The sequence below is a fragment of the Clostridium sp. genome (assembly GCF_017888565.1).
Classification (GTDB): Bacteria; Bacillota; Clostridia; order Clostridiales; family Clostridiaceae; genus Clostridium.
Map to the genome: position 1 here is coordinate 1 of NZ_JAGHFX010000048.1, position 56,928 is coordinate 56,928.

Annotated in this window: 50 protein-coding genes, 3 pseudogenes and 1 riboswitch; of the genes and pseudogenes, 42 read left to right on the forward strand and 11 right to left on the reverse strand. The window is 26.5% G+C overall.

Annotation, left to right across the window (positions count from 1 at the left end; genetic code table 11):
* Together J7M87_RS08875 and J7M87_RS08880 are read right to left on the reverse strand one after the other, a co-directional pair.
* A partial coding sequence (locus J7M87_RS08875; protein ID WP_291650710.1) for a hypothetical protein occupies positions 1-190 on the reverse strand: 190 nt, incomplete at its 3' end.
* A 104-nt stretch (positions 191-294) separates the two neighbouring features.
* Entirely contained in the window at positions 295-1,635 is a 1,341-nt protein-coding gene (locus tag J7M87_RS08880; RefSeq protein WP_291650711.1) for an extracellular solute-binding protein, read from the reverse strand.
* A gap of 322 nt (positions 1,636-1,957) precedes the next feature.
* On the opposite strand from J7M87_RS08880, the gene J7M87_RS08885 reads away from it, so the two are divergent.
* The 4 genes from J7M87_RS08885 (at position 1,958) to J7M87_RS08900 (ending at position 7,594) form a co-directional block, all read left to right on the forward strand.
* The gene (locus J7M87_RS08885) at positions 1,958-2,905 is read left to right on the forward strand and encodes a sugar ABC transporter permease (RefSeq protein WP_291650712.1); all 948 of its coding nucleotides are present in this window, start codon (positions 1,958-1,960) and stop codon (positions 2,903-2,905) included.
* Positions 2,906-2,919: 14 nt separating this feature from the next.
* Positions 2,920-4,260: a carbohydrate ABC transporter permease gene (locus J7M87_RS08890; protein ID WP_291650713.1), complete on the forward strand. Its 1,341-nt coding sequence runs from the start codon at positions 2,920-2,922 to the stop codon at positions 4,258-4,260.
* A 27-nt stretch (positions 4,261-4,287) separates the two neighbouring features.
* Entirely contained in the window at positions 4,288-6,198 is a 1,911-nt protein-coding gene (locus J7M87_RS08895) for a right-handed parallel beta-helix repeat-containing protein (protein ID WP_291650714.1), read from the forward strand.
* A gap of 505 nt (positions 6,199-6,703) precedes the next feature.
* The gene (locus J7M87_RS08900) at positions 6,704-7,594 is read left to right on the forward strand and encodes a hypothetical protein (protein WP_291650715.1); all 891 of its coding nucleotides are present in this window, start codon (positions 6,704-6,706) and stop codon (positions 7,592-7,594) included.
* Positions 7,595-7,820: 226 nt separating this feature from the next.
* On the opposite strand, the gene J7M87_RS08905 is transcribed toward J7M87_RS08900, so the two are convergent.
* On the reverse strand, positions 7,821-8,639 hold the full coding sequence (locus J7M87_RS08905; RefSeq protein ID WP_291650757.1) for a purine-nucleoside phosphorylase: 819 nt from the start codon (positions 8,637-8,639) through the stop codon (positions 7,821-7,823).
* 136 nt (positions 8,640-8,775) lie between these two features.
* Here J7M87_RS08905 and yeiL point away from each other — a divergent pair, with 136 nt between their 5' ends.
* Positions 8,776-9,471, forward strand: coding sequence for a transcriptional regulator YeiL (yeiL, locus tag J7M87_RS08910; RefSeq protein WP_291650716.1), 696 nt, complete (start codon positions 8,776-8,778; stop codon positions 9,469-9,471).
* Between the two features lie 83 nt (positions 9,472-9,554).
* Here the strand turns inward: yeiL and J7M87_RS08915 are convergent, their stop codons facing one another.
* Positions 9,555-9,896 carry a helix-turn-helix domain-containing protein gene (locus J7M87_RS08915; RefSeq protein WP_291650717.1) on the reverse strand — a complete coding sequence of 114 codons (342 nt, stop codon included), beginning with the start codon at positions 9,894-9,896 and terminating at the stop codon, positions 9,555-9,557.
* A gap of 131 nt (positions 9,897-10,027) precedes the next feature.
* Between J7M87_RS08915 and J7M87_RS08920 the strand changes: the two genes are divergently transcribed.
* Positions 10,028-10,366, forward strand: coding sequence for a TIGR04076 family protein (locus tag J7M87_RS08920; RefSeq protein WP_291650718.1), 339 nt, complete (start codon positions 10,028-10,030; stop codon positions 10,364-10,366).
* Between the two features lie 359 nt (positions 10,367-10,725).
* Positions 10,726-11,061: a rubredoxin-like domain-containing protein gene (locus J7M87_RS08925; RefSeq protein ID WP_291650719.1), complete on the forward strand. Its 336-nt coding sequence runs from the start codon at positions 10,726-10,728 to the stop codon at positions 11,059-11,061.
* A gap of 439 nt (positions 11,062-11,500) precedes the next feature.
* Here the strand turns inward: J7M87_RS08925 and J7M87_RS08930 are convergent, their stop codons facing one another.
* A complete protein-coding gene (locus tag J7M87_RS08930) occupies positions 11,501-12,949 on the reverse strand; it encodes a DUF4317 domain-containing protein (RefSeq protein ID WP_291650720.1) in 1,449 nt (482 codons plus the stop codon).
* A gap of 414 nt (positions 12,950-13,363) precedes the next feature.
* Between J7M87_RS08930 and J7M87_RS08935 the strand changes: the two genes are divergently transcribed.
* On the forward strand, positions 13,364-13,960 hold the full coding sequence (locus tag J7M87_RS08935; protein WP_291650721.1) for a sugar O-acetyltransferase: 597 nt from the start codon (positions 13,364-13,366) through the stop codon (positions 13,958-13,960).
* A gap of 144 nt (positions 13,961-14,104) precedes the next feature.
* Here J7M87_RS08935 and J7M87_RS08940 read toward each other — a convergent pair whose 3' ends face one another.
* The 3 genes from J7M87_RS08940 to J7M87_RS08950 form a co-directional block, all read right to left on the reverse strand.
* A complete protein-coding gene (locus J7M87_RS08940) occupies positions 14,105-15,034 on the reverse strand; it encodes a TDT family transporter (protein ID WP_291650722.1) in 930 nt (309 codons plus the stop codon).
* An 11-nt stretch (positions 15,035-15,045) separates the two neighbouring features.
* Positions 15,046-15,531: a C-GCAxxG-C-C family protein gene (locus J7M87_RS08945; protein WP_291650723.1), complete on the reverse strand. Its 486-nt coding sequence runs from the start codon at positions 15,529-15,531 to the stop codon at positions 15,046-15,048.
* Between the two features lie 118 nt (positions 15,532-15,649).
* On the reverse strand, positions 15,650-16,501 hold the full coding sequence (locus tag J7M87_RS08950; protein WP_291650724.1) for a Cof-type HAD-IIB family hydrolase: 852 nt from the start codon (positions 16,499-16,501) through the stop codon (positions 15,650-15,652).
* A 215-nt stretch (positions 16,502-16,716) separates the two neighbouring features.
* On the opposite strand from J7M87_RS08950, the gene J7M87_RS08955 reads away from it, so the two are divergent.
* Together J7M87_RS08955 and J7M87_RS08960 are read left to right on the forward strand one after the other, a co-directional pair.
* Positions 16,717-17,688 (forward strand): DUF2087 domain-containing protein, encoded by a 972-nt coding sequence (locus J7M87_RS08955; protein WP_291650725.1) that lies wholly within the window; start codon positions 16,717-16,719, stop codon positions 17,686-17,688.
* A 317-nt stretch (positions 17,689-18,005) separates the two neighbouring features.
* On the forward strand, positions 18,006-24,545 hold the full coding sequence (locus J7M87_RS08960; RefSeq protein ID WP_291650726.1) for a glycoside hydrolase family 2 TIM barrel-domain containing protein: 6,540 nt from the start codon (positions 18,006-18,008) through the stop codon (positions 24,543-24,545).
* Positions 24,546-24,748: 203 nt separating this feature from the next.
* On the opposite strand, the gene J7M87_RS08965 is transcribed toward J7M87_RS08960, so the two are convergent.
* Together J7M87_RS08965 and J7M87_RS08970 are read right to left on the reverse strand one after the other, a co-directional pair.
* Entirely contained in the window at positions 24,749-25,339 is a 591-nt protein-coding gene (locus tag J7M87_RS08965) for a class I SAM-dependent methyltransferase (RefSeq protein WP_291650727.1), read from the reverse strand.
* A 1-nt stretch (position 25,340) separates the two neighbouring features.
* Entirely contained in the window at positions 25,341-25,829 is a 489-nt protein-coding gene (locus tag J7M87_RS08970; RefSeq protein WP_291650728.1) for a MarR family transcriptional regulator, read from the reverse strand.
* 351 nt (positions 25,830-26,180) lie between these two features.
* Here J7M87_RS08970 and J7M87_RS08975 point away from each other — a divergent pair, with 351 nt between their 5' ends.
* The 31 genes and pseudogenes from J7M87_RS08975 to J7M87_RS09125 form a co-directional block, all read left to right on the forward strand.
* Positions 26,181-26,348 (forward strand): hypothetical protein, encoded by a 168-nt coding sequence (locus J7M87_RS08975; RefSeq protein WP_291650729.1) that lies wholly within the window; start codon positions 26,181-26,183, stop codon positions 26,346-26,348.
* 178 nt (positions 26,349-26,526) lie between these two features.
* A complete protein-coding gene (locus tag J7M87_RS08980; RefSeq protein ID WP_291650730.1) occupies positions 26,527-27,345 on the forward strand; it encodes an aldo/keto reductase in 819 nt (272 codons plus the stop codon).
* Positions 27,346-27,667: 322 nt separating this feature from the next.
* Positions 27,668-28,171: pseudogene (locus tag J7M87_RS08985) on the forward strand (DEAD/DEAH box helicase); the annotation flags it as partial.
* Positions 28,154-28,738 carry a DEAD/DEAH box helicase gene (locus J7M87_RS08990; protein WP_291650758.1) on the forward strand — a complete coding sequence of 195 codons (585 nt, stop codon included), beginning with the start codon at positions 28,154-28,156 and terminating at the stop codon, positions 28,736-28,738. The pseudogene J7M87_RS08985 and the gene J7M87_RS08990, both read left to right, overlap by 18 nt.
* A gap of 325 nt (positions 28,739-29,063) precedes the next feature.
* A riboswitch (purine riboswitch) is annotated at positions 29,064-29,163 on the forward strand.
* Between the two features lie 373 nt (positions 29,164-29,536).
* Positions 29,537-30,526 carry an adenosine deaminase gene (add, locus tag J7M87_RS08995; protein ID WP_291650731.1) on the forward strand — a complete coding sequence of 330 codons (990 nt, stop codon included), beginning with the start codon at positions 29,537-29,539 and terminating at the stop codon, positions 30,524-30,526.
* 337 nt (positions 30,527-30,863) lie between these two features.
* Positions 30,864-31,487: a plasmid pRiA4b ORF-3 family protein gene (locus tag J7M87_RS09000; protein ID WP_291650732.1), complete on the forward strand. Its 624-nt coding sequence runs from the start codon at positions 30,864-30,866 to the stop codon at positions 31,485-31,487.
* 120 nt (positions 31,488-31,607) lie between these two features.
* Entirely contained in the window at positions 31,608-32,582 is a 975-nt protein-coding gene (gene uvsE / locus J7M87_RS09005; RefSeq protein WP_291650733.1) for a UV DNA damage repair endonuclease UvsE, read from the forward strand.
* A gap of 150 nt (positions 32,583-32,732) precedes the next feature.
* Positions 32,733-32,912 carry a hypothetical protein gene (locus tag J7M87_RS09010; RefSeq protein WP_291650734.1) on the forward strand — a complete coding sequence of 60 codons (180 nt, stop codon included), beginning with the start codon at positions 32,733-32,735 and terminating at the stop codon, positions 32,910-32,912.
* A gap of 382 nt (positions 32,913-33,294) precedes the next feature.
* Entirely contained in the window at positions 33,295-35,061 is a 1,767-nt protein-coding gene (locus J7M87_RS09015; protein ID WP_291650735.1) for a methyl-accepting chemotaxis protein, read from the forward strand.
* 255 nt (positions 35,062-35,316) lie between these two features.
* On the forward strand, positions 35,317-36,864 hold the full coding sequence (locus tag J7M87_RS09020) for a glycosyl hydrolase family 18 protein (protein WP_291650736.1): 1,548 nt from the start codon (positions 35,317-35,319) through the stop codon (positions 36,862-36,864).
* Between the two features lie 315 nt (positions 36,865-37,179).
* Positions 37,180-37,437: a hypothetical protein gene (locus J7M87_RS09025; RefSeq protein ID WP_291650737.1), complete on the forward strand. Its 258-nt coding sequence runs from the start codon at positions 37,180-37,182 to the stop codon at positions 37,435-37,437.
* Between the two features lie 17 nt (positions 37,438-37,454).
* Positions 37,455-38,702, forward strand: coding sequence for a DNA polymerase IV (locus tag J7M87_RS09030; RefSeq protein WP_291650738.1), 1,248 nt, complete (start codon positions 37,455-37,457; stop codon positions 38,700-38,702).
* Between the two features lie 241 nt (positions 38,703-38,943).
* A complete protein-coding gene (locus tag J7M87_RS09035) occupies positions 38,944-39,270 on the forward strand; it encodes a metalloregulator ArsR/SmtB family transcription factor (RefSeq protein WP_291650739.1) in 327 nt (108 codons plus the stop codon).
* Positions 39,271-39,412: 142 nt separating this feature from the next.
* Positions 39,413-39,817 carry an arsenate reductase ArsC gene (locus J7M87_RS09040; protein WP_291650740.1) on the forward strand — a complete coding sequence of 135 codons (405 nt, stop codon included), beginning with the start codon at positions 39,413-39,415 and terminating at the stop codon, positions 39,815-39,817.
* A gap of 63 nt (positions 39,818-39,880) precedes the next feature.
* A complete protein-coding gene (locus tag J7M87_RS09045; protein WP_291650741.1) occupies positions 39,881-40,078 on the forward strand; it encodes a DUF4177 domain-containing protein in 198 nt (65 codons plus the stop codon).
* A gap of 446 nt (positions 40,079-40,524) precedes the next feature.
* The gene (locus J7M87_RS09050; protein ID WP_291650742.1) at positions 40,525-41,457 is read left to right on the forward strand and encodes a DMT family transporter; all 933 of its coding nucleotides are present in this window, start codon (positions 40,525-40,527) and stop codon (positions 41,455-41,457) included.
* A 317-nt stretch (positions 41,458-41,774) separates the two neighbouring features.
* Positions 41,775-42,038 (forward strand): hypothetical protein, encoded by a 264-nt coding sequence (locus tag J7M87_RS09055; RefSeq protein WP_291650743.1) that lies wholly within the window; start codon positions 41,775-41,777, stop codon positions 42,036-42,038.
* A 474-nt stretch (positions 42,039-42,512) separates the two neighbouring features.
* Positions 42,513-43,664: a sensor histidine kinase gene (locus J7M87_RS09060; protein WP_291650744.1), complete on the forward strand. Its 1,152-nt coding sequence runs from the start codon at positions 42,513-42,515 to the stop codon at positions 43,662-43,664.
* 1 nt (position 43,665) lies between these two features.
* Entirely contained in the window at positions 43,666-44,310 is a 645-nt protein-coding gene (locus J7M87_RS09065; RefSeq protein WP_291650745.1) for a response regulator transcription factor, read from the forward strand.
* A gap of 86 nt (positions 44,311-44,396) precedes the next feature.
* Positions 44,397-45,332 carry an ABC transporter ATP-binding protein gene (locus tag J7M87_RS09070; RefSeq protein WP_291650746.1) on the forward strand — a complete coding sequence of 312 codons (936 nt, stop codon included), beginning with the start codon at positions 44,397-44,399 and terminating at the stop codon, positions 45,330-45,332.
* A gap of 11 nt (positions 45,333-45,343) precedes the next feature.
* On the forward strand, positions 45,344-46,438 hold the full coding sequence (locus tag J7M87_RS09075) for an ABC transporter permease (RefSeq protein ID WP_291650747.1): 1,095 nt from the start codon (positions 45,344-45,346) through the stop codon (positions 46,436-46,438).
* Entirely contained in the window at positions 46,429-47,499 is a 1,071-nt protein-coding gene (locus tag J7M87_RS09080; RefSeq protein ID WP_291650748.1) for an ABC transporter permease, read from the forward strand. Before J7M87_RS09075 ends, J7M87_RS09080 begins: the two co-directional genes overlap by 10 nt.
* Before the next feature lie 313 nt (positions 47,500-47,812).
* Positions 47,813-47,979, forward strand: a pseudogene (locus J7M87_RS09085) (IS30 family transposase); the annotation flags it as partial.
* 349 nt (positions 47,980-48,328) lie between these two features.
* Positions 48,329-49,699: a radical SAM protein gene (locus tag J7M87_RS09090; RefSeq protein WP_291650749.1), complete on the forward strand. Its 1,371-nt coding sequence runs from the start codon at positions 48,329-48,331 to the stop codon at positions 49,697-49,699.
* Between the two features lie 23 nt (positions 49,700-49,722).
* Positions 49,723-50,901: an MFS transporter gene (locus tag J7M87_RS09095; protein ID WP_291650750.1), complete on the forward strand. Its 1,179-nt coding sequence runs from the start codon at positions 49,723-49,725 to the stop codon at positions 50,899-50,901.
* A gap of 12 nt (positions 50,902-50,913) precedes the next feature.
* Positions 50,914-51,501, forward strand: coding sequence for an ABC transporter substrate-binding protein (locus J7M87_RS09100; RefSeq protein ID WP_291650751.1), 588 nt, complete (start codon positions 50,914-50,916; stop codon positions 51,499-51,501).
* A complete protein-coding gene (locus J7M87_RS09105; protein WP_291650752.1) occupies positions 51,471-52,376 on the forward strand; it encodes an ABC transporter substrate-binding protein in 906 nt (301 codons plus the stop codon). Before J7M87_RS09100 ends, J7M87_RS09105 begins: the two co-directional genes overlap by 31 nt.
* 4 nt (positions 52,377-52,380) lie before the next feature.
* Positions 52,381-53,070 carry a DUF3109 family protein gene (locus J7M87_RS09110; protein ID WP_291650753.1) on the forward strand — a complete coding sequence of 230 codons (690 nt, stop codon included), beginning with the start codon at positions 52,381-52,383 and terminating at the stop codon, positions 53,068-53,070.
* Between the two features lie 717 nt (positions 53,071-53,787).
* Complete coding sequence (locus J7M87_RS09115) at positions 53,788-53,982, forward strand: hypothetical protein (protein ID WP_097033432.1); 195 nt, start codon at positions 53,788-53,790, stop codon at positions 53,980-53,982.
* Positions 53,983-54,387: 405 nt separating this feature from the next.
* Positions 54,388-54,981 (forward strand): hypothetical protein, encoded by a 594-nt coding sequence (locus J7M87_RS09120; protein WP_291650754.1) that lies wholly within the window; start codon positions 54,388-54,390, stop codon positions 54,979-54,981.
* A 56-nt stretch (positions 54,982-55,037) separates the two neighbouring features.
* Positions 55,038-55,223: pseudogene (locus J7M87_RS09125) on the forward strand (dihydrofolate reductase family protein); the annotation flags it as partial.
* Positions 55,224-55,572: 349 nt separating this feature from the next.
* On the opposite strand, the gene J7M87_RS09130 reads toward J7M87_RS09125, so the two are convergent.
* Entirely contained in the window at positions 55,573-55,794 is a 222-nt protein-coding gene (locus J7M87_RS09130) for a DUF2085 domain-containing protein (RefSeq protein ID WP_291650755.1), read from the reverse strand.
* 607 nt (positions 55,795-56,401) lie between these two features.
* On the opposite strand from J7M87_RS09130, the gene J7M87_RS09135 reads away from it, so the two are divergent.
* Positions 56,402-56,845, forward strand: coding sequence for a MarR family transcriptional regulator (locus J7M87_RS09135; protein WP_291650756.1), 444 nt, complete (start codon positions 56,402-56,404; stop codon positions 56,843-56,845).
* Positions 56,846-56,928 lie beyond the last annotated feature (83 nt).

The window sequence follows — 56,928 nt, forward strand, 5'->3', positions numbered from 1 at the left end:
CTAAATAATGTGTAATAGTACTTTCTATTTCTTTAGAATAAGTTCTGTAGTTAGAGGTTGCAATTATAATAGTAGGTACTAAAATAACAATTAAAAAGGAAATAAGAAGTCTTTTTAAAATATGAACTTTTCTAAAATAAATAATGATTTTATTTAATAGATTAGATTTATATTGAAATATTTTAAACATCTTTAATCTCCCCAAAATAGAATATAGTAAAATTGTAACATAAAAATAAATAAAACCCTAGACTAATAGTAAATTACTTATAATCTAGAGGTTTATATTTATAATTATTTATTAGCTTTAATGTCTTTGTTAAACTTTTCTAATACTTCTTTTTCAGCTAAATCTTGAGCAGTTTTAAATTCTTTAGTAGGATCAGCAGTAGGATCTGAAATTACTTTTTGTACTGCCTTATCTATATAAGAAGCAACAGTAGCTTTTCCATAGAATTCAAGTCTTGCTTCATCTTGAATATCATTTAATACCTTTGAATATTCCTCGGGCATTTTAACTATATCACCTAAAGATAAATCATCTCTTGGGATAATTACAGGATTAACAACACCCTTGCTTTCAATATTTTTATAGAGCTTAGTTTTTTCTTCTTTACTTTCATAAAAACTTATATATTTAAATGCAGCATCTTTCTTTTCAGGAGTTGTTTTAGCATTTATAACTCTTGCATTTCCACCGATGGCTGTTGTATGTTTTCCAGAAGGACCAGCAGGGAATAAAGCAAGACCAATATCATTAGGGTCCATACCAAGGCTTGTTGCCCAACTTACCCAGTCACCAGCAAATGGCATCATAGCAATCTTACCTGCTGCAAATTGAGGAATTAAATCATTAAATTTTAAAGTTAAATCTGATTGAGTGACTTTTTCTTTTGTTAAAGTTTGATAAAATTCTGCAGCTTTTATAACAGCTGGATCTGTAAAAGTTAAAGATAAAGTGTCATCAGAATTTTGTTTAGTTAAATCTCCACCTGCTTGCCAAACATAATACTGGAAGAACCACTCTGTCCATTCTGCAGAAAGTATTCCATAACCTGCTTGTTGTTTTTCAGGGATGGTTAATTTTTTTGCATCAACTAAAGCTTCATCCCAAGTCTTTGGAGGAGATGTAATACTAGCATCAGCAAATAGCTTCTTATTGTAACCAAAGAACATCGGACTTACTTGTGATGGAATACCATATACTTTTCCATCTAAAGAAAGCATATCTATATATTTTTTAGATAATCCTTTTCCTTCATCCCACTTGCTTATATAGTCATTAAGTGGTTCAAGAATACCAGCCTTCATATATTTGTCCATCATTGTAAAAGAGACGTCCATTAAATCTGGAGCATTTCCAGCTGCAACACCTTGGTAAAATTCATTACCTGGATCTCCTTCCTTAACAACTTTGTTAAGTTTGATATTCGGATATTTCTCTAAAAATTCCTTTTCTACACTGGCTGTAAAGTCATCTTGTTCCCTACTTGTAACCCAAAGTGTTAATTCTACCTCTTTATCAGAGCTTTCTGGTTCATTATCAGTTTTACTTGAACAACCAGCTAATGTGCCAATACTAACACCTACAACTAAAAAAGTAGCAAGTAATTTAGTTAGTTTTTTACTTAACATATTAAATCCCCCTATACCTTTAAAATATCAATGCTTTATTATCTTGCTTGATGAGATAAGTATATAAAAATCAGCATATAATGTAAACGATTTTAAATTAACAAATGGTATCTAATTTTAACTATTGATATTTCTTATAAAGGTATTAGAAATTAATATATAGTACATAAATTTAACCTTTAGTAGAAATGAGATCAAATTATACAGATATTTCTTGAAAGCTAGTACCTTTTTTCTTAAATTTGTAACATTCAATAAATATTAGTAATCGCTTACACTTATAATATCAGACAATTTAAATAAACAATAGGGGAGGACAAATATGTTGAATGAAAATTTAGTTAAATGTGAAGAAAAAAGTTTGATTAATAAAAAAAATATTATTAAAAAGAAAAAAATTAAATATAAGAATCTTATGGGAAAAATTTCACCTTTCTTATTTTTACTTCCAGGAATAATATTTACTCTTTGGCTTAGGTATATACCTATATTTAAATCATTTTATATGTCGTTATTTAGATATGATGCAATAAATCCACCAGGAGAATTTGTAGGACTCAAAAATTATGCGAATTTATTTCAAACACAGTTCTATTGGGATGCTTGGAAAAATACTTTTGTTTTTTTAATATTATCTTTAACATTAGTTTTCTTTGTACCAATAATTCAAGCTTTGTTTTTGAATGAAATATTAAAGGGAAAAAAATTATTTACAACTATTTATTTAGTTACTGCATTAATTCCAATGTCTGTTAATGTGATTATATGGAAATGGATTTGGAGTCCTGATTATGGTTTAGCAAATCAAATATTAAAATTCTTTGGAGCAGAACCACAGCTATGGCTTAGTAATCCTGATTTAACGAAATTTGCAATAATTTTCCCAGGAGTAATAGGTGGTGGTATTGCAGTGCTTATGTACACAGCTGCTATTCAAGGGATACCATCTGAGATTTTCGAGGCCGCTGAACTTGATGGATGCACTGGATTTAAAAAGATAAGACATATAATATTACCAAATATTATCTTCATTATAATAATTCAATTAGTATTAGCTGTTATTGGAGCTATGCAAATATTAGATGCTCCTTACCAATTTGCATCAGGAGGTCCAAGTGGGTCATCAACATCAATGGGTATTTTCATTTACAATGCTTTTAAGCAAGATTTAGATTATGGCAAAGGTGCTGCTGCTTCAATGATATTATTTGTAGTAATAGCAATAATGACAATATTCCAAATGAAGCTAGATAAATCAGAAAGAAATTAGAGGGAGGGATAGATATGAAAAGTAAAAAGAAATTTAATAATAATAAGGGATTAAAAATTGTTGCATATATCTTTACAATTTTATTTGCAATTGCAATATTATATCCTTTATTTTATATTGCAAGTAATTCATTAAAGGATAATGTTAAGATTTATGATATGCCTCCAAGTATATTACCAGATAGTGCCAAAAGTATTTCTATTGTTTTAAATTACGATAATTATACTGGAAAGGATGAGGATGAGTTTTTAGACACTATAAAGAAAGATACAGTTTTATCCATGTTTGCAACAATTAATGATTTTAAAAGAGATTCTATTTATGAAGTAAAATTTTATGGTGTAAAGGATAATAAGACTGTTTATTATTCAAGAGCTCACAAAATGGAGTTAGAGCTTGAAAGAGATTTTGGAGTTTATGCTAATTCGGTTATAAATAAGGAAGTTATTTTAACAAATAATAGATACAACAAGGCAATGGATAATATAAAATATGATTTTAATATAAATGGTTTAAAGGAAAGCTATGATAATTCAAAATTTGGAAGTAGTGACTTTGAACCTAAAATGGATAACTTATTAAATGGCGATTTTAAAACCTCTGGTGACTTTAAGGGATTAACTGAAAAGAGAAATAATTTTCTTTTATTAGAAAGTTTTGCACATTATAATAAATTACCAGCTTACGCTTATTCACAAAATAAAACTATTAGTAAATATAGCTTCCTAGTTTTTGTTATGAATACAGTAATAGTTATATTATGGGCAATCTTAACACAAACAGTACTATGTTCATTAACGGCATTTTCTTTATCTAGATTGTTACCAAAGAAAATTTCAAATCCATTATTATTTTTCTTTTTAGCAACTATGATGATTCCTTTTGCATCAATAATGATACCACAGTTTACAATGTTTAAAGATATGGGATTATATGATAATTACGGAGCATTACTTGTTCCATTCTTATTACCTTATGGATTCTTTATTTATCTATATAAAGGATTTTTTGATAGATTGCCTAATGAACTTTTTGAAGCAGCAAAGGTTGATGGAGCTTCAAACTTATATTGCTATTTCAAAATTTGTATGCCTTTATCAAAGTCTATTATTTCAATAATAGCTCTTCAAACATTCTTATCAAACTGGAATGATTTCTTTTGGGCATGGATGGTTACAGAAAAACAAGAATTATGGACATTAAATGTTGCATTATATAATTTATCTAATAATGGATCTATAAAGCAAAACTTTATATTAGGTTTATCACTTATAACAATTTTACCAGTGATTTTATTAACTATTATTTTATCAAATCAAATAAAAGAAAGTATAGCTTCAACTGGACTTAAATAGAAGATTATAATGAAGGTGGGTAAAGATATGACGAAAAATAAACAAGAGATTATAAGAACAAAAATAAATGATTTAGAAAATATAAAAGTAGAAAAACCTAAAAATATAAATGGTATTGTAGTAAATGTTCTAGATTTTGGAGCAACACAAGAAAACGATAAATGTAATTATGAAGTATTCAAAAAAGCAATAGACTATTGTAGGGAGATTAAAGCTAGTAACCTCGAAATACCTAAGGGAAAATACTATTTTAATACTAATTTATATAATGGAGAAGCACAAATAAAATTAGATGATTTATCTGATATTACTATTAATGGTAATGGTTCTGAATTTATTTTTTCTAGTGATAATAAATTTATATCTATTCATAATTGCACAAGATTAGAAATTAAAAATTTGATTTTAGATTGGAATTGGGATAAGGAACCATTAGCTAGTCTTGGAAGAATAATAAAGGTAGCAACTGATGGGAGTTATTTTGATTGTGAATTTCCTTCTTTTAAAAATATTAAAGATTTCTTTGAAATAAGGATAGTTGGTCCTTTTAATCCAAAGGAAGTTAAACCAGGAAATAAAGGTGCATTAGAATTTAGACCATATAAAAATAATCATGTAATTGAATCAGATGATGAAGAGTCTAATAAAGATATGGAAAAGCTTGTAAGAGAACTGTCAAATATTATTACAGGGATGGAAAAAATCCAAAATAATGTAATGAGATTTTATACTACTGATTTTGTTTGGACTTTAGATAGAATAAAAAAAGATCAATTATATAACTTTAGACATTATGAATATGAATCAACAGCTATTTATTTAACAGATAGTAATAATATAAACTTAGAAAGTATAACAATATACTCTTGCCCTGGAAGTGGAATTGTTGGTAGAGGTAAATTGCATAATTTTATAATTAATAAATGTAAGGTTGTAAGAAAGCCTGGTACAAGCAGGTCTATAACTACATCTGCTGACTGTATTCATATAGGTAATTCACAAGGAAATTTTATTATTGAAGATTGTGAATTTAGTTATGCAGGTGATGATTGTATAAATATCCATGATAATACTTCCATGGGAGTTAAAATAATAGGAGATAAAAGCATAATAGCAAAAAGAGTAGATAAAGAAAGAAATGCTATTGGCGAAGGTGACATATTAGAATTTAGAAATGGTGATTTTAGTGAAACTGGATATTCTTCGAAAGTTAAGTCTGTAAAATATAATGAAGAAGAAGTAACCTGCACTATTGAGCTTGAAGATAAGGTTCCAGAAAATTTAAATGAAAAAACTATTATTTTTAATAGAAGATATTGTACTGAAAATTATATTATAAGAAACAATAAGTTTCATTCAAATAGGGCAAGAGGGATATTAATTCATGGCTCTAATGGGCTAATAGAGGGAAATAGCTTTTATAAAATACAAGGAGCTGCTATTCAAATTGAAGCTGGTGCAGAAAGTCGTTGGGCGGAAGGCACTGGAGTAAATAATGTAGTATTTAGAAATAACTTTATAGAAAGCTGTGACTTAAACAGGTGGATTATGGCTGTCATATATATGGGAGTGTATCTTCCAGATGGAAGATGTAACTATCCAATATTTAATAATATAATTTTCGAAAATAACACTATAATAGATTGTCCGAGACTAGCTTTTTACTTATCTTCATGCTCAGATATTTTTATTTTAAACAATACTATAATAAATCCTAATACAGAAACCTTTAATGGAAGAGTTTATGGCTCAAGTCAAAATGAATTACCAATTTATGATGAGTATTATCAAGGAACTATAGAAATAGTTAAGGCTAAAGACGTAGTAGTAGAGAATAATGAAAGAATTGAATATGTAGATACTTATTCGAATGGTATTTATTTTGAGAAAGAGAACACTTCTAATATAACAATAAAAAATAACTATGGATTTATTTAAAGTAGTCTATAAAATGAAGAATAATTAAAAAATAATTTTATTATTATAAAACTATAATTGGAGCATTAAAATATAAAAATACCGTAGCATAAGTAATAATATGTTTACAAAATATGTTATAATAAAGTGGTAGCTAATTATAGGCATGAAGGGTTACTAAAATTATAGGTGTAATAATGAAGAGATAAAATCTAAGTTGTAGAGTATATAATTATTTAATAATTAAAATGTTTATTTTTCATTAAAGTTTGATATAATATAAGTTTCATTATCTAAATCAAGGATTTAGATGAGTATCAACATCAATAAAATTTACTAAGTTTGGATAATTAAATATACTAGATAATGTGTAGAATATAGAATTCCTCAACTATTATTTTTAATGTAGGTGAGGAATTTTTATTTGTATTATTTACGGAATAATTCAAGTAATATATAATTACTTGAATAAATTACGATATAAATAAAAATTGGTTTAACCTTATAAGAGATGGGGGGAGAGAAAATGTGGTCTGAAAAAAGGGGCATTGAAAGTTATTTATTTTTTGCTATATTACCGATAGTGATAAATTTAGCTACTAATGTTTTATATTTTATAAGTGAAGGCTCATATGAAACTTTAAAGGCTGTAAATGAGTTTAACTCTTTTACTCTATTTTGCATTTTAATATGCTGCGTTTTTAATTTTTTTGAAAGATGTAGGAAGCTTTCAGAATATGAGAAGAAAGAGCTTAATAAAAAAATGTATGCTATGAAGATATTAAATATATTTTTTATTGGATATATAATATTTACAATTATTATTGTAAAAAATATTAGTATAATTATTTCAGCATTAATTATGTATGTTGGATATATAAACTTGTATATGTTCAAAAGTAAGATCAGGACAGTTGCTATACTTTCTGCAACTCAAAGGAATTGGAGAAAGGCTTATAATAAACACTTTTATGAGGATAGCAGTTTGTTATGGAAGATTAAACCTATGCTAGTACCTCATGTATCAGTAAGTTTTACTGAAAGAATTAAGCATATTAACTGGCTTGGACTTATATTTATATTACCGTTCTTAGGTGACTTTAGGTTAGTGTATATTCCTATGATGGTTATTACTTTTATATTTATTATTTCAGATACATTATATTTTGTAGATGCTATTTTAGGATTATATACAGAGACTGAAGGAATATGTACAGGGATTGTAATGAAAGTAGGAAGCAGAGGTAAAAGGAGATATTACGAAGTATATGTTACCGACTTTCCGAATAAAAGAGAAATTAAATTTAGAGTATATGATTATTGCAACTATAATGAATATGATGTTGTTAAGCTTACGCATGGAGGACTTTCTAAGAAAGTTATAGAAACAAAGATAGTAAGTAAGTATTTTATGTAAAAAATCCCCCCCACGTACTACCGATAGGGAGAGATACTGTAAATGAGTTAGACCTATTAGTATAAATATTAAAAAACTATATGTAGCTTATTAGTATTGATATATACAAATAAAAATGGACTTACTGTAATAAGTAAGCCCACTAAATATATTCCAAGAACAATTTTAAATAGCATCTATTTTTCATAAGTTTCTACTATTTTAAGAAAGTCTTCAAAAAAAATTATTATTCTATATTTTCTATTATCTTGGCTACCCATGCACATAAATTAGCTGAGGCTTTTTCAGCTGTTTCTACAACTCTTGCATGTGAATGTTTATGTTTTTGTATTCCTGTTGCCATATTTGTAATGCAAGCTATTCCAAGAACATCTATTCCCAAATAATTAGCAGCTATTGTTTCTGGAACTGTTGACATTCCAACAGCATCTGCACCTTGTCTACCTATAGAAACTATTTCAGCAGCAGTTTCATAATAAGGGCCCATAAAACCAGCATAAATTCCTTCTTTATACTCAACATTAATTTCATTCGCTATTGATTTAGCTTTGTCTATTAATTCTAATTTATAAGGTTCAGACATATCAGGGAATCTTACACCAAATCTTTTATCATTAACCCCAATTAATGGATTATCACCAAAAAGATTTATAAAATCTTTTATAAGCATTAATGTGCCAGGCTTAAAACTAGTATTTATTCCTCCGCAAGCATTAGTAACTATAAGCTTTTGGATACCTAATTGTTGCATTACATATACAGGATATGTAACTTCCTTCATGGTATATCCTTCATAATAATGAAATCTTCCTTGCATTGCTAAGACATCTATTCCTTTTATCTTTCCAAATACTAATCTACCTTCATGACCTTCTACAGTTGATTGAGGGAAATTTGGAATATCTTTATAATCTATATATTCTTTTTCCTCTAATACATCAACCAAATTACCTAATCCTGAGCCAAGAATAACTGCAACCTTTGGTTTAAATTTAGTAATTTTATCTGTTATATATTTTGCAGACTCTACAACTTTATCATACATATTATTCATTTTATTATCTCCATTAACTTTTAAACTTAATTTATCATAAAATTGTTGAAAGTAATGATGACATATGTCACAATATAGGAAAAAATTATCATTTAAATAATACAAAGACAAAAAAAGGGATAAGATTATGAAAAAAATATGTGATTCTCAAACAATAAGTAAGTACATAGAAAAGTACAATATAAATGAATTTTTTAGCGAAGATATAAATTCTCATGCAGAACTTTTCTTATTCAAGAAAGGGGAACATATTTGCATAGAAGGTGAAAGTACAAACTATCTTTTTTTCTTAGTAAAAGGAAAAGCAAAAGTTTATTCATCATTAAGCAATGGGAAAACTCTTTTAATATGTTTTTATAATTCAGTAAAAATAATTGGTGATATTGAATTTATGAAGTTAGAGCCAGCTAATTCAAATATTCAGGTTTTAGAAGATAGTTACTGCATAGCTATTTCTCTTCAAAAAGTTAGGGAATATTTATTAGATGATGTTAAGTTTCTACGTTTTATGTGTGAGTCTTTAAGTGAAAAATTAAAGAAATTATCTAAAAATAGTTCAATAAACTTACTTTATCCATTAGAAAATAGATTAGCTAGTTATATATTAGCTGCTGGGGAAAGGGTAAATGTTAATGGGGTAGATGTACTAATATTTGATGAAAATTTAACTGAAATAGCAAAGCTTTTAGGTACAAGTTATAGACATCTTTTAAGGACAATAAAATCACTTTGTAAAAGTGGTATTATTAAAAAGAAAAATTCTTACTTTGAAGTAATAGATAATAATCTGCTGACAGATCTTGCAGCAGATTTATATAAATAAAGCAACTACGAAATGAAGGAAAATTTAAAAAAGTATATAGTATAAGGCGATGATAGTAAAGGTATCATTGCCTTATATTATAACTATATTCTATTATCTTCTCCCCATTTACACATTTCCTCTAAAATTGGCATAAGAGATAATCCACGCTTTGAAAGAGAATACTCTACTTTTGGAGGAATTTGAGGATATTCTTTTCTAATAATCATTCCATCTTTTTCTAATTCTTTTAATTGATTATTAAGCATTTTATCGCTGATTTTACCTATACATCTTTTTAACTCTCCGTATCGTAAAGTTTCATATTCTACTAACCAAAACATTATTATCATTTTCCATTTACCACCTATAATAGAAAGAGTGTATCCAAAAGGTGTGGAAGTAATATCTGCTAAATCAGATTCCTTAAAGTTTTTCATGCTCATTTTATCACCATCCTACCCAATAATACTAACCTTTAGGTTAGTACTTTACTTAAAAGTACATACTTGTTTGACTATAAAATAACACATATACTCATATTAGTAAAAGAAAAAATAAAAGGAGATATGATTTTATGAAAAAATGTAAAATTGAAGTGCTAAAAACAACATTTCATGAAGATTTAGCTAAAGAATATGGATGTAAAAATATTGGGATATGTCCAATGCATAAAGTCGGAGATGTATTTTATGGTGATTATGCAAAGCCAGAAGGATTATGCGATGAAGCATGGAAAGTTATGTATCAATATGTTTTTGCTTTATCCCATGGAAGTAGAAAGTTTTACTATGAAGATTGGATAGATAAAGAAGGTGTAGCAATATGTTCATGCAATGATGGTATTCGTCCTGTAATTTTTAAAATAGAGGCAACTGCTGAGGAATCAATAATTAATTATAAGTCTGTTAGATAATATTAATTGTTTTATAAATGATATATTTTTTTAGTATAATTTCTCCAGGTATTACAATTGGTTAAAATTCTGTTATTGGTGCTGGTTTAGTTGTTACTAAAAATGTATCTGATAATAGTGTTTATTTTGGAGTTGTTGTAAAATTTATAAAAAGTATATAAATAATCCTATTAAAAAGTTTAAAGTGATAATTTAAATAATATAGTATAAATATATAATAATGTAATAAATATATATTATAATAAATATTCAAATAAATAATATGAATTATTAGTTGACAATAACTATTATTTATATTATTATATAAATATAGAAATTACATGAAAAAGTTAAACATGTAAATTTAAGGAGAAATGATTATGAAAAAGTTATTTAGATGTACTGTATGTGGATACATACATGAAGGAATTGAAGCACCAGAAGTGTGCCCAAAATGTAATTTAGGAAAAGAAAAGTTTGTTGAACTTACTAGTGAAGAAGCAGGAAAAATTTATTCATCAGATAGAACTAACGACATTCATGCTGAAATCATTGTATTAGCAAGCAAGATTGCTAAGCTTGCACAAGAAGGTATAGAAATAAATCTTGATCCAAAATGTGTAAATGGATTTGAAAAAGCAAAAAATGAAGCTTGGACTATTAAGCAAAGATGTAAAGCAGAACTTGCAGGACATATTGCTAATGGTAAATGGTAAAATCAGTAAAGGCTATATATTGTAATATTACAATATATAGCCTTATTTTTTTTTAGCATTTAAATTATTCTAAGTATTTGATACTTTTGATTTATATTTAGTAAATAGTTTCTAAATATTAAATTAAACGAAGGGACTTGTTTACGAAAATTAAAATGTGAATTACAAAAAGGTAATTAAATGATATCAGGAAGGATTTTATTACCAAAATACTATTTTAGGGTGAGGAGAAATGGTATTATTTCTTTTTCGGTAAGATATTATTAACCAAAGGAGAAACATAAAAAATGTTATAGTTAATATAAAATAGATTTAATTTTTAAAATAATAGTGCTCTTATTTAAATTATTATAGGAGCACTACTATTTATATATTTAAATCTTTTTTAAGTACTCAATTATTAATAGAACAAAATAGTAGTCTTGCTATTTTATATAACTTATATTAAGTCATCTAAGCCGTTAACTGTGGTTTGTTCATCCTCATTAATAGGAATAACTATGCATTTTTGACCATCAATTATTTGAGATTTTATTTGAGGTATTTTTTCAGGTTTTACTTGAAGAATAACATCATAATCAGGGGTAGTATCATTATCATCTGAATCTGTATCATCAACATTTTCGATGTTAGATTCTAAATTTTCTTTTGAATCAGTTTCAGAATTTTCATCTAAAACCATATCACTAGTATTAGAATCTTTGTCTAGTTCCGAATCAGCATTATTAACTTCTAAATTATCAATGTTATTTTCTGAGTTCTCTTCATTATTTTTTGTAGATAGAGAAGTTTCATTATCTACTGCAGCCTCTTGTTTAACTTGATCAAGTCTAGTTTGAAGTATTTCTACTTGCTTTTCTAAATGTTTTTCCCTTTTAATTTGTTCATTTGCTTTAAGCACCTTTGTATCAATTAAATTTTCTACTAAAGGAAGTTCATCACCAAAGGTTTCTACGTAAGATTTCTCGATTTTTGTAGTAATTTCTTCAGGAACTCCACTTTCGATCAATAAGTTTTGTATATCATCTTTTGTTAAACTTATAGGTTCAGCATCCGTATCATCATATATAGCATTGTATTCATCAAGCATATTATTTAAATTTTCTTGTACTTCCATAAATATTTTTTCAGCTTTTTTTTCATCAGCACTAAATGTATCTTTAATGATTGATTGAAATGTTTCCTTTTGTACAGTTGCAGTTTGCTTTGAATAACATCCTAATGCATTTTCCATTAATTCAGGATGAGTATCTTTTGCATTTTTTGTATAATACATAATAGAATTAACATCTGAGCTACGATCAATAAAAGCAGGAAATACAAATCCGTTAGTTGGAGCTTCAACTATCCAATCCCTAATACGTGCTTTTATTTTATTATCTTCTTCAAAGTATCTAAGACCAGGCTCTGAAAGAGAAACAGGACATATTGCACATAAAACATATTCATATACTTCTTCTGATTCATCTATCTTAGCATTATCTTTTGTCTTAGTAATAACATCATAAGCATCATGAAAAATCAGTATTAAAAAGTTACCAGTATAATCATAATTATCTATAATTGAGTCATAAAAATTATCAAGAAGAATATCATCCCTTAATTGACTATTTTTAAGCTGCATAAGAGAAATTTGTGTTTCATTTATAAGATCTTCATTAGTTGGGAAGTTAAGTTCTAAAATATTATTACCAATGGTTCCAGACAGAACTTTTTTAGCAATTTCTAAGTATTTAAAGTATTCATCTTCATCTAAATTTAAAAATGTTTCTCTAAATTTTAAAATAACATGTTTTTCACCATTAACGTAACAACCACACATCTTAGTAAAGGTGCAATGATCTTTCTTTAAACGTCTTTTTAGTTCAAGTATATCTTTTTTTCTCATATATAAACCTCTCAATCTAGTTCTTATATTTGTAATATTAATTGTAATAAAATATATAAATAAGTTAAGTTGTGTAATCCATTCAAAGAGTTGTACACTTATTTTAGTATAATATTTTTTTAGAATTAATTAAAGGTTTTATTATATGAAATTAAATTAGACTATGTAGTTTATACGCATATGGGGAGAGCTGTTGTAATTATTCAGAGTTTACAAATTTTGAGTGCAGATATCTTTAATTAGTGTAAATAAATATAGTTTTTTAGAGTAATTGTAAAATATATGTTATGATATCATCAAGCATATTTTATATAGATACAATAAAGTGATTTAAAGAAATGAATTTATGACGATAATTTATTAGAATTAATTTATTTGTTATGAAAAGGATTAGGTAAAGAAGGAGAATTGAAAATGAGAGAATATGAAAAGATGCATAGTGGAAAGATTTATAATTGTGGTGATGAAGAGTTATTGGAAATGCAAACTAAGTGCTTGGATAAGTTATATGACTTTAATGCAACACGTCCAACAGAATATGATAAACGCCAAAGCATGTTAAAAGAGATGTTAGCAGAAATAGGAGAAGATTGCTATATTGAGCCTCCATTTAATAGTAACTGGGGTGGAAAGCATGTTCATTTTGGTAATAATGTATATGCTAATTTTAATTTAACATTAGTAGATGATACACATATTTATGTAGGTGATTATACAATGTTTGGTCCTAATGTTACTGTTGCTACTGCAGCACATCCAATAGATCCTGATTTTCGTATGCCTGTAACACAATATAATAAACCAGTTCATATTGGAAAAAACTGTTGGATAGGAGCAGGTGCTATTATATTGCCAGGAATTACAATTGGCGATAATACAGTTATTGGAGCAGGAAGCGTGGTAACTAAAGATATTCCTAAAAATGTAGTTGCAGTAGGAAATCCCTGTAAGGTTTTAAGAGAAATTAATGAGAGTGATAAAGTTAATGCTCAAGAATTGATTTATAGATAAGATTCTATAGAGATCATATATAAAATAACAAGAAACAACTTACAATGTTTTTTATATGGTAAGTTGTTTCTTATTTACTTAAAAGAATAAAATTATTTTTTGCAATTAAATTTTCTATCTATAAAAGTGAATTAATGAGAAAAGTTATTGAGTGATTGAATAATCTTTTTGCTCTGGAATTAAGAAGAGTATAAATCTAACTAAAGTATAAAATACTAATAATGTAGCAATAATTGTTTGTAATAACACAATATATTTTAAGAACTCCATAGTGTATCCTACTTTAGCTAAATAAGCTATAGTCATTTTTGTTGCAATTCCACTTATAACAAATGGAAATGTAAATGCTGAGTAACTTGGAAAAAATGGCATTTTTAAATACTTTGGTAATTTAAATAAAACTATAATATATGTTATAAATGATAAAATAATTAAGAAAGTTATTATCAATAATGATTTTGTTTGTATTGATTGAATATATCCAGCAAGACAAAGGTTTACAGGAGCTGAGTATATGCAAAATAATGGCTTAGCTTGATCAGGTATTTCTTTATATTTTGTATATCTATATGTTACAACTACAAGTAATATCATACATAATGTAAATGCAAACCAAAATGCTAATGCACCTATATTTGTTTTTTCAAAGGCTGGTGCAGAAACACTTGCTACAGCTAGTCCAACATAAACTATAAAATATGTAGTAAAAACTTTTTTTATATTAAACTTTAGTATAAAATTTATCGAGAAGTACACAATTAAAGTTAAGTGAAGAAGTAGTCCTAAATACCAAATAGAAATAGCTTTTTCCCCTATAAAAGGTTTTATATAAGTAGATAAAAGCATTATAGCCATTGGAAATGTCGCAGATACACCAGCCATAATTGGATTTTTCATATCTTCTTTTATCATAGACGGATATAGTACAATTTTACATACTAATAGTAATCCTAAAATTAAGGATATAATTCCACATATTAAGCGTACAGATTCAGAATAGCTTTGAATTAAATTACCTAAAGCTGCAAAACCGAGCATTACTCCAGAAATGGGAAGTGGTATTTTCTTTATCATATCTTACACTCCTATACCGTGATTAAAGTGTCTGTATTAACAAGATTTAATTCTCTTACTATTATCTCAGCAACTTTTCCAGCAACCATTCCTGTAAAATGTATACATTGCTCTTTATGAGCACCAGATGACATATCAAACTCTTTAGTTAATATACGACAGCAAAGAGCATTTTTACCGTTAGCTTCTTTAAACCAGTCATGTAATTCCTTTGCTAATTCTAAATTCCTTTCTACTTTAGGATCTCCTTGTTTAGTACGTCCAAAAAATAACCCTAAAGCCATAACACCACCAGAAACTGCCCCACATATACATTTAGACCGACCAATTCCAACAGGAAATCCTGAAGCCATAGCTATTACTTCTTCAGGTATATCTAATTCAAAGTTAGAACGTATTGAACTTATTAGCGCTTCAGAACAGAAAAATCCTCCTCTAAATAAATCTTCAGCATCTTGAGATATTTTTCTTATGCTTACCTCTTTTTTCGCATTCATACAAAAACCCTCCATTTCATATAGTCAGTTTTATTATAGAATATTAGGAAATTGAATACAAATTTATATTTTATTTATATTAATATTTTATAAAAGAGAATTAAAGGGTATGGATATTCTAAAAATATATTCCTTTAATATATTTACTTAGTGTATAAGCAATACCGTCTTCTTCATTAGATAAAGTTACTTCATCAGCTATAGCTTTTAAATCATTTACAGCATTTTCCATAGCAACTCCTATGCCTGCATATTTAACCATCGAAGCATCATTATGGCCATCTCCAAAGGCAATCATTTCTTCTTTTTTATATCCTCTAGGAATTAAAACAGAATCTAATGCCTTAGCTTTATCTATTCCTTTAGCAGTAAATTCAAAATAGAAGTCTGCTGTGAACATGCAATTTAAAGTTTCTTTGAAAGGTTCCATCATTTCTTTATAATGAGATTTCAGATATTCAGGTTCTCCAGCAGTTAAAATTTTATTTAATGGATAATCAGCAAAAGCAGCTAAATCATCTTTTTCACAAAGTTTAAATTTACCGCCACGAGCTTCATACTGAATTATGTTAAAAGGGGAACCTTTATAATTTATTTCATTGTTGAAAACATCATTAACATACATATAATCATCTTTATCGATCATAGGTTTAACATCAAATTTCTTCATATGCTCAAGAACAGCTTGTCCCTCTTCGATACTCATAGTTTCATTAAATAAAACTTCATTAGTTTCACAATCTATAACTTTAGATCCATTAAAAGCAACTAAAAGTCCATTGTTTTCATTCATTTTTAATTCTTTAGCAAGATCCATTAATCCTGATGTAGGTCTTCCTGATGCTAAAACTAATATAGCTCCTTTTTCTTGTGCTTTAATTAAAGCATTTTTAGTTTTTTCAGGTACTACTTTTTTACTATTAGTTAATGTACCATCTACATCCATAATAATTACTTTTATATTACTCATTTATATTTCCTCCAGAGTTCTTTTTATTTAATTATACTAATATTAACCTTATAAGTGAATTGATTAATTAAAAATCAGTAAGTTATATCAAAAATATTTAATTAAGGAATAATAAATAAAATAATTTTATCATATGAGCTTTATCAATTTGTTTGTTTGACATGAATATAAATAAATGTTATTATGTCTATAAATTTAATAGATGTGAGGTAAAAATGAAAGAACTTATTCGTAATGCAACTATAGAAGATTTTAAAAGGGGATATCTGTGGGATAAGAAAAAAGGTGAGTTTATATGCTTAGTATGCGGAAAAAGTATTGGAATAAACAGTATTATTATAGATGATCATGTGTCAACTCATGGAACTCCAGTAGAAAGATTATTGATGCTAGATAAGAAGGATACGGGATTAACTGAAATTCAAAAAGAGTTACTTGATATGGCATCTAGCAAATTTAGTGATAAAGAAATAGCAAGTAATCTTGCTTGTTCAGAATCTACAGTAAGAAATATTAGGTTTTCATTAAGAGAAAGGGCAAGGCAAGCAAGAGCCTTTTTAGCTATTATGGAATTAGTGGACGAAGGTACAGCTAATTCAGTAAATCATAAAATTAGATATTTTCCTATTAAAGAAGAAAAGAGAAAAGCATTATTACCTAGATTTGCTAATTTATTTGAGCCAAATAGGAGTTATACAGAAAGAGAAGTAAAAACATTAATTAATAAAATTTATGATGATGATGCATTAATAAGGCGATATCTAGTAGATTATGGCTACTTGAAGAGAGATAAATATGGAGAAAAGTATTGTAAAATAAAAGGAGAAAGTACTATGGAAAATATAAAAAGAAAAGAACTTATAAATAATTATAAACAACAAGAAGTTGAGATGGGAATAATCCAAATATATAATACAATTAATGGTTACTCTTTTGTAGATATATGCCAAAATTTATATAAACCGTTTGAGTCAATAAAGTTTAAATTAAATTTAGGTAAAATAAGAATTAAAGGTCTACAAGAGGATTGGGAGAATTATGGAGAAAAGGCATTTGAATTTAAAGTTGTAGAAAAGTTTAAGAAAAAAGAGGGCGCTACAGAAAAAGAAGCACTTGATGATTTAAAGGAACTTCTAAATATTTGGATTGATAGTCAAGGAGATAATTTGAAATTATATAATATGTAAATTAATTTCAAATTATATGTAAATAGAATATTTGAAGAGCAATAAATATAAAATATAACATTTTGTTCTATATGAATATAACATAGGGTTAATAAAAAGAATTATAGAAGAAATAACCTTAGCTATTCATTAACTTTAGCTAAGGTTATTTTTATGCGATAAATACCGTCCTTTCTTCAAATGAAATTATACTTCTTTATTAATTTGTGAAGTATTTCAATAGTTTAGTTAATAATATCGTATGTAATCGTTTTAAGTTATATGTTAAACTTTATAAGAAAAGTAAAAAAAAGTAATAATATTATAGGAGGAGAGTAATGAAAGTAAAAAGAATTCTATCACTATGTATTATGACAACTATGATTACATCTATAGTACCTTTGGCAAAGCCGGTTTATGCTAATACCGAGGTTGTAGACAGGGAAGTTGATGCTTGGAAAGTAACCGATGAATTAGGATACTATAATGATGCAATTAAGAAGGCAACGACGAAATTAGGACCAGATGATCCTAAATTTACACATAAAGAGCATACAGGACAGAACTATACAGATGTTAATGGGGAGTTTAGACGTGCTGTTGATATTTTTGGAATAAACCGAGAAGAAGCAACAACATCAACAGTTGCATATCAAAGCATAGAGGACGCTCGTATTGGTGCATTGAACTTTGATAAAGAAAGATCAAATTATTATCAATTACTTACTGGACAAGAAAATAATTGGGATTTAACAGTTGTCCAGAATGACGAAGAAGCACAAAAGTTTTTAGATAATGGATTTATGAATGCCAATTATGAAAAAGATACTTCAGACAACTGGAAAAGTGTTACGTTACCAGCAAGTTGGACGAGTTATGGATTTGATTTTCCTATTTACACCAATGTTCAGATGCCGTGGCAAAGTAAATATGACTCAAATGTATCTGTTCCCAATGCTCCAACTAATTATAATCCAGTCGGATTGTATCGTAAAGCTTTCACTTTAAATGATAATATGATACAAAAAAATGGACGAGTTTATTTATCATTTCAAGGGGTAGAATCTGCCTATTATGTATATGTAAATGGCAAAGAGGTTGGATATAGTGAAGATAGTTATCGTCCTCATGAATTTGATATAACAGAATATCTAAATAAAGAGAGTGAAGAAAACCTATTAGCTGTAAAAGTTCATAAGTTCTCTGACGGTACTTGGATGGAAGATCAAGATATGATTTATGATGGAGGTATCTTTAGAGATGTTTATTTAAGATCAACACCAGAAACTCATATATTTGATTACTCAGTTGTTACAGATCTAGATGATACTTATAGTAATGCAGAATTAGATATAAAATTGAAACTAAAAACATTAAATGAAAATGGAATTAATGGTTACAATGTAGATGTTAAGTTATTTGATGAAAATGGGAATAATATTTTATCAGAGAATGAACTTAGTATGAAAGTAGATACAAGTGATGAAGTAGTAGAAATAGAAGGAAGTACACTTGTAGAAAATCCAGAATTATGGTCAGCAGAGAATCCTAATTTATATACGATTGTAATGACATTAAATGATAATGAAGGAAATCATATTGAAAGCATTTCACAACAGTTAGGCTTTAGAGAAATTGAATTTACAAGTGCAGAAGTAAATAATAGAACAAACTACAATCAAACAACTGATTTATTTAAAACCATGACAATAAATGGACAGCATTTACTTATGAAGGGAACAAATCGTCATGATAGCGATCCTATATATGGTAAGCATGTACCTAAGGAAACAATGGAAAAAGACGTAGAGTTAATGAAACAAAATAATATTAATGCAATACGCACATCACATTATGGTAATGATGAATACTTATACTATTTAGCTGATAAATATGGCTTATATATGATGGGGGAAACAAATGCCGAAAGTCATTCACTTATGAATAATCAATGGGCTATCGGAGAATATTTAAAGCCTCTTACAATGGATAGAACAAACACCTCATTCCAAACATTAAAAAACCAAACGGCTATAGTTATGTGGTCTATAGGAAATGAAATGTCTTATTCTAAAAATGGAGCAAATAATTTATATCCTGAAATGGTATGGTATTTTAAAGATAGAGATAATACTCGTCCTGTGCATAGTGAAGGTTTAGGATGGGATGGAGGAACTGATACAGATAGTAATATGTATCCTTCAGTAGGAACTACATGGGCAAAGGCATCAACTGATAGTAACAAAACTAGAATGCCTTATGTACTTTGTGAATATTCACATGCTATGGGAAATGCCGTAGGTAACCTAAAGGAATATTGGGATGCAATAAGAAGTGAACCAAATATGATAGGAGCTTTTGTATGGGATTGGGTTGATCAATCACGTGCTGTAAGCTTACCAAAACAATTCAATATAATTGATATGAGTGGTAATGGTATAGGTAAGGCTTATGGATCTGAAGCAGCAGTTAACGCTGATGAAGCTTCAATTACTGGAAAATCCTTTAATGGATACACAGTTATGCCTTCAGAAAATAATGAATTGTATAATAATGAATTATCAGGTGATAATGTAACTTTTACATTTGAAACAATAGTAAAACCAGCATCTATAGATAGCCATAGTGTACTACTAGCAAAAGGGGATAACCAAGTAGCTTTAAAAACAAATGAAAATGGACAAAAGTTAGAATTTTTTATAGTAAATAATAAAAGTTGGAAAGTGGCTATTGCTGATATACCTTTAGATTGGGTTGGAAATTGGCATCAAGTTGTTGGAACTTATGATGGAGCTACATTAAAAATATTTATTGATGGAAAAGAAGTTGGGAAAGCTAGTTATGATGTAACAATAGATAGCACTAGTGATCCGTTATCAGTAGGATATGATTCAGTAAAAGGTAGGAAATTTAATGGCGAAATATCAATGGCTAGAGTATATACAGAAGCATTAACTGTAGATCAAATACAATCACAATATAGTAAAAATCCAGTAATAAGCGCAGATTCTGAAGACATATTACTATGGTTAGATTATTCGTCAGTAATGGACGAAAATACTGAAGGTGTGTGGGATTATTATTCAGAAGAATATGCGCATCAAGACTTATATAATAAAGAAATGGATGGAAAGTTCTTTGGATTTGGTGGAGATTGGGGAGATAAACCAAATGATTACGATTTCTGTCAAAATGGATTAGTATCACCTGACAGAGATGCTCAACCAGAACTTCATGAAGTAAAATATCAATATCAAAGTTTATGGATGAAAGCATCAGAAGAAGAAATTTCTAATAGAACAATAAATGTGTATAATGAATATAACTTTAAGAACTTAAATGAATTTAATTTAGTATGGCAATTAGTTGAAGATGGAAATATAATTGATAAAGGAATTATTAGTGATGCAAATGTTGGTCCTAAAGAAACTACAGCAGTAACAATTCCTTATGAAATGCCTCAAAGTATAAAGGCTGGAGCAGAATATTATTTAAATATTTCAATAAGGTTAAAAGAGAGTACTTTATGGGCAGAAGCAGATCATGAAATAGCTTGGGAACAATTTGAAGTTTCAACAAATGTTCCAAAAGTAGCACCATCAATTTCAGATAAAGAGGTAAATGTGAATGAAACTAACGATAATATCTCAATTAAAGGAAGTGATTTTTCATTCCAAATAAACAAGATAAATGGGTTAATGACAAATTATACTTACAAAGATGAAGTATTAGTTGAAGAAGGACCAAAACCAAACTTTTGGAGAGCTAAATTAAATAATGATAATAACAACTTTGATTGGGGATGGATGGAAGCTGGAGAAAATGTTGCAGTTGAAAATTATGAAATAGAAAAATTAGATGATGGAAGAACTCAAATAAAGATTGATTTAAAGTTAAACAATGCAAAAGGTGCAAAGCAAACTATGGTATATACAGTTAATGGAACCGGTGAAGTTAATGTTAACATTAATGTAGATGCCAGAGGAACAGGAATGGGTAGATATTTAAGGATAGGTTCTATAATGACTTTACCAGAAGGTTATGAAAATTTAACTTGGTACGGTAATGGACCAGTAGAGACATATCAAGATAGAAATACAGGGGCAATTGTAGGAATAAATAAAACTACTGTTACAGATATGTTCTATCCTTTTATAAAGACACAAGATACTGGTAATTTGACAGGAGTTAAATGGATTACAGTTCAAAATGAAAATAAGAATAACGCATTATTAGTAACTACTAAAAATGAATTAGAAGCTAGCGCATTACATTTTACTCCACAGGAGCTGACAGCCGGTCATCCTTATGAGTTAGGTGCTCCGAATGAAGAAACTTATTTAACAATTGATTATAAGTCAGCTGGAAATGGTAATGCAAGTTGCGGACCAGATACCTTAAATGAATATAGATTAAACAATGATAAGTCATATAACTATGAATATACTATGATTCCATATAATATAGCATCACAAGATCCTATGGAAGTTAGTAAGCCTTGGAGAGATATCAAAGGTTTTGATGAAAATAATGTAATAAATTCGATTGATAGTTTAGTTGTTTATTCTTATTCTCAAAAGAATGAAATCTTAGGGATAAAACAGAAGTATGATGCTTTAACAGAGGATCAAAAATTAATAGTTGGGCAAGAGCGTTTAGATAAGCTTAATGAATCAATAGGTAAGATTGAAAGATTAAAAGATCAAGATCAAGCCTATATAGAAGATTCAAGTACTAATAGAATAAATCCAACTATAGGAGAATCAGCTAATTTAATCACAGATGAAGAAACAAATATTAAGTTAATAGGATCATTAGACTTAGCAAATGCTAAAGGAGAAAATGGTAAAGATATATTTAGTGAGGTATTTAAAGGAAAAAATAATTTTACAATAGAGTCATGGATAAAGCCAACTAATATTGACAAAGATTACAATATGATTATGGGAAAAGGTGATGACTCCTTTGGACTTAGAACTAGAAAAGGAAATAATGGATATATATATTTTGACTTTTTTATTAAAGCTACAGATGGAAAGTGGTATTCAATAGAAGCTAATAAAGCTTTATTAGAAAACTGGTTAGGTAATTGGCATCAAGTTGTTGGAACTTATAATGGGGAAAAACTATCAGTGTATGTAGATGGAGAACTTGTAGGATCTGTTAATGATAAGAGTGCAGGTGGAGTAGCCTCAAATAGTATATCATTATGGTTAGGTTATGATCCTCAAACAAGAAGAAATAGTAATTATGAATTTGCTAGTGCAAGGGTTTACTCAAAAGCATTAACACAAGAAGAAATAGTAGGACAAAAGAATGCATTTAATACAGGAAATGCTGAGTATTCAATATTACCAAATGATGAATCAGTAGTAATGTGGCTAGATATCAATAATTTAGTTGTTCCTGAAAGTGAAGAAATAAAAGTGGACAAGACACAACTATTAGCATTATATGAAAGTTTAAAGGATAAAGTCAATGATAATTATACAGAAGATAGTTGGAATAAATTTAAAGAAGCATTAAATAATTCAAAAGCTGTAATAGATAATAAAGATGCAACTCAAGAAGCAGTTAATAGTGCATATAAATCACTAGAAGACTCATATAAATCATTAGAAAAAGTTGAGTCTGAGATTGTAAATAAGAGAGCATTAGAAATAGCAATAAATTATGCAAATGCACTTAAAGAAAGTGGAGCATTAGAAGGCGTTGTAGAGGCTGTAATTAAAGAGTTTAATGCTGCATTAGAAGAGGCAAATAATATTTATACAAATGAAAATTCATTACAAGAAGAAGTAGATTCTGCATTTAATAGATTAAGTAAAGCAATTCACTTGCTTGAATTTAAAGTCGGAGATAAAACAGAACTCAATTTCTTAATTGAAACTGCAAAAGTTTTAGTTGAAGATAAGTATACTTCTGAATCATGGAATAAATTACAACTAGTATTAGAAGAAGCAATAAAGGTATCAGGTGATGGAAATGCTATGCAAGAAGAGGTTGATAAAGCTCATAACAATTTGAAAAATGCAATAGAATCTTTAGAATTAAAACCAGATAAAACAAAACTTCAAAATCTTGTAAAAGACATTAATACATTAGATAAAGAAAAGTATATAGTTTCAACATGGAATTCTGTTGAAGAAATGCTAGGGGTAGCTAATGATGTATTAAATAATGCAGGTGCAACTCAAAATGAGATTAATATAGCATACGAGAATTTAATTAAGGCATTTTTAGAGCTAAGATTAAAACCAGATAAATCTATTCTTGAAGATTTAATTAATAAAGTTAATAATATGGATTTATCTATCTATACTCCGAATAGTGTAGAAATATTGAAAAATTCTATTGTTAAAGCTGAAAGTGCTCTATTAAATGAAAATATTACAAAAGAAGAAATAGATATGTCTACAAAAGAAATTAATATAGCTATTAAAGGTTTAACATTAAAGGGTGATAAGTCAGAGCTAAATGATTTAGTAGAAAAAGCTGATAAAATGGTAAAAAATAATTATACCCCTGAAAGCTGGAAAATATTCAATGAAAAATTATTATCAGCAAAGGATATATTATCTAATGATAATGTCAGTGAAGAAGAAGTAAAGAAAGCCTTAAATGAGCTTCGAGAAGCTATGGATAAGCTAGTTGAAAAACCAGAAGATGATGGAGTATCTGGTAATACTAATGGAGGAACAACTGGAGAAAATGGAAATATTAATAATCCAGATGATACAGATAATAAAAATAAACCAGGAAAGGGTGGAATTCTTCCAGAAACAGGAGGGCAAAATGTAGTTTATTTAGTTATAGTTGGTATTTTCTTAATAGGTGGAGGATACTATATTTTAACTAGAAAAAAAATTAATAAATAAAATGGTATTTATATAATAAAGATAAAGTGTAGCATGCTTATCATAGATGAGTTAGCTACACTTTTCTTTATAAATAAACAAAATATATATTAATTATTAACAATATGAATAAAGATTTTAAAAGCTCTTTTTTATGTTGATAAAAATAAATTATTCAATAAGGACATATTAATCAGTAAGATATAAATAATACAGCCTATATATTATTTTTTAGCAATTAAGATATATAAAGAATCATCTAAAGATAATTTTTTCTCTATATTGAATCCTGCACTTTTTAGCTCATGATCCATTTCTGATGAATGAATTCTTGGATGCATTTTATGACCATTATTCAAATCTTTTTTTTCAAACTCAAGGCATAAAAAATATCCATTTTCTTTAAGAACTCTTTTTATTTGATCAAGTACTTTAGATAAAGGATTAACTTCATGTAAAACTAAAGAAGCTAGTACAATATCAATTGAATTATCTGATAGAGGGATATTATCAATACTTCCTTGAATTGATTTAATATTTGTAATGTTTTTATCTCTAGCCTTGGATTCTATAAAATCTAACATTTTTGAATCTATATCTAAAGCATAAACTATGTTGTCTACCATTTTAGATGCTGGGATTGATAAATATCCTGTACCTGACCCTAAGTCTAAAATAATATCACTTTTATTAATAGGTATCATTTTCAATAGCTCTTCTGGAGTAAAATTCTTATTTCTATTAGAATTATCTAAATTTTCTATCTTTCTTTTGAAATGATTAATTTCTCTCGAATGACAATGATGTTTTTCCATATTAATTCTCCTCATTTAAATTGTTTTTATTTTCATAAGTATTAAAAGACTTAATGCTTGAATCTAATATAGTATGGAATTTCTCTAATCCATAGATTATTTTTTCTATATCTTCAACCTGAGTAGTTTTTATGGCCTCAAAAAGATAACCTTTTTTTACATATACAAAATCAAAATCCCTTATAAAGTCATCAGAAAGGGATAGTTTGACAATTCGACGATTATCTTCTGGTATTTCTCTTACTAATACACCTTGCTTTTCAAGCAGAGTAACAATACCTGATGCAGTGCTTTTAGATAAATTTAATTTTTCACATAATTCCTTTAAAGTAATATAAGGAGTATTATATAATTGGCGTAATACCATAACTTGTTGAGAATTAAATTTATAATTTTTAAATTGCTCAAAGGAAATTTTATGGAAGTCCTCCCAAAGTAACTCATAAAGTTCTATTATTTTTTCGGTATAATTTGATGAAGTATTATTCATATTTAGAACTCCTTTTATATTTAAATGCCATAATATTCGAATTGATAAACTGTTCGACATATCGAACTATTGTGTTAACAATACTATTTATTTCTTTTATAGTCAATAGATTATTTTTACATAATTGCCATATTATATATACAATATGCACTTCTTATTAACATACTCAAATAAAATACTTTAAAGAGGGAAATAAATCTATATATAATAACAAATGAAAAAATGCTTATTATCTAGTCTTATTAGTGCATGATTAAATAAGAGATTAGTTAACAAATTTATTAATTTATCCTTAATAATATGTATCTTTATGAGAAATTAAAGTATTAGTGTTATAAGAAAAATAAAGAATTGTTTCATTTATCTGAAAGTAGACTATCTCATTTATTTAAAGAACAGGTAGGACTACCACTTAAAAGCCATATTGTATTATGTAAATTAAAAAGAGCTTATATGTATTTATTAGAAAGTGGTAATATAACAGATGCAGCATTGAAGTCTGGGGTTGATAGCCCATAATATTTTGCATATACAAGTAAAAAGTAAACTTATGAGATTTGTATATAAATAAAATCATATGTATAAGGTAAACTATAGAAAGTAATATCAATATTTAGATGAAAATTTGTCTTAAAGTAAACTAAAAGGTATATAATTATATTAAAAAATTAATTACAAAAATTTAGGAGGTATAAATATGAATATAAATACTAAGATAAAAATGAATACTGGCACTGAAATTTATCAATTTGGATTAGGGGTTTGGCAAAGTGGGCCTGAAACTAAAGAAGCAGTTCTTGCAGCATTAAAAGCTGGATATAGGCATATTGATACTGCAGCAGTATATAAGAATGAAGAAGCCGTTGGAGAAGCTATAAAAGAAAGTGGAATTCCAAGAGAAGAATTATTTATAACAACAAAGCTATGGAATCAAGATATGAGAGATCATAAAGTAATGGAGGCTTTTGAATTAAGCTTAAAGAAGCTTGGATTAGATTATGTGGATTTATACTTAATACACTGGCCAGTTAGAAATGAATATATTACATCATATAAAATTATGGAGGAAATTTATAGAAGTGGTAAAGCAAAAGCTATTGGAGTATCAAATTTTAAAACTCATCATTTGCAAGACTTATTAGATAATACAGAAATTGTTCCAGCGGTAAATCAAATGGAATTTAATCCTCAAATGCAAGATTATGATATTTTAGAAATGTGTAGAGAAAAAGGAATAGTATTTGAGGCTTGGTCACCACTTGGTTCTGGAGCTTGCCTTGATGATAAAGAAATAATAGAAATAGGCAAAAAATATAACAAGTCAGCAGCTCAAGTTATTATTAGATGGTTATTACAAAAGGGAATTGTGGTATTCCCTAAATCAGTACATGAAGCTAGAATAAAAGAAAACTCAGATGTATTTGATTTTGAGTTAACTAATGAAGATATGAAATTAATAGATGGAATGAATAGAAATTTAAGAACTGGTGCTGATCCGGATAATTTTGACTTTTAATAGAAAAAGTAAATTTTAATTTAGATACTTAATAAAATAGAAATGTAAATAAGAAAAAAGGTGTGGATTATATAAATTCTACACTCTTTTTTATATTGATCTTAGAATACAAAATTTAATATATTGGTTAAGATAATAAATAATAATATAATTATTGAAAATTAATTAAAAATAAAAGTAATAAATAGTAATATATTTTGACAATCTTCTAAACTACTGATAAAGTTAAGAAGCATATAATTTAATGAAAGAGGTACTAGTTATGGAAAAGAGTTTTGAAAATCTAAAAGTAAATGAAAAAATAATTAGTGGATTAAATGCTATGGGAATAAAGGAGCCTACTGAAATACAAGAAAAAATTATTCCATTAGCTTTAGAAAAAATAAATTTAATTGGGCAATCAGAAACAGGTACAGGAAAAACGCTAGCATAACTTTTGCCTATAATAGAAAATATTGATATAAATAAAAAAGAAATGCAATGTATAATATTAGCACCAACTCATGAACTTGCTATTCAAATAAATAATACGATAAATGAGTTAAAAAAAGCATCAGGTTTAGAAATTACTTCTACACCTTTAATTGGAAGTGCAAATATTAAAAGACAAATAGATAATTTAAAAGCAAAGCCTCATATATTAGTAGGATCTGCTGGAAGAATTCTAGAGTTAATAAGAAAAAAGAAGGTATCTGCTCATACAATAAAAACTATTGTAATTGATGAAGTAGATAAGCTTTTAGATAAAAATAATCTTCCTACTGTAAAAGAGATAATAAAAGTTACACCAAAGTACACTCAAGTTATGATGTTTTCAGCTACATTAAATAATAAAACTTTAGATATAGCTAAAACTTTAGCAGAAGACATAAAAGTAATTTCAGTTAAAAATAACAAAGTTAATGAAAATATAAATCACAATTACATAAAAACTGATAGTAGAAAGAAAGTTGAAACATTAAGAAAACTTTTAAATGCATTAAAATCTCCAAAGGTTTTAGTATTTAATAATGATAGTTATACTACTAATACAGCTGTTGAATATTTATTATTTAATAACGTTAAAGTAGGCTCTATTGCTGGAAATGTAAAGATGGAAGATAGAAAAAGAGCTTTAGAAAATTTCAGAAAAGGCAAAATTAATGTCTTAATTGCATCTGACATAGCTGCTAGAGGCTTAGATATAAAAGGCGTAACTCACGTTATTAATTTTGATATTCCTGAAGATTCTAAGGACTATTTACATAGAGCAGGGAGAGTTGGAAGAGCTGGAGAAAGCGGTGAAGTAATTTCTTTAGTTAATGATAAAGAAGAAGATGTCATTAAAATGCATGAAAAGAGCTTTAAAATAAGTATTTCAGAAAGAATACTTTATAGAGGTACCGTAGAATAATGAATTTTTAAGATAAATTGAGAATATAAAGGCTACGATAAATAGATATGCAAAGAAGTACTGGGACCGCTATATGCTTATTACTCATATTCTATTTATCTTAGCCAAATTATGTTTCCTAATTGAAATTATTAAATGAATAATTGGTCTTATTAATTCTATATATTAAATTCGATATTATATAGAAATCGGAAATTTAATACATAGCATTATGTTTAATTGGAAATCTATTTAATAGAACAATAGTGACAATATTATGATATAACAAATCAAAAATATATATTGACTATTTTAATGTATATGCTAAAATTAATATTAATTTAAATAAAGATATATTAAATATCTTCGTATAACCCTAATAATATGGTTTAGGGGTTTCTACCAAGAACCAATAATTCTTGATTACGAAGAAATCATTTTATTTGTGATTTCTTCGTAATCAAGAATTTTTTTATAAAAATTATGAAAATTTAAAATATTAAAATAAATTATATGGGCTATTTTTGATTTTTGGTTAAGTCGTAAATTAGTTTCGTGTTTTTAGTAATAAACTTGCTTTAATATAATTTAATTCAGGCAGAACTTTAAATATTAGTATTTTATAATTTGTATAAATAAATATTCAGATATATCGATTATTATGAAGCCGAATCTATGATGCATAAATAAGTATTTAAATTATAGAAATACTTACTCAAATTATAAAACTAAAATTTTCAAAAGAATGAATAAATTTATTTAAATATTTAATAATTATTTTATTTTGCATATATAAAAATTTTAAGGAGGACTAATTTTATGGATATTAATAACTTACCTAAAATAGAGCTTCACTGTCATTTAGATGGTAGCTTAAGAGTTGAGACAGTTATAGAACTCGCTAAAAAAGAAAATATTCAATTAGACAGTTATGATTATGATTACGTTAAAAGTTTATTAACTGTTGAAGAGAACTGTGACTCTTTAGATGAATATTTGAAGAGATTTGATTTGCCAAATGAAGTTTTGCAAACAAAAGAAAACTTAAGAAGAGCAGCTTATGAACTATTAGAAGATGCTGCAAAAGATAATGTTAAATACATTGAAGTTAGATTTGCACCAATATTTCATATTAAAAAAGGACTAGCTTTAGAAGAAATTATTGAAAGTGTTATAGATGGAATAAGAGACGCGGAAAATAAATATGATATAATTGGAAATGTTATAATTTCTTGTATTAGAGGATTAGATTTAGAACATGTATATGAATCAATAAATGCTGGCGAAAAGTATCTTGGAAAAGGTGTTGTAGCAATTGATTTAGCAGCATCAGAAAAAGAAGATTTTGCTTATGAATATATAGAAGCAATGAAAGTTGCTAAGGAAAAGGGATTCAGAATTACAATACATGCCGGAGAAACTGGCTTTGGTAAGAATGTAAGGGATTCCATAAACCTTTTAGGGGCTGAAAGAATAGGGCATGGAGTCTATATATACAATGATGAAGAGGCTTATAAATTAGTAAAAGACAATGGGATAACTTTAGAAATGTGTCCTAAAAGTAATGTGGATACAAAAGCTGTAAATTCATATGAAGATCATCCTATATATAAATATCATAAAGATAGTATTAAAATTAATCTTAGTACAGATAATAGAACAGTTTCCAATATAAATTTAAATGAAGAAACAAGTAAATTAGTTGAAATATTTAAAGTCAATATAGAGGAATATAAAGAAATTTATATAAATAGTGTAAATGCAGCATTTTGTGATGATGAAACAAAATCAATGTTATTGTCAATATAAATTCTTAATGAGAAATATTTAGTGTTGCTTAGATAATTTAAATTTTAATTAGGAAATTAACTATAAAATTTCAAATAGAATTATTTTCACTATAATATTAGACATTAACATATTAAAAGCTATAAAATTAAGTTATTATACTACAATTTTATAGTTTTCTTTATATTATAGTTAGTCACTTTAAAAGTCATAATATTATAGTGATTATGTTTTTATTTATGTAATTGGAAATATAAACAACTATGAAATAATTAAAATATTAATATAATAAATATTAGAAGTATAAATGTTATAAACATATATATGTTTTTTAAAATATAAGAAAAGGATATAAATTATGAGAGCATATAAGATAAAAATAGAACTAAAAGATAGCAAGCCATTAATATATAGAAGGGTTATCGTTCCCTCTGATATTAACTTTGAAAAATTACACAATATAATTCAAATTTCAATGGGGTGGAATAACAGTTATTTATATGACTTTAATATTAAGGAAGAAAATCTAAGAATCACTTGTGATAAGGAAGCTATTTCCGAATATGATTTTTATTCTAAATTAAAATTAAATGAGAAAAACGATCCTCATGGATTTATAAGGAATATGATTATAATTACACCTAGGCTTAGTAATGAAGTTAGTATAGATTACTATTTAAACAAATTTAATAAAATTGAATACATATATGACTTTGGTGACTACTGGAAGCATTATGTAATTGTAGAAGAAATAATTGAAGACTATATTTATGAGTATCCTAAATGTATTGAAGCAGAAGAAAATTGCCCGCCAGAAGATATTGGGGGAATAGAGGAATATATGGAGTTTTTAAAAGTAATTAATGATAAAAACCATCCTGACTATGAAAATTTAGCCGTATGGGCAAGTGCACAAAATTATAAAAAAAATTTTGATATTGAGAATGCTAATATGCTTATGAGAGAAATGAATAACATTTAAAGGAAGCTAAGTTTAATGTTAATAAAAATTTAAATTAACCTTAATAAGTAAAATCATACATGTAAACTTTTCTTATTTGGGAATACTATTTATAAATAATTCTTAGATAGGAGAATATTTATGATAGTAAGACTTGGATATGTTGCTATTTCAAATGTATTAGGAAAAAAGATAACAAGCTCTAGTACCGTTACTTTTGCAAATTATAATAAAATTATATCAGATAAAAAAAGATTAGAAAAACTAAAAACTGTGGCTTCATCAAATTTAAATGCATTGCAAGAATTATTAAAATATAATATAAAAAATAATATACATTTTTATAGAATAACATCAGCTTTAATACCTTTGGTAACTCATCCTGAGGTTGGTTACTGGGGACATCGAGAAATACTAAAAAAGGATTTTGAATATGTGGGAAAGCTTATAAGAGATTCTAATATGAGAGTTGATACTCACCCCGATGAATTTAATGTTATAAATAGTAACAATCCTAAAGTTGTTGAAAATACATTAATAAATTTAATGAGGCAAGTAGAATGGTTTGAGGATATGAAATATAAAGAAGGAAAGATGGTAATTCATGTAGGTGGGGCAACTGGTGGAAAAGAAGTTGCAATGGGGAGATTTATTAAAAACTTTAATGAATTTCCTAAAGATCTAAGAACTAAATTAATTATAGAAAATGATGATAAAACATATACAGCTAAAGAAACTTTAAACTTATGTAAAATATTAAACATACCTATGGTTTTAGATATTCATCACCATAATTGTAATAATGAAGGGAATGATATAGTGAATATTTTAGGTGATATAATAAATACTTGGAGTAATGAAAGCTTACCACCTAAGATGCATTTTTCATCTCCTAGAGATACAACCTTATATGATAAAGTTGATAAGAAACATTCAGATTTTATAAATCCAAATGGCTTTATAAGTTTTTTAGAAACATTAAAACTATTTAATAGAGATATAGACATAATGTTAGAATGTAAAGAAAAGGATGTTGCTTTATTTAAGCTAGTCGCCGATATAAGAGAAATTAAACCTGAATATAAATGGATTGATGAAACTACTTTAAATATATAGTTTATATTTTTATTATTATATAAAGTTTCAATAAAAAAATTTATATTAAAAATAAAACATTTAATAGATAGAAGGGGTAGTGTTTTAATATCTTTAATATTTTTTACAATATTATTAATATATTTTATTTGCAGAGTTATGCAACAGGATATGGAAGATAAAAAACTAATGTTCATATCTATTTTTACTTTCTTAACAGGAATAAGTATTTCTTCTTTAGTTTCAAGTGCTAATGATAACTTTAGTTTTTATTCAAGATGTATAGCAGCTATATTTATCATTTATGGTTTTATTTCGGGAATACAGTTTTTAAGAAGAAAAGTTAAATAAATTTCTATAATCAAAATAACTATGTAAAAATAATGAAGTAATTATTTTTACATAGTTATTTTAATATTTACATACAAAAATACAGTGATTTTTTGACTAATGCGGAATTATAAATTTAAGTTTTGCAATATTAACAAAAAGATACAAGTAGAATGTATTTTTTTTGTACAGTTTCTTTTTTATCATACGAATATTTATATAAGAGAAAATCAAAAGTATCTGAAACGTATTGAATAATAGTATTAAGATATATACATTTCTAGAATAATTATATTTTTTCTTTGATTTTATTTAAAGTGTTATTTAGATTAATGCAGATAAATATTAAATGTTATTTTAAATGAAATTATATACTAAAGATTTATAATAAGGAGGACTATCTATGAAAAAGGTTAAGTACAAATTGATTATTGTTACAATGTTTATATCTCTAGTAACGGCTATTATTATAACTGCTACTATGACTTTTAAAAGCATTCAAACTAATAAAAAATTATTAGATGATCAAATTAAAAATTTAAATTATGATTATGATTCAAAAATTAAGGAACAAGTGGAAATTGCTATTTCCATGATAGATGTAATTAATGAAAAAAGTAAAACAGGAGAACTTACAATTGAAGAAGCTAAAAAACAAAGTGCAGATTTATTAAGAAATTTGAAGTTTGGGAAAGATGGATACTTCTGGGCAGATACTGTTGAAGGAGTAAATGTTGTGTATTTAGGAAATGATACTGAAGGAAAGAATAGACTTAATGATAAAGATGCTAAAGGCAATTATATGATAAAAAATATAATTGAAAATGGGAAAAAAGATGAAGGTGGATATACTGAATATTGGTTCCCTAAAGTTGGAGAAATAGAATCATCTCCTAAAAGAAGCTATAGTAAGCTTTATAAACCATTTAACTGGGTAATAGGAACTGGAAATTACATAGATGATATGAAAAAGGTAATAAATGCTAGAGAGGCGATAGTAAAGCAAGATTTAATAAATGGTATAGTTATTAATATATTTTTACTTATAGGATCATTAATAATATCAATAATCTTAGCTTTTACTTTAAGTAAGCAAATAACAAATCCACTTATAAGAATAAAAGATTTTGCACTTAGATTATCTTCTTATGATTTTAGTAATTCAATTAATATTAAGAGTAAAGATGAATTTGGAGAAACTGCTAAAGCTTTAAATAAAGCACAGGAAAATGTAAGAGATTTAGTAAAATTAATAATTGAAGATTCTGAAGATATAGGAGCTTCCTCTGAAGAACTTTCAGCAACAGTAGAAGAATTATTTTCAAAAGTTGTTATAATTGATGAAGCTGTTGATACTATTGCTTCAGGAATACAGGAATCTGGAGCTGTAACAGAAGAAATAAGTGCATCAATTGAAGAAGTTGATGCAAGTATAAATATATTATCTGCTAAATCTATGGACGGAAGTAATATATCAAATGCTGCAAAGAAAAGAGCTATAGAAGTAAAAGATAATAGTAAAAAAGCTATAGATGAAACAAGACAAGTATATATTCAAAAGAAAGAAAAAATGGAAAAGGCAATCGAAGATGGTAAGGTTGTAGAAAGTATAAAAGTTATGGCAGATACCATAGGAGGTATAGCTGAACAAACTAATTTACTTGCATTAAATGCGGCTATTGAAGCAGCAAGGGCAGGAGAGCAAGGAAAAGGTTTTTCAGTTGTTGCAGATGAAGTAAGAAAACTAGCAGAACAGTCAGCTGAGGCTGTAAATAGTATTCAAGAAACAATTTTAAAAGTACAGTATGCATTTAAAAGTAGTATTGAATCAGGGAATGATATATTAGAGTTTGTTAATACTAATGTAAATTTACAATTAGATGCTTATGGTGAGACTGGTAATAGGTATCATGATGATTCAGAATTTGTAAGCCAGATGTCTGATGAAATTGCTGCTATGTCTGAAGAAATAACAGCGACAGTTGGACAAGTTAGCGAAGCTGTACAAAATATGGCTGTATCTTCACAAGAATCTAGCGAAAAAGCAGAAGATATTAGAGCAAGTATGAGAGAAACAACAAAGGCAATTGAACAAGTTGCACAAACAGCTCAGAATCAAGCTGAACTTGCTCAAAAATTAAATGAAATGGTTCAAAAGTTTAATATATAAATAATAAAATGAACTAGCTTAAAAATAAGTAGGCTAGTTCATTATTTTTATAAAATATATAAAAAATATATTGCGCACTCTATTTACATAATATAGGAATAATGTAAAATATAAGTATGGGAGCTTAGTAGTTTTATTTATTTTGGAGGTGATATTATATAAAATCTTATAGGCCATATCTAAAAGATAAATATTACATCGTGATAGACAGAAGATAAATAATTTTAAATGGTATATATAAGGGGAAGGGATAATATGTATAAAAATTTCAAAAAAATCTTATCACTGTTTATTGCTACACTAATAATAATGACTATTACGCCAAGTTCAAAATTTAAAGCTGACACCAACATAGCTGGTAATGGAAGATTACTTGTTGGATATTGGCATAACTTTGATAATGGAGCTGGAATTGTTAAAATAAGAGATGTAGATCCAGCGTGGGATGTAATAAATGTTTCATTTGGCGAAACTTATACAGATAGAGCAGTAGTAGAGCTACATCCAGTTTATGATGAAAAGGAATTCATAGCTGATATCGATTATGTACAAAGCAAAGGTAAGAAGGTAGTCTTATCTTTAGGTGGTGCAGAAGGTACAATTCAAGTTCCAACAGATGCAGCAAGAGAAAAGTTTATGACATCACTTACAGGTTTAATAGACAAGTATGGATTTGATGGAATAGATATTGATCTTGAAGGTGGAAGTGGAATGATACTTCAACCTGGGGATACAGATCTTAAAAATCCTACTACACCTCAAATAGTTAATTTCATTAAGATTATTAAAGATTTAGTTAAAAAATACGGAGACAATTTCATTATAAGTATGGCCCCAGAATTATCATATGTTCAAGGTGGTAATACTGGTTATGCAACTAACTGGGGAGCATATCTTCCGCTTATAGATGCAGTAAGAAATGAACTTGATTATTTACAAGTTCAACATTATAACTGTGGGGGAAATATGGCTCTTGATGGAGTTACCTATAATCAAGGAACAGCGGATTTTCAAGTTGCTATGGTAGAGATGTTATTACAAGGATTCCAAACAAGAGCATCAAAAAATAGCTTCTTTGCTCCATTAAAACAAGAGCAAGTAGTAATTGGTGTTCCAGCTTCACAAAAAGGAACATTAAATCCAAATTCAGGTTATATTCCACCAACAGAAATGCTTAAAGCTTTAAATTATTTAATAAAAGGACAATCCTATGGCGGCTCTTATAAAATGATTGGGGAAAAATATCCTAATTTAAGAGGTATAATGGCTTGGTCAATAAATTGGGATAACGTAAACAATAAAGAATTTGTTAAGAGCTATAGACCATTTTTTGATTCATTATCTGAAGTAGTTCCGGAAAAACCATCACTAAAAGCAGCATCAGTTAAAGCTTCAACGGTTTCTAATAAAGGTTACTCATTAACTATTGATGTACCAGCTTATAATACTGCAACATCATATGAGCTGTTTGAAAATGGAAAAGCTATAGCAACAGGTACATTAACATCAGGATTAACATCTGCTCAAACAATTAAAAAGGATTTTACGAATAAGGCTTATGGGAGCTATACTTACTCAGTAATAGTTAAAGATGCATCTGGTGTAGCTTTAACTTCAGCAAATTGTGTAGTAGAAGTTAAAGAAGTTGAAGTGCCATCAGTACAAGAATGGCAATCAGGAATTAGCTATAAATTAGGAGACAAGGTAACTTATCAAGGTAAAACTTATGAATGTATATATGCTCATACATCACATATGGGATGGATACCAGGAACAGTTCCTACTTTATGGAAACAATTGTAAAGCTGTAAAAATAATAAAAAATATATAAATAGAATTCTATATAAAGTAGCTAATTATAATATTATAGTTAGCTACTTTTTTATTATGTAAGTTTTTACATTAATTTAATTAATATGATTACAATATAAATAGATATATATTATATATTTTTATATTCTAAAAAATTTTAATAAGAAGTATGCTTAATAAGCAAAGTTCTTATTTTAGCATATTTATAAGTATTTTTGCACAACAAAAAGACATAATATATTTATCTTTACAAAAGAACGTATGTTCGATATAATTAATTTAAGAATTTCCAGAGGAGGGATATACTTGAAGGTTATAGCTAAACCAATACAAATGATAGCCTGGTTTAACAAGGATGGATCTATTAATCCAATTAAATTCAAAATAGATGAAGAAGAAAGTAAGGTAATTAAGATAGATAAGATTTTAAAAAGAGATAAAGAGAAGTTAGCAGGAAATGTAATGGAAAAGTTTGTGTGTAGTAGCTGTATAGATGGTATAGAAAAGATATTTGAAATTAAATATGATGTAACAAAGTATAAATGGATTTTATTTAAGTATTAGAAAGGTAGTGTACTTTTGTGGAGGAAAGAATTATTTTTCATATAGATGTTAATTCAGCTTATCTTTCTTGGACAGCAGTAAAAATGTTACAACTAGGAGAAACTACAGAAGATATTAGAGAAATTCCTTCAATAGTAGGTGGAAATACTGATGAAAGACATGGAATTGTATTAGCTAAGTCTATTCCAGCAAAAAAATATAATATTAAAACAGGTGAACCAGTTGTAGATGCATTGAAGAAATGTCCGGATTTAAAAATATTTAAACCTAATTATAGATTATTTATGGATTGTAGTAATGCTATGTATAATTTGCTTTATGAATATTCACCTAAGATTCAAAGATACTCTGTAGATGAAGTATTTATGGATATGAGCCATTTTAAAGAGAATTATATGGAAAAATCAATTGAAATACAAAATAGAATAAGAAGTGAACTTGGATTTAATGTTAATGTAGGCATAAGTACTAATAAATTACTTGCAAAAATGGCTAGTGATCTTGAACCTAAAAATGCTATTCATACATTATTTAAAGAAGAAATTCAAAATAAAATGTGGCCTTTAACTGTAGATAATCTATTTATGGTTGGAAGATCTACAAAAAACAAATTAGATAAACTAAATATTAATACTATAGGCGAACTTGCAAATTTTGATATAGGTATTCTTGAAGGCATTTTTAAAAGCCACGGGAAGGTTATTCATAATTATGCAAATGGAATAGAAGAATCATCAGTTAGAAAATATAACTATGTAAATGTTAAAGGAATAGGCAATTCTACTACCATAGCTTGGGATTTAACTTCTAAAGATGAAGCTTTGAAAATAATATTATCACTTACTGAATCAGTTTGTGTAAGATTAAGGAATAATAATAGCTTATGCAGGGTAATTTCAATATCTATAAAAGGTTTTAACTTTGAAAGATATATTCATCAAAGGACATTATCAAATTATACAGATTGTACTGAAGAAATATATAAAGAAATGGTAAAAGCATTTAATGAAGCATGGAAAGGAGAACCAATAAGGCAACTAGGAGTAAGAGTTTCAAACCTTTGCAATAATGAGTTTTTCCAAAGTTCTTTATTTGATAGCAAAAAGTTAGAAAAACAAAGAGCCTTAGATAAAACAATAGATTCTATTAGAGAACGATATGGAAATTATTCAGTCATTAGATCAACATTTCTTCATTCTGGTATAAAAGCTATAAATGGTGGGAATGGAGAAGATGATTACCCTATGATGGGAAGTATATTATAGCAATATATAGTTGACAATGAACAATGGGTAATTATGATGATAGATTAAAAATCTTAACAATGTTTTTAGTTGTTAAGATTTTTTGCTTATAATGGTAGCAAAGTTTGTGTTTAATCATAACATATAGATATATATCTATATGATTGCTTTTTAAATCTCGATAAAACACTTGCAAATTGACAAACTATAGATAATTATCTATAGTTATATATAAACAATAATCTATGTAAGGTGGTGCTGTATGAATAATGATTATGAAACAAATGCTAAAATATTTAAAGCATTAGGAGATCCTAATAGGCTAAAAATATTAGATATTTTATCTTGTGGAGAAAAATGTGCTTGCGATTTGTTAGAAAGCTTTGATTTTACTCAACCTACATTATCACATCATATAAAGGTTTTAACTGAATGTGGATTAGTATTATCTAGAAAAGATGGAATATGGAATTATTATAAATTACATATAACCAATGCTAACAGATTAATCTTAAATTTAATGAATATTATTACTGATACAGAAGAATGTATTTGTAAGCCAAATGATTGCGTATGTAAAAATAATTAAAAATTTATAGTAGTATGTAATTAAATAGATAAATGGATTTGATGAAATGTTAAATAGGAATTTTGCATTAATTGAATGGAAGGCAGAAGAAGTAAAAGGCGATAGACTATTAGAAATAATTAGATAGAAGGAGAAACTAAAAATGAAAAAGAAGGTAGCATTTATATGTGTTCATAACTCTTGTAGATCACAAATGGCGGAAGCATTAGGAAAATTATTTGGAAGTGAAGTTTTTGAAAGTTATTCAGCTGGAACTGAAACTAAACCCAAAATTAATCAAGATGCAGTAAGAATAATTAAGGACTTATATAATGTTGATATGAATGAAACTCAAAAATCTAAATTACTTATTGATATACCAGATATAGATATTGCAATAAAGATGGGGTGCAACGTTGTATGTCCTACTATATCAGCTAGCCATATAGAGGATTGGGGATTAGAAGATCCAACTGGTAAATCAGATGAAGAATTTATTAAAGTAGCAAAAATTATAGAAGAAAAAATAAAGGGTTTAGCCAATAGAATTAAAAATAATGAGATATAGGATGTAAATATGTGGGAAGAATACTATTGAAGAATTAATAATAGAAAGGAGGTTGTATATTTTATGAAATGGGAATATAAAGTTGTTCAAATAGGCTCAATGAAAGGGATTGGAAATTCAGAGAAATTACAAAAAGAACTTAATGATTATGGAAATTTAGGCTGGGAGCTAGTTGGAGTTTTAACGAAGCCACATGAAGGCGTAGGATGGATTCCAAAACCTGATGATGGTTCAGTAATATTTAAAAGAGAAATTGTCTAATTATAAGAAGATAAAAAATTATTAATTATTATTAATTTGTTTAATAAAATATAGAATTATGTAATAAAGATGAGTGTATGGTTTTAAATATAAAAATAGCCAGTATAGAATTAATTAATGGTCTGCTAAAACACATAAATTAAATTTTATATACTAGCCAAATTTATTATATAATATATAGAGGAATAGAGTAAAGTATTATCTTTACTCTATTCCTCTATATATTATAATCAATAAAAGTAATATACTAATTATTCGATAGTATTTAATCATTAATACAGATACTTAATAAATTATTGAGCTTGACTTAATTTTTTAGTTAAGATATTATGTTAGTTTTTAAATTTATATAAATATATTTTAGGATAGAACACCTTTTTTATATAAATAAGTATATAATAAATTCGATGAACTTTATAAAGAGTTACTAGAAGGGATGACGATATTTGGATAAATCAAAATTTTATACTAACAGAATAAATATAATTATAATAGCAATAATTTGTACCTTTCTATGGGGAAGTGCTTTTCCTGCAATTAAAGTAGGATATGAAATTTTTAATATAGCAAGTAGTGATGTTGGTGCAAAGCTTATATTTGCTGGATATAGATTCTTCTTAGCTGGAATTATTGTGTTAATAATAAAGTTATTAATGAAGCAAAGTATCTTTAATTTAACTTTTAAAGATATGAGAGAAATTACAATATTAGGACTTGGACAAACGACTCTTCAATATATATTTTTCTACTTAGGAATGACATATACTACTGGAGTAAGAGGTTCAATTATAAATGGAACAGGTACATTTTTTAGTATCATATTAGCACATTTTATTTATAAAAATGATAAGCTGAATTTCAATAAGATTTTAGGCTGCATAGTAGGATTTGCTGGAGTTATAATTGTAAACCTTGGAGGATCTTCAGTTTTAGAAGGAGGATTTTCTTTTAAAGGTGAAGGATTTATAATGCTTGCAGCTTTTATGCTTTCAATTTCATCAATATACAGTAAGAAGATAAGCCAAAATAAAGATGCATATACCATAACTGGTTATCAATTAGCTATAGGAGGATTAGCTTTAATATTAATCGGCTATATATTAGGAGGACACCTTACAAACTTTAATGTTAAATCTACTTCTTTATTATTATATATGGCATTATTATCATCAGTAGCATTCGCATTATGGTCTCAACTTTTAAAATACAATAAAGTTGGAGTAATTTCTGTTTTCAACTTTTTAATTCCTGTCTTTGGAACTATACTTTCAGCTATAGTCCTTAAAGAAAATATCTTTGATATAAAGATACTTATAGCTTTAATATTAGTTTGTGCAGGGATTTATTTAGTATATAAAAAGAAGGAAATTAAGGAATAAACAAATAATTTATAAAATAACTGTAATGAAGTAATAACTTTGTTACAGTTATTTTTATAAATAAAGTTAATCATAAAAATATATGAATATTGCATTAATAATAAATCAATAGCAATTTAAAAATGTATTAATTTGATATAAAAATGTAATAATGAAGTTAAATTAATTATAAATATAAATGAGTACTATAATTTGCAACATCAATATTGAAGAAATATAATATATGTTCTCATAAAATATAATAAATAAATCGTGACATAAAAAGTATGCTCAATTCTATAGTTATTAAAAAAATTAATATAGAGAGGATTGTTAATATGTTAAAAATGCAAGATTTAGAATCGTGTTTTAAAACCGCAAAAGAAGAAGGTGTTGCTTTTATAGGGATTAAATTTAAAGTTGAAAAATTTGAGAGACCAGAGATAGTAATAAACGAATTAGAAGATTTTGATAAAAAGTTAGAATACTATAAGAAGTATTATAATGATGATTTAGTTTTAAGAGAATCTAGAGGAAGAAGAATAATAGGATTATCTTATGGTGATTCATTAGGTTATATAGAAAATGAATTATTGTGGTAATGATTTTAAATAAATGTTCATGAGTGCAATTATAAGGATACTAATAATATAAAATTATACTTAAAAATACTAGTAAATAGGAAAAGTCCTACTTACTAGTATTTTTTTGCTTTTTATAAAATAAGGTTATTTAATATATTAATAAAAATAACCGAAGGTATGTAGAAAAGATTGATATAATTTTAAAATGTTTATAAATAAAAATAAATTATATTGAATTTTAGTGGATTGGAAAATTCTAATATTACTTCTTTGCGATCCTATTCAGCTTATGGAATCTGTATATTTATTGTAACTTTTATATTCGTAAAATATATCTATTCACCAATTTTAAAATCTATTGTATCATTATCTTATATAGTTTCAATTTTGCTATTTTATTTAAAGAAGCATGATATGTTTATAATATTATAATTTTAGTTACGTAAATCAATTAATTGAAACATAGATAATAAAAAAGATTTGGAGAGAAATATGGGGAAAAGTAAAGAACTATTATTGATACGATATATATCATTTATTATTTTAATAGCTCAAATTTTTATTGAAGAAAAAAATACAAGTATTCTTAGTTTAATATTTATTTTGATGTTTATAATAAACAATAATCTTAGAATATTTTACTTTAGAAATGATAAATTAACTATTTTTTCTATGATTGTTGAAATAATAATATCACCAATAGCTTATTTAAACTTTGGAGGAAGCATTTTATTTTATTTAATAGGAGTAACTATAGATGCCTTTACATTAAAATTTGAAAAAATAAAATATATCTTTTTAATTGTAATATCTTTAATATCACTATCTAGTAAATTTAATAAAAATATAGAAGATGGGTTTATTAATTTAGTTATTATGTTTATTTTTATAATTCTTTTAAATTACATATCTAGATTGCATAATACAAAAAGAGAAGCTCAAAGGTTATATGATAAGCTTAGAGTGTCTGAGGAAAATTTAATTGAAACAAAAAAGCACCTTGAAGAATGTCTTACTTCAATAGAAGAGTTAACAGTACTTAAGGAAAGAAATAGAATATCAAGAGAAATACATGATAGTGTTGGACATTCGTTATCTACAGCTATGATTCAGCTATCTGCAATGGAAAGTATAGCCGATAAAGAAGGAAGCATGCTAAAAGATATGGCAAGTAACTTAAGAGATTTTATAAATGAGAGTTTTCAAGATGTTAAAAGGGCAGTAAGTGAACTTAAATCTGATGACTATGATAATTACAGAGGATTAATTAGAATTCAAGAGTTGTGTAAGAACTTTGAAAAGATGTCAGGTGTAGAAGTGAATATTATTTTATCAAAGGGTGATTGGACTCTTTCTACAAAACAAAGTACTCACTTATATAGAATAACTCAAGAAGTTTTATCAAATGCTTTAAGACATGGAAAAGCATCTAAGGTTAAAGTAATTATGAACTTTACAGAAAATGATTTTGTAATATCTTTTAAAGATAATGGCATAGGAACTGATATTATAAAAGAAAGTGGATTTGGACTTAAAAATATAAGAGAAAGATCTGAAGAAATAGATGGAATAATTGATGTAAGTTCAGAGATAGGAAAAGGATTTTTTATAAAGCTTGTAATTCCTAGAGAAAAGGAGAATTAGGATGGCGAAAATTAAAATATTAATTGTAGATGATGAAAAACTAATTAGAGAAGGCTTAAAAATTATGCTTTCAACTTTTGATGATATAGAAGTGGTTGATACTGCTGAAAATGGATATAAAGCTTTAGAAGTGTGTAAAAATAAAGATATAGATGTAGTTCTTATGGATATAAGAATGAAAGATTGTGATGGAGTAATGGGCACTAGACTTATTAAGGAGCAATTTACTAAGATTAAAGTTATTATATTAACTACATTTAAAGATAAAGAATATATTCAAGATGCATTAAAATATGGAGCTTTTGGATATTTGTTAAAGGATAGTTCTCATCAAGTTATTTATGAAGGAATAAAAACAGCTTATATGGGAAATATGGTTGTTCATCCTGACGTAGCAAATGAAATTCTTAGTAATAACAATCATAGTTTAAATGATAAAGAAATAAAAAAGTATGATTTTTCAGATAAAGAATTACAAATTATTAAATACATTGCTGAAGGATTAACCAATAAAGAAATCTCAGAAAAACTTTATTTATCAGAAGGGACTATAAAAAATAATATTACCAATATTTTAGCTAAGTTAACCCTTAGAGATAGAACACAAATTGCAATTTTTGCATTTAAAAATGGAATAGTGACTTAAGTCATTTATGTAGTGACTTGTAGTGATAGCATGCCCCTTAGCTTTGTCTTATTATATAATTAAGATAAAGCTAGGGGGTATTTTAAATGAGTATCATAGAAGTAAAAAATGTTACAAAAAGATTCAACGATAAGTTAGTTTTAGATAATGTAAGTTATGAAGTTAATAAAGGAGAAATATTTGGATTTATAGGACCTAATGGAGCAGGAAAATCAACCTTAATCAATATAATGACCAGTCTTTTAACTCCAGATAGTGGAACAGTTAAAATTTGTGGTTATGATATTTTAAAAGAGCCAATAAAAGCTAAAGAGTGTATAGGTTATGTCCCACAAGATATTTCCTTAATAGAAGAATTAAATGCTTATGATAATTTAGAGTTTTTTGGTGCTTTATATGGTTTAAAGGGAAAAGAACTTAAAGAAAGAATAAATGAAGCCTTAGAAGTTACAGGACTTCAAGAAAAGAAAAAAGAAAAAGTTAAAAAATTTTCAGGTGGAATGAAGAGAAGGCTTAATATTGCAGCAGCTATTATGCATCATCCAAAAGTCTTAATAATGGATGAGCCTACTGTTGGCGTTGATCCACAATCAAGAAATCATATATTTACTTTTACAAAAAATATTTGCAGGGAATGGGGTACAACAGTTATATATACATCTCATTACATGGAAGAAGTTGAGGAGCTATGTAAAAGGGTATTTATTATAGATTTAGGCAAAGAAGTATCTTATGGAACAAAAGAAGAAATAAAATCCTCAGTATTTCCTAATAACAAGGTGATAATAGAATCTAGCAATATTACAGCTGAAGTTCTTTTAAATATAGAAAAATTAACAGGGGTAATAAAAGTTAAAGAACAAGATGATATTATTTCTTTAACTATAGATTCAAATTTTAAGCTTCATAATGTACTTAGCATAATAGAGCAATATGGAGTTAATGTAAAAAAGATAAGCTATGAAGATGCACGACTAGAGGATGTATTTTTAGCCTTAACAGGAAAGAAGTTAAGGGATTAGGGGTGAGTTAAATGAAATTAATATATTATACAAAGACAACCTTAAAAGGAATGGTCTCTAATGGAGCTGTAACACTTTTATACTATATACTATTTCCAGTTTTATTAGCAGCTTTTATGGGATTTTTTCAAAAAACACTTATGGATAGTCCATTAAAATTAGCAACTTTAAAAATTCAAATAAATGATATGGATAATAGTACTATGTCTAAAAATTTAGTATCCTTTTTAGAAAGTAATGATATGAAGGAACTTGTTGAAATAACTGATAATAAAGCAAATGTAGAAGTTTCAATTCCAAAAGGATATGAAAATAATATTGTATCTTTAAAAAGTGGAGAAATAACCATAAATAAGCTAGAAGAAGGTTACAGTAATTCTACCAATACCTTAAAAACCATTTTAGATAAATATCATGAAAGTCTTTATGTTAGTTTATCTGGAGGATCTAATGAAGACTTAGCAAAAGTTTCTGGAGAATCTGTTATTGAAAAAATAGATATATATTCTAAAAAAACATCTAGTAGTTATGAAAAAATGGCTGCATCAATGATAGCCTTTGTAATAAGTATGTTGATTTTTAGTCTTATACAATCTAATTATGCAGAGGTGAGCGTAAATCTTGATAAAAGGGTTGCATCAACACCTATAACTAGAAAGCAATATTTTTATTATGATTCTTTTGCATTATTTGTATATTCAACTGTTATTATTTCAGGATATGTATTTTTCTTTAGAATTTCAGGAATAAGCTTTACTGGAGGTATTTTCCCTTTACTAATATTAATTTTAACTTCGTCTATGTTAGTAGTATCATTAAGTAAATTTGTTTACACCTTTTTTGGTGCTAAGTATGGTAAGGTTGTAGGAGCATTGATATTTACACTTCCTATAATAGGAATGGAAATGTTCACTGGTGAAGGAAATGCATTAAAAGTTTTATCACCAACACATTATATTTCAAAATTATTTACTTTATATAATTTAAATGGAAGCTTTAGTGCCAATAATAAGGATTTAATATTAATTCTTTCTGTTTCAATAATACTATTTATAATTGCAATATTAAAAATAAGTTTATCTAAGGAGGAAAGAAGATGCGCTTAATAAGATTAACTTTAATTAATTTAAGAAGAAGTTTAAAAAATCCAGCTATCTTAATGATGACATTTTTCCTTCCAATGGTAGTATTATTTGGAGTAGTTGGACCTAGTTCAAAGGAATCATCCTTAGGCAAGATAGGAATATTAGATAAATCTTCTGGTAAATATTCAAAGGATTTAATAAGTGATTTATCTGAAAAATATTCAATAGAAGAGTTAGATGGCGAAGCTGAAGATAGCTACAATGATTTAAGAGATAAAAAGCTTGGAGCTATATATGTAATAGACGAGGATTTTGAAGAAAAAATAAACAATGGAGAAGTTCCTAAGATAAAAACTTATATAAATGAAGCTGGTATGGGAGCTGTTGTTGCAGATAATATTATAGCTGATTATATTAATAAGTTGATTAAAGAGGGCATAAACGATGGGCTTAGTACCAACACTGTTAAAACTGTAATAGAGGATAATTTTGAAGTAAATAAAGCTGATTATGTTCTTACTGTCTTAATGATATGCTATTTTATGATGATAGGTGGATCTATATTAACTGATGATATAATTAAACTTAAGGCTCAAAAGGTTTTAAGAAGAACAATATCAACTGGAAATTCAGATAAAGTTATTTTAGGTTCTCTATATTTATCAGCATTTATTCTTCAAAGTGTAATAAGCTCAATAACATTAATTTTATCAATTAATATATTTAAAATAGAAAATTACAACTTGGTGGAAGGTATACTAGTTATTACGTTAAGTAGTTTAGTTACAACATCTCTAATTATAGCTGCAACAAGATGGCTTAAAAATGCAACAATATCAAGTTTAGCTATTGTAGTTTTTGGACTACTATCCTTTGGTGTTGCAATGCTAGGAAGCGGGCTTCAAGAATTTGATAATGTACCTCAAATAATAAATAGTTTAAGTATAATTTCACCATTTTCATGGATGGTACAAATTATAAACGAAGGTAAAATAGTAGTACCGCTTATAGTTATAATATTAATGTCAGCAGTATTCTTTACAGCAGGAAGCTTTAGACTTAGAGATTATGCTAAGGAGTAGTAAATTTGTTTTAGGTAGAAGAAATATTTCTTCTACCTTTATTTATATATAAGATAAATTACAATATCAAGTGCAACACTAATTAATTTTAAAAAAATAACCCATACAGGTACGTTCATGTTAAGGTAATAATTTACTAGAAAACCACTTTAAAGGGCATGACAATATGAGTTATAAAAATATTACTATAAATTAACGATATAGTATAGTAGAACATTCAAATTTAGGATGGAATATATCTAAATTAGCTAAAGGACTTAATAGAAGCAAGGCCACTATTTCAAGAGAGATTAAAGGAAATACTACAAATTTGCTTAAAACTATTACTGTTGATAGTGGTAAAGAATTTGCTGGATATGAAGAATTAGAGTTAACTTTAACTTTAACTTTAACTTTGCTGCTCCCTAGAGTTCTTGGTAAAGAGGTGCCAACGAAAAGACTAATGGATTAATCAGAGAAATTTTCCCCAATAAGTTTGATTTTTTTCTCTATCACTCATCTAAATTTAACCATAACTCATTTTAATTATTTTTTAATTTTAGTTTATATATATAAATTTTTTATGTTATTAAAAATGTTATAATTTGTCTTTTTTTATTAGAATATATTTACATTAATTATATTATATTGTAGAATTAGAATAAATAGGAGTTATCCTATGTTATTAATAAGGGGGGGAAGTTATGAAGTTATTTGCATTTGCAAAAAGAAGAAAACCAGTATCATTTAGAGATAATTTTACACATACTAAATATTCTATTTAAATTTAAAAAAGGAGCAATAGGTATAATGTTGCTCCTTTTAATATATTGAGTAAAGGATGATAAGTTTGGATAATAGAAAAATAAATTTATTAGGTAAAATCAGTAATTATACAAATAAGGAAGGTACTAAAGAGGTAATTATTTTCCCAGAAATACCTTATTGGTTCATAGCGTCTAAAGGTAGTAGTGACATACTTAGAAAAGTAAATGGAATGACATTACAAGAAATTAAAGATTTTGATAATGATACTCAAAAATTTATTAGTTCGTTAATTGATCAAGGTATATTATATCTTGGAGAAAATATACAAAATATAGAAGATACTAATAAAGATGAAATTGAAATTTATCCTTTACAAGGAGTATGGTTAAATATTGAATCTAGATGCAATATTAATTGTAAGCATTGTTTTTTAGGAGATAAAAAACAAGTAGAAAACAAATTAACTCCTAGTGAAATGAGAGATCTTGCACTAGATTTTATCAAAGTAGGTGGGAAAAATGGTGTAAAGGTAGATATAACTGGTGGTGAGCCCTTATTAAGAAAAGATATTATAGAAATATTTGATGCAATGAATATAGATGGAATAGAAGTTAATTTTATTACAAACAGTCTATTATTTACTGAAGAAGTAGTTAATTATCTATCAGAACATAAAATCTCAACAACAATATCGTTAGATGGGGTAAGTAAAGAAACACATGAATTTATACGAGGTAAAGAAACATATGATAAAACAATAAAAAATATAAAATGGTGTGTGGATAAGGGAGTTCCAGTAACACTATCTATGACAATTCATAAGAAAAATCAAAACGAAGTAATTGAATATTTCAAATTTGCAGATGAAATTGGTGCAGATAGAGTAATTCTAAATTTCTTAAATGATTTTGGAAATGCTAAAGTTTATGGTATTGATATTCCAAATGAGTATAAAATTATTAAAAATCTATTGGAAGAAGCAACATCAAATGAATATCTTTTTAATAAACTTATTGATACAGCTATAAGCAAATTAATAGAAACAGTATTACTTCCAATAAAGACTGATTGCTGTGGTTCAGGTATAAATACATGTTCAATAACTGCAAATGGTGATGTTTTTCCATGTCCTTCTTTTCAAGTTAAACAGTATAAGGAAGATAATGTTAGGCAACGTTCATTTTCAGATATTTGGAAAGATACTAATACATTTAAAGAACATAGACGCATTAATATAAATAATTTAAATGAAGCTTGTAGTAAATGTGATTTTAGATTTTTTTGTGGTGGAGGATGTAGAGCACAAGCGTATTTTACAAATAACAATAATCTTAGTGCAAGGAGTAAAAAATGTTCCGATTACAAAAATACTTTTCTTGAAATCATGTGGATGCTTGAAAAATATCCAGTATTAAGCGAGTTACATACATCGGAAGGAACATTAATAAAATAAACTAGTAGTCAAGGAGTTCTATAATGAAATATAATAAGAAATTTGAACTATGGATATTTGCAATCGTATCAGGTTGCTTCTTAATGAGTTCAAATGCTATTACGATTATTATCCCATTAAAAATGGCTGATCAAGGCTTATCTTTTGCTAGTATAGGTAGTGTTATGGCTTCATTCTCCCTTGGTATGTTCTTTATAAAGGTTATAACAGGGAGGCACTCTGATTTAGTAGGTCAAAAGATATATCTTATAATATCATTAGCATCAAGTTCAATAATAATTTTTTTTATGGCTTTTGCAACTTCATTAATATATTATTTAATACTTTTATGTTGTTTAGGTCTGTGTAGAGGTATTTTCACCTCTATAAATTCCTCTTATACAATAGAGCTTACAAAATTTGAAGATAGAGGAAAAGGATTTGGTAATGTACTAGGTATATCATCAATTATTACTTCTTTAGGCGGAATGGTTGCAGGATTTCTTTATCAGTTTAATCAAGGTAAATATGCATTTATTATAATTTCAGTAATTTTAATTTCAGCATCTATAGTAACAATCTTCTTTCTACCTTCAATTCAAAATCAGCCTCAAAAGTTTATTAATAAAAATCTATTTAGTGGAATTAATAAAATGATCTATTTATTTTGTATTGTTATGTTTTTACAAACATTTGTTACTAGTCCTATGTGGAATACTCTAGTTCCAATGCATTTTTATAAAAACTTTGGATATACTGCAGTAGCATTAGGATTTGTTATGTCTTTAGATGAATTAATAGGTTCTCCAACTTATTTTGTTGCAGGACATATTGCTGATAAAATTAATATTAGAAAAATGCTTTGTTTAAGCTATTTTCTTGCATCTTGTTCAGGTGTCTTAATGATATTAGTATCTAATTCAATAAGTTTTCTTATAATGTTTTTATTATGCAGTATATTTGTGACATTTACATATATAGCAACTCCTAAGGCAGAATCAATATTTATAAGAAATGAATTTAAAGGATTTGAATTATCTCTTATATCATTAAGTGCTAGTATTGGTGATGCTTTAGGGAATATTTCTCTCGGTAAAATAGTAGATAGATTTAATATTAATACGGGGATAATGACGTTTTCAATTATATATGTAATTATTGTATTTTTACTATTTATAAATCTTAGAAAAATAGCAAACAATATTAATGATTTAGTTAAATAATAGGAGGTTTAAATGAAAAATCTAATCAATGAAAATACTATTTGTAGATTACAAATTGATATGCCAAGTTCTATAGATCCAGTATTTGCAGCTGATACAATAAGTAGGGAAATTATTGATAATGTCTATGAAAAATTATTTAGTTTTATAGGAGACAACTGTGTTCCAATTCTTGTTAAGAAATGGTGGATTAAATTTGATAAGATTTATTTTTTTGAACTTAAAAGGAATATATACTTTCATGATGGTTTAGAATGTGACTCCTATGCTGTACAAAAATCTTTAATACGAATGTTAAATGAATCAAAAAAGGCTAATGAGTTATTTAATGGATTATTAAATCCTAATAATATAGTATGTTTAAATAAATATCTTTTTAGTATTGAATTAGACAAAAACTGTTTAGATTTGATCTACTTTTTAGCTATTCAGGAAAGCTCAATTATAAGCCCAAGACTACTTGACAATCCAACCTTATTATCAGAAACATCTAGCGGTACAGGTCCTTTTAAAATAAAAAATATTGATACTTATAATAAAGAAATTATCCTAGAACGCTTTGATAATTATTGGAAAAAAAAACCGCTTCTAATTATATAAGGATAATTTGTGAAAGTGATTATGAAAAAAGAAAACAATTATTTTTAACTACAGGAGATATTATGGCTGTTCAAGCAAGTAAGTCTAAAGATTTTGAAAAATACACAGATATAGAAATAAAAAAATTTCCAGCTTTAGATATGGTATTATTTGTATTAAATTCTAATCGTACACCATTAAATATAAATGAATTTAGGAAGGTTCTGATATTATCATTTGATTATGAAAATTTTTTGGAGTTTGGTAGAAAAGGAATGGGAGAAAGAGTAAATACTGCTATACCTAAAGGCGTTTATTCCCATAATTCTAATATACCTCTCATTAATTATAATATTGATGAGGCTAAAAGAATCATTAAAACTATTAACTTGGTTAATATCCCTAAATTAAAAGTATTGAGTGTTTTAGGAATGGAAGATGCAGATATAGCCTGTAACATTTTAAAAAATGGGCTTCAATTGATAGGAATTGATTTAGAAATTATAAAACTACCATTTTCACAGTTTTGTAAAGAATTTGATTTAGGTGAATTTGATTTATCATTTTTATCATATGCTCCAGATACTAATAATCCGTATAGTTTTGCATATGATTTTTATCATAAAAATGGTGAAATTGCAAATGTTGTAGGATTCAATAATTCTAAAATTAATCATCTTATTAATAAAGTAAGATTTGAGAAAGATAATCCCAAAAAGTATAATATTTACAGTAAAATACAAGATATAGCATATAATGAACATCTATATTTATGGCTATATCAAGGGCAAAATTTAAAAGTTTATAAAAGTAACCTATCTAACGTATCTCACAATATATTAGATGGAGATTATAATTTTAAAAATATTATAAAATTAAAAAATAAAAAGGAGTAATTTTATGCAATATTATAGGAATACAGGAGAAAAATTTGATGATTTTAAACCGGATGTGCTTTTAGTAAACGAATATCTAGAAAAAATAGAGAAAATTAGATTTAGAAATATTATTGTAGATAAAAATGCAATTATTAATAAATGCTGGTCATGTGATCCTAAAAATTGTACTTTCAATGCATCTGAAGATTTTAGTGGTACTTGCTGTGATGGCGGTGGAATTATATCTCCATATAATGAAAAAGTAGTAGAACTATATATTGATGATGTTACAAAATATTTATCGTCTGAAAAAATTGGCTTATTATCAGAAAATAAGATGACTCTATGTAAATATAAACTAAATGAAATTAATGATGAATGTGTATTTTTAGCTACTAGCGACAATGGTAAGGATAGATTTTGTTCACTACATAGAATTTCTGAAATAGAAAATATACCAATCTATTCAGTAAAGCCTTTTGATTGTTGTATATCACCATTAGAAATAATAGTTTTAGATAATAAAGATATTTTTATTACACTCGCAACATCTGAGACTTCAAAATTCGTTAGATGGAGAAATTATATGGATTGTGTTGAAAATCCTTTACCTAATTCATTTCCTATTTATAAAACAATGGAATATACATTAAGATACTTATTTGGTAACAAATTTTATGAAGAATTGGACATGTATGCTTCTAATTTATAGGAATATTATCCTTGAAAATAATTTAACGAAATAAATATTAGTATATTAAAAATAAGAACCTTGATGATCCAGGTTCTTATTTTTTTGCTTAGATAAATTACAATATCAAGCGTAACACTAATTAATTTTTAAAAAATAACCCATACAGGCACGTTCATGTTAAAGTAATAATTGACTAGAAAACTACTTTAAAAGACATGACAATATGCGTTATAAACATATTACTATAAACGAACGATATTGCATAGTAGAACACTTAAATTTAGGGCGGAATATATCTAAAATAGCTAAAAAATTTAAATGCTGTAAAAAGATATATGTCTAATAAAGCTTTAGGATCCAATTGTATTGTAGATTTTATTTATAGTCAAAAAGTAGGTGGATTGCAATAGATCATATTGTATTTTATGGTAATGGAAAAGTAGCTATATAACCATATAATATTTATGAGAACTAGTTAATAATGTTAAAAAATATTAAAAATAGGTAGATATTTGTCTATATATTTTTATAACAGGCTAAGTATAATGTTACTATTTATATAGAAGAAAATATATTATATAATTGGAAACATAAGGTGTGAAAACACTAGCATTGGATTAATAATATATAGTATAAGATTAGAGTATATTAATAGCATAAGTAAATATCTAAAAATAGACATTAGGTAATTTATTTGCTAAAATATAGTGAATAAAGCTTACGGAGGAAAACTAAATGATTTCTAAGAAACAACTTAAAGACGAGATAATAACTTATGATATAATAACTTACAAAGATGAAGATGGAAAGCAAGTAGAATATGTTGAAGTTACTCTGACTGATAGAATTATTGATGTATATATGGATATTAGAGAAGTTAATATAGGTCTTATTGCAAATAAAATAATTGAAGATAATTTATACAAATAAAAGTGGTGAAATTTAATATTTCACCACTTTTAAGTTAATGCATTCTATCAATAAGCAGAATATAACCTAGATAATATGCTAATACGGATAAGCCATATAGTATTTTTATATAATCATTAATATTATTTTCAAAATCACTTATGAATTTATTTCTTTTTTACATATATAGACAATAATACTATAGAATATTTGTCTAGTATCATATTATACGTAAGTATTATTTTAACAACTTATAGTTTTTAGAACAACTTAAAAAAGATATTTTGAATCATAAGAGTAATTTGAGTATGTGTTGATAATAAAATTATTAAAGTAAATATAAAGGCAAAGTGGTAATAATATTTGAAGAATTTTTACTTATAGTATATTATTGTAAATAGAATTGTAAAAGGTGGGGGATTTTTTATGTGTGATATCAAAAGAAAAAAGGATATTAGTGAGATAAAGAAAAGTATTGAAGAAAAAATGGAAAAACTTTTTGAAAAGGCTCATAAATATACTGAAAATTTAAGCCATGAGGATATAGTAAGATTACATGAAAATCATGTTAAAGATGTTTTTTATGCTTATATTAATAATATGCCTTCTCTACAAAAGATAGTAGTGGAGATAGGAGAGGAAAAAGTATTAGAGGAGATTAAATCTAAGTTTATGGCAAATTTTCATTTTCATGAGAAGATGGTAAAGTGCGAAGAATTTAGGGATGATAGGAAAACTAAATATACAGAGGAAGAAGTTTTAGAAAATAATAAGAAAATATCAAAATATATTCAAGAAGTAGTAACATCAATTATTCAAGAATGTAGAGATTTAAATACTGAGGAAATAAAAGAAATACATATATTTATATTTAAACTTATATTCCAATCAGATATAGAACATATTCCTTGTTTTAAAAGTGCATCTAAAACTATGAATATAGACGTTATAAATAGAATTCACGATAGAAAAATAACAGAAACTATAAGTAAGTATATAACAATGAGTAGTAAAAATTAGAAATAAGAAAGAACAACCTCTAGAGAGGAAAAATATAAGAAGGGGGAGGACCAAGCCTCATTACAACTTTTATAAATTTAGGGCTTGTTGATGAATTTAGATTGTCTATTCATCCAGTTATTTTAGGAGAAGGAAAACCGTTATTTACTGATATAAAACAGAAATTGAATTTAAAAATGATTAATACCAGAACGTTCTCTTCAGGTGTTGTACAACTAATCTATCATTGGAATAGTAATTAATTTTAAACGGAGCAAAAAGCAAATGCCTTAATTTTAAATAGAACTTATATTAAAAGTAATAATTAAAAAAATTATAAAAGAAAATTATTAAGTAAAATAGAGTAAGTATTTTTATTACGAATATAAAAGCGAATATGAATAGAATATGTGTAATAAGCCATTTATATTCGCAAAAAATATTTATAATTTTAAATTAACAAATAAAGTTTTATTTACATTAATAATACGAATTAACTTTTCGATTTTTATATAATTTCGAAAATGATTCTAAATTTAAGCTATCTAAAATAAATGAATTTTTATAAAATAAGGTCTTGATATCTGATTTTTTATGGAAAGAAATATATAGTTAACAATTAACTAGTATCATATAAAAATTAGCTAGTGCACTTATGATACCAAATCCACAAAGAAATCCAGTAATAACCCGTCTTGTATTATTTGAAGGATATATTTTTTTATATTGAAGAAACCAATCAATAAACATAATTATTACAAAAGTTAAACTTAAACTAATTGGGATTTTAAGATTAAAAAATAACGATACTATACCTAAAATATATCCTATCAATAAGCCTGTACATCTTGTACATATAGGGAACTGATAATTATAAATAAAAAAAGCTTCTTTCAGATTTTTGATGACAAGTTTTAGAAAAAAGATTCATAAAAAATAACCAAATCTTATCTTTTTTAGTCATCTATAAATCTCTTTCCACAATCGTTACAAATGCATGTTGTTTTTTCTTTTTCACCGTCAGCACAACATAGACCACATAGTAATCCAATAGGGCCAAGACATATGGTTCCTATAACTCCACTTGTTATATCAAAATCCTCATTTTTCTTTTCAATTATAATTTTTATATTTTTACTTTTACAAAAAGGGCATTCAACGTTTTCTTTTGAATCAATATTATCTATTTTAAATCCTCCAGATAAATATACTTTTAATCAGCTTTTTGCTTGTATATAAAATTATATCATTATATAGATATTTTATATAATGATTTACTTTCTAATTTTTAACTATTTTCTAGAAATAGTAACTGGACTTTATTAGTAGAATAATAATATTGTTGATAAAAAATTTATTATATAAATGATTAAATCATAATCGAAAAATATTCAATAAATATATATTTGACATTATCACTAATTAGTGATATATTAAGTTCATGAAAGATATAAAAGATTTAATTAATGAAAATAAATTAACTTTATCTACTTTAGTTGTCTTTACAAGAGCAGAGCATACAATTCATAAGAAGGAGATTGAAACTATAAAAGAAAGCGGGCTTACAACTGCTCAATTTGGTGTTTTAGAAGCTCTATATAATAAAGGTAATTTAAAGATATGCGAATTAATAGAAAAAATATTAACTACTTCTGGAAATATAACAGTAGTTATAAAAAATCTAGAAAAGGATGGATTAATCAAAAGGATTGAAGATCCTAATGATAAAAGGTCTTGTATAATATCCTTAACAGATAAGGGAAAAGACACTATAGAAAATATTTTACCATATCATATTAAAAATATTGAAAATATTTTTAGTATACTTACTGATGAAGAAAAAATAACTTTAAAAAATATCTTAAAAAAATTTAAAAATATATAAAAATAATTTTTTTAAATATATATCACTAATTAGTGATATATATTTAAAAAAATTATTTTTATATATTTTTAAATTTTTTTAAG

Coding starts and splice junctions, on each gene's coding strand:
- J7M87_RS08880 (WP_291650711.1), bottom strand. CDS start 1,635: ATGTTAAGTAAAAAACTAACTAAATTACTTGCTACTTTTTTAGTTGTA.
- J7M87_RS08885 (WP_291650712.1), top strand. CDS start 1,958: ATGTTGAATGAAAATTTAGTTAAATGTGAAGAAAAAAGTTTGATTAAT.
- J7M87_RS08890 (WP_291650713.1), top strand. CDS start 2,920: ATGAAAAGTAAAAAGAAATTTAATAATAATAAGGGATTAAAAATTGTT.
- J7M87_RS08895 (WP_291650714.1), top strand. CDS start 4,288: ATGACGAAAAATAAACAAGAGATTATAAGAACAAAAATAAATGATTTA.
- J7M87_RS08900 (WP_291650715.1), top strand. CDS start 6,704: ATGTGGTCTGAAAAAAGGGGCATTGAAAGTTATTTATTTTTTGCTATA.
- J7M87_RS08905 (WP_291650757.1), bottom strand. CDS start 8,639: ATGTATGATAAAGTTGTAGAGTCTGCAAAATATATAACAGATAAAATT.
- yeiL (WP_291650716.1), top strand. CDS start 8,776: ATGAAAAAAATATGTGATTCTCAAACAATAAGTAAGTACATAGAAAAG.
- J7M87_RS08915 (WP_291650717.1), bottom strand. CDS start 9,896: ATGAGCATGAAAAACTTTAAGGAATCTGATTTAGCAGATATTACTTCC.
- J7M87_RS08920 (WP_291650718.1), top strand. CDS start 10,028: ATGAAAAAATGTAAAATTGAAGTGCTAAAAACAACATTTCATGAAGAT.
- J7M87_RS08925 (WP_291650719.1), top strand. CDS start 10,726: ATGAAAAAGTTATTTAGATGTACTGTATGTGGATACATACATGAAGGA.
- J7M87_RS08930 (WP_291650720.1), bottom strand. CDS start 12,949: ATGAGAAAAAAAGATATACTTGAACTAAAAAGACGTTTAAAGAAAGAT.
- J7M87_RS08935 (WP_291650721.1), top strand. CDS start 13,364: ATGAGAGAATATGAAAAGATGCATAGTGGAAAGATTTATAATTGTGGT.
- J7M87_RS08940 (WP_291650722.1), bottom strand. CDS start 15,034: ATGATAAAGAAAATACCACTTCCCATTTCTGGAGTAATGCTCGGTTTT.
- J7M87_RS08945 (WP_291650723.1), bottom strand. CDS start 15,531: ATGAATGCGAAAAAAGAGGTAAGCATAAGAAAAATATCTCAAGATGCT.
- J7M87_RS08950 (WP_291650724.1), bottom strand. CDS start 16,501: ATGAGTAATATAAAAGTAATTATTATGGATGTAGATGGTACATTAACT.
- J7M87_RS08955 (WP_291650725.1), top strand. CDS start 16,717: ATGAAAGAACTTATTCGTAATGCAACTATAGAAGATTTTAAAAGGGGA.
- J7M87_RS08960 (WP_291650726.1), top strand. CDS start 18,006: ATGAAAGTAAAAAGAATTCTATCACTATGTATTATGACAACTATGATT.
- J7M87_RS08965 (WP_291650727.1), bottom strand. CDS start 25,339: ATGGAAAAACATCATTGTCATTCGAGAGAAATTAATCATTTCAAAAGA.
- J7M87_RS08970 (WP_291650728.1), bottom strand. CDS start 25,829: ATGAATAATACTTCATCAAATTATACCGAAAAAATAATAGAACTTTAT.
- J7M87_RS08980 (WP_291650730.1), top strand. CDS start 26,527: ATGAATATAAATACTAAGATAAAAATGAATACTGGCACTGAAATTTAT.
- J7M87_RS08990 (WP_291650758.1), top strand. CDS start 28,154: ATGTTTTCAGCTACATTAAATAATAAAACTTTAGATATAGCTAAAACT.
- add (WP_291650731.1), top strand. CDS start 29,537: ATGGATATTAATAACTTACCTAAAATAGAGCTTCACTGTCATTTAGAT.
- J7M87_RS09000 (WP_291650732.1), top strand. CDS start 30,864: ATGAGAGCATATAAGATAAAAATAGAACTAAAAGATAGCAAGCCATTA.
- uvsE (WP_291650733.1), top strand. CDS start 31,608: ATGATAGTAAGACTTGGATATGTTGCTATTTCAAATGTATTAGGAAAA.
- J7M87_RS09010 (WP_291650734.1), top strand. CDS start 32,733: ATGGAAGATAAAAAACTAATGTTCATATCTATTTTTACTTTCTTAACA.
- J7M87_RS09015 (WP_291650735.1), top strand. CDS start 33,295: ATGAAAAAGGTTAAGTACAAATTGATTATTGTTACAATGTTTATATCT.
- J7M87_RS09020 (WP_291650736.1), top strand. CDS start 35,317: ATGTATAAAAATTTCAAAAAAATCTTATCACTGTTTATTGCTACACTA.
- J7M87_RS09035 (WP_291650739.1), top strand. CDS start 38,944: ATGAATAATGATTATGAAACAAATGCTAAAATATTTAAAGCATTAGGA.
- J7M87_RS09040 (WP_291650740.1), top strand. CDS start 39,413: ATGAAAAAGAAGGTAGCATTTATATGTGTTCATAACTCTTGTAGATCA.
- J7M87_RS09045 (WP_291650741.1), top strand. CDS start 39,881: ATGAAATGGGAATATAAAGTTGTTCAAATAGGCTCAATGAAAGGGATT.
- J7M87_RS09055 (WP_291650743.1), top strand. CDS start 41,775: ATGTTAAAAATGCAAGATTTAGAATCGTGTTTTAAAACCGCAAAAGAA.
- J7M87_RS09060 (WP_291650744.1), top strand. CDS start 42,513: ATGGGGAAAAGTAAAGAACTATTATTGATACGATATATATCATTTATT.
- J7M87_RS09065 (WP_291650745.1), top strand. CDS start 43,666: ATGGCGAAAATTAAAATATTAATTGTAGATGATGAAAAACTAATTAGA.
- J7M87_RS09070 (WP_291650746.1), top strand. CDS start 44,397: ATGAGTATCATAGAAGTAAAAAATGTTACAAAAAGATTCAACGATAAG.
- J7M87_RS09075 (WP_291650747.1), top strand. CDS start 45,344: ATGAAATTAATATATTATACAAAGACAACCTTAAAAGGAATGGTCTCT.
- J7M87_RS09080 (WP_291650748.1), top strand. CDS start 46,429: ATGCGCTTAATAAGATTAACTTTAATTAATTTAAGAAGAAGTTTAAAA.
- J7M87_RS09095 (WP_291650750.1), top strand. CDS start 49,723: ATGAAATATAATAAGAAATTTGAACTATGGATATTTGCAATCGTATCA.
- J7M87_RS09100 (WP_291650751.1), top strand. CDS start 50,914: ATGAAAAATCTAATCAATGAAAATACTATTTGTAGATTACAAATTGAT.
- J7M87_RS09110 (WP_291650753.1), top strand. CDS start 52,381: ATGCAATATTATAGGAATACAGGAGAAAAATTTGATGATTTTAAACCG.
- J7M87_RS09115 (WP_097033432.1), top strand. CDS start 53,788: ATGATTTCTAAGAAACAACTTAAAGACGAGATAATAACTTATGATATA.
- J7M87_RS09120 (WP_291650754.1), top strand. CDS start 54,388: ATGTGTGATATCAAAAGAAAAAAGGATATTAGTGAGATAAAGAAAAGT.
- J7M87_RS09135 (WP_291650756.1), top strand. CDS start 56,402: ATGAAAGATATAAAAGATTTAATTAATGAAAATAAATTAACTTTATCT.